We start from the raw sequence: 48,464 nt of genomic DNA on the forward strand, positions 1-48,464 counted from the left end.
TCAACATCATTTGGATCAGTCTAGTTTGGATTGCTGGATACCCACAACTTGCAGTTTAGGGAATTTATTTTATCCTCGACCAATTTAATGAGCCGTCCAATTTATGTGCCTGCCTTCGTTTATACTGAAGCAGCTTGCCTACACCGGCAAGCTGCCTCTTTAACTTGAAATGTTTTACCGCTTCGCCTTATAAAACTCATTATCCGATTTCCGGATAGTCGATCAGAGCATCCTCGTCTTCCGCTTTTTCCCGGGGCGGCTGAAACGGAGGCAGCCGGCGCGAGAACATGCCGAATGCTGCTGGGGCGATGTGCCCCTGTGCTCCCATCTCCTGCACGTAGACCAGAGAGGTGCAAATGCCCTTCACAGCGTCCAGACGCCGGTTTGTGTCGAAATCTCCGATCCAATGGCGATAACTTCCACATACGGCACTGGGCAGAAGCCCGGTTTTCGAGGCAGCTTCGATAATTTCAGCGGTCACGTCCATATTCAGCGGGCCATCAAAATGGACGATCTCTACCCCATCGATTCCAAGTTCCTTAGCTGTCGCAAAGATGTCCTCGTAACGCATAGTGCCATTCTTCTTCCTCCTTTTCATAGTAAAAAGAGCGCAAAAAAAAGACCCATGAGTGGATTTATGCGCACCTCGCACATAAAATCAACCCATATGGTCTTCGGCTTCACATAACAGCCCAACAAACGGGTACCAAATTTTTTAATCTCATTGTATTTATATATCAAACTACCTATACAGATGAAACTTCAAGCAACCCACCTAATGTAACTAACACAAGGATTTTAAACCGGCATCCCATAAAAAGCGAAATGCGCCTGCGGCGTGCCGTTGAGTAAATTGCCGTCACACTCCTTGATCAGCTTTTGTCTAAGCTCCGACACCTTGTACGGATAATGCGCGGCCACATTTTGCTCCTCCCGGTAATCCGTTGTGATTTGATACAACTGATAATCTATGGCTTCGTCCATCTGCTCGAGAAAAGCCCCGAACGGACCGATTTTATATTTATCCATATTCACAACGCATCGCAGTTTCCAACCGTCTCTCGAGATGATGGCAGGCCCCAAGTAGCTGGAATATACAATATATTCATGCTCCTCAGCTGCTCTGCAGCCCTCGCTGGTCCATATCGAAGCAAACGAAACGCCGTCTTTATTAGGAGGCATCGGCTGCCCGAGCAGTTCGGCAAACGTAGGCATTAGGTCATAGTTGGCTATAAGTCTATCGCTCACCGTATGAGGATTAATATGTCCGGGCCAGCGAATTAAGTAAGGGATCTTGACGCCACCTTCCCAACTGGTCAGCTTGAGCCCGGCCATGCCGTTATTTCCGTCGAAAATATCGCCACAAGTATCTGAATGAAACTTGGTATGCACATTATCGATCGGCGTGCCGTTGAGCATCACTTGCCCCGAAACCCGGCTAGGCTGTGAATAGGCCAACGTATGCCCATTATCCGAACAGAAAATAATAATCGTCTGCTGAGCAAGATCCAAAGCATCCAACTCATCCAGAATAGTTCCTACGGTCTGATCGAGCCGCAATACCATAGATGCGTACTCCTTCTCGATATCCGTTAATTCCGGATGTTCCTTCACGGAAGGGTGAATTTGCGGATAAAAAACTGGGCCGTGGGGAAGCTGTGACGGATGATACAGAAAAAATGGCCGGTCCTTGTTTTGCCGGATGAACTCCACTATTTTTCGGTCATACAAGTCCTGGGAGTAGACTTTTCTTCCGGTCATGTCGATCCGTTCGCCGTTTTCGAAGGCGCTCCGCCTCGCCCCGCAGTTCACATACGTGTTTCCATCTATAGGCACCGCCTTTCCATTCTCGAAAAGAAAGGTCGGATAATACCCATGACAACGTTGATGATCGTAATCTCCGTAATGATAGTCCCAGCCGTGCCGAGCCAGCTCGTCGCCGGTCGTTGCAAAGCCCCACTCCAGCTTACCGATCTGTCCGGTGACATACCCTGCCTGCTTGGCAATTTGAGGCAAATAGACGTCCTCCGGCCCTCCCTGAATTCCGGTGTTATGGATAAGTTCATAAATTTGCTCCAAGCTCATGTTTCCCTTATCCAGTTCCATGTAGACACCGGCCTTATTGAAGGTCCACCGGCCGGCATGGGCATCGTGCACCCCACACAGCAAGCTCGCTCTGGCTGGAGCGCAAAATGCGCAGCCATAGGCTTGGGTTAACCTCATACCTTCCGAAGCCAACCTGTCGATGTTGGGGGTGGTGATCAGCTTTTGTCCATAGCAGCTCAGCATGCCTCTACCGAGATCATCGGCATAAATCAATATGATATTCGGGGTCGTTTTCATTTCATACCTTCCGGATTCAGTTTATTTGGAAAAGGCACCGCATCCGCCGTTTCCATGTACCAATCAACCAACCGTTCCAGCAGTTCCTGTCTCACTCCTTCATAATCTTCGTCCTCGATCAGATTGTGAAGCTCGTCCGGATCCTTCGTCAGATCATACAGCTCATCCCGTTCGTACAGCCGTTTCACATACTTAAAGGTCTTGGTTCTCGCCATCACCACTTTACCGTGCAGCTCCGGATAATCGTTCTGCGCTCCGACCCGAGGCCAGTATTGGGCCCCGGGCTTGAGGCCGTTCGGTTCGTGCGTATGCGGCTCATACGCGAGAGCCCCGCCCTCGCAAAACACGACTTCGCGATGCTCGTCCGCCAGTCCTTGGCTTACGGGAACAAGCGATTTGCTGAATGTGGTATGGCGGTTCGGCAGCTCGGCGAGCTCCGCGACCGTCGCATAGAAATCGAGCATCTCGACCAGCGCATCTACGGGCCGCTCTCTTATCGGAATTGAGATCGACGACGGATATTTTATAATCAGCGGCACTTTGCTGAGGCTGTCGTCAAAGTTGTTCTGCGACTTTTCCACCATCCGGTAATCACCGGCATATTCCCCATGGTCACTGAACAAAAATACCGCGGAGTCATCCCAATAGCCGTTAAGCCTAACGGCCTCAGTCAATCTTCCCAGCGAAGCATCCACCTTCGTAATCATCCCGTAGTAGACGGCCAAAATCTCCTTCAGCTCCCCCTCGCTCAGCCGGTCAAGTCCCATACGATCGCGCACTTTATCCAGAAAAGCGGATTTCGTGCCGGGCTCCGGCTGGGGAATAATGGGCGGCAGCTTGTCCCGGTCATACATCGAGAAATACGGTTCCTCCACGCGGAACGGCGGGTGCGGTGCAGCCAAGTTAATGAATAGACAGAACGGCTCCTGCGGTTTGCTGTTCAAAAAGTTTATCGCGCCCTGGACGATCGCGTCATCGCGGGTCACCATCGGTTCGTCACCCGCCTTGCCGCGGTAAAAGGAGTAGAATAGGCGATGCTCCGCATCCATGACAGGGCCTGAATAAGGCTGATAGCTGCCGGGCTCCGGAACAAACAGCTCCGAGCAGCATTCGGAGATGTCCTCGCATTGGACAGGGCCTATACCGTTGCACCATACATAATAGCCTTTATCCTTCAGTTCCTTCAAGATGACAGGGTCTCCGTCGGCTACGACAAGTTTATGCTCCTGGACACGGTGTCCCTTGACGTGAGGATATCTTCCGCTCATAAACGAGCAGCGGCTCGGAGTACATACCGTATTCTGTACGAAGCAATTAGAGAACGCGACTCCTTCGCCGGCCAGTGCAACAGCGTTGGGTGTTCGAATTACCTCATTGCCGAGGCACCCTACATCTTTGCCGCGCCAAGAATCGGAAATAAAAATAATGAGATTGGGCAGCTTCGATTGCGCCATCGCTTACAGCCTCCCTTCCAATTTGTGCATCACCGGTTCATAGGGTACAACGTCAATGGTCTCCATGTACCGTATGGCGAGCAGGTTTAACAGCTTCTTGCGTACGGATTCGTACTGCGGATCATCGGCAAGGTTCACCAGCTCCTTCGGATCGATAGACAGGTCGTAAAGCTCGGTCTGCTCATTTAAGCGCTTGATGAATTTCCACTCTGCCGTTCTGAGCATGACGCTTTTTCCCCTAGCAAGCTTTCCGCCTGCGTGCGGCTCGGTGACGAGGCAGCCTCCCTCGCAGAATACCTGTTCACGGTGACGCTCCGCCTTGCCCTGAATGATTGGTAAAAGTGACCTGCCAAAGTGGGTATGCCGCTGGGGAAGCCCGGCCAGCTCTGCAATAGTTGCATAAACATCGATCAATTCGACGAGCGCACCTACCTGCTGCCCTTCCTCCGGAATCGCCGTGCAAGAGGAGGGATACTTGATAAGAAGCGGGACGTGAGCGGCAGTGAAACCGTCAACCCGTGCAGCCGCACTACGCCGGCCTCGTGCGCTAAAGAGGAATAACGCCGTATTATCCCATTCCCCCGCCGCCTTCCACGCATCCGTCAGCCGCCCTATAACGGTCCTCAGTTCGACCTCATCACGCAGCGTCAAGCATATGCAAATTGGCTTGTTTTGCGCTTGCTCCACAAATTTAACGGCTCCATCAACCAGCACCTCAGCATATGCTTCCGTCTGCTCCGGACGAAACCTGACAGTGCAGACGCGGCTTTCCGCCTCCGCGTCAACAACCGGATTATCCCCTCCCCACCAGGTGGCAAAGCCCCGTTCCGTCAGCTGCTTCAATAAGAACGGCTCCGTGGGAGCAAGCCGATATTCCGGCGTACGATGACCTCTGACATGCGGATACCAGCCGGTCATGAACGAACAGAAGCTCGGGGTGAGCTCTTCACTTTGAGCATAACATTGGGTGAAGCGAATACCTTCCAATGAGCCCAAGGAATCATCCCAATCATCCATGCTTCCCCCGTCCAGTATAACCAAAACAATATTCGGTCCAGCTTGTTTTTCCAATGACCAAACCACCTTTGCTTTCGATTCGTCACTCGCTTACCATAACCCTAGACCGCCCAATCTTCGGATGATCCAGTTCGTCGCCAAAACCAGCATGAGACCGACAACTGATTTGAACAATCCGGCGGCTGCGGCAAGCGAGAACCGGCCCACCGAAATGCCCACCCGGTAAACATACGTATCCAGGATATCGGCAACCTGATACACCAGTGCGTTATAAAGCACGAACACTTGATCGAAGCCTGCGTTTAAGATATGACCGGTTTTCAAAATGAGCAAAATATAAATCGTCGTTCGGATCGATGGAATCGTCACGTAACGCATCGCATCGAAACGGTTTGCTCCGTCCATTCTGGCTGCCTCGTAGAGCTCCGGGTTAATGCCGGATATCGCTGCCATATAGATGACCGTTCCCCAGCCCGCTTCCTTCCATATGTCGGACGCGACCAGCACGCTGCGGAACGTTTCCGGCTGCGTAAGCGGCGAAGTATGCAGACCGAATAGAGAAAGAAGTCCCGTGCTGGAGGAAAACAGCGTAAACATGATGCCGCCAAGGATGACCCATGAAACAAAATGGGGGAAATACACGATCGTTTGGATGATGCGTTTCATGCTTGGCTTCAGTACCTCGTTAAGAAGAAGAGCCAGGACGATCGGAACGGGAAAGCCGAAAATCAGCTTATAGAAGCTGATAAGGATCGTGTTTTTGAGCGCTAACCAAAAATCCTCCGCGGCAAACAACAGCTCGAACCACTTAAAGCCGGCCCATTCGCTTCCGAGAATCCCTTTGGTAATCTTGTAATCCTTAAAAGCGATCAGCATGCCAAGCATAGGGACATAATGAAATAAGAGGAAATAGACGATGCCCGGCAGCAAAAGCAAATAACAGTATTTGTACCGGTTCCACAGATTAATCCGGCGATTGGTCCGCGTTTTCGGGAGGACGGCCATTTCCGGCCGCGCTCTCCCAGCGTTTTCGTCGATGTTACTTATTTCTTTGATTTTTTCCATTCCGCGTTAACCTGCTCCTCGATTTTCTTTCCGCCCTGCTGGTAATACTTTTGAACGAATTCATCCCATTTATCTACCGGAAGCGCCCCTGTGACTATTTTGACAAAATACTCGATCCACAGCTTGTTGATGTCCGGATACTCCTGCTGCGCCGGAACGGCTTTTGAAAATTGGTCCATGAAGGTGTTTTGTCCAGTAACTTCCAATCCTTTCAAAATAGGCTCGGAAGCCCAGCGCCGGTCGACGACATTAATAAATTGCACCGGGTTGGACAAACCGATCATGGTTAAATCATCCGCCGAACTGGTTTGAGTAATAAGATTCTTCTGCTTGTCAAACGTGTAATCCTTGCCCTCCACGCCGTAAGTAATCAGCATATGGCCGCCGTCGGGATCGTCGGACGCCGTCCAGTCGAGCATTCTGGCCAGAAGCTCCGGGTTTTTGGCTTTGGCGGAAATGACATAGAAGGTTCCACCGGCTCCGCCGGCCGGCCAGCCCTTCGCTCCATTAGGTCCGGTCTGGGGCGGAACCATCTGGAGCGACATTCCCGGTACAGTCTGCTTTAGCGACCGGTACACCGAATTACCGGGATCAAGCGGCCATACGGAACCGTTCCATACTCCGATCTTGGAATTAATGACCTTCTCGTTAAGCTGCTTACTGGTGGCTGTTACGAAATCCGGGTCGATAATCCCTTCTTTATACCATTGCTGGAGAACCGCCAGCGCCTGCTTGGTCTCCGGCAGCACCATCCCCTGCTTAAGGGAGCCTTGTCTTTCCAGCCAATAGCTCGGATGCACGCCGAAGGCACCGAAGATCCCTTCGAAGCCGGCCGCCGTTCCCGTATTCTCCGGCTTCATGCCGCCTAACCCGTACGTATCGTTTTTCCCGTTCCGGTCCGGATCCTTTGTCGTGAACGCCTTCAATACCTCGTGAAACTCATCGAGCGTGCTCGGCATGGGAAGTCCCACATTGTCCAGCCAATCCTTGCGAATGACATATCCACCCGCCGGGCCGTTAATCGGTTCCGGACGGAATGCATTCGGCAGCCCGTATATTTTCCCGTCGATGGTGCCGGCGTCAAGATCCTGTGGACGAAACATTTTAGAAGCGTGCGGCATTTTGGGTAAAAGATCGTTAAGCGGCAAAATAAGGCCTTCATCGGCAAATTTCGTCAATGTCGCGAGGTTAACGTTGAAATAATCGGGTAAGGTACCGGATGTGGCCATGAGGTTCAGCTTCGTAAAGTACTCGTCCCCCGAGGCCAACGTCACCTTGAAATCGGCTCCCGTAATCCCGGCTTTCTTTAGGCCGTCCAACATCATTTTGCGCCCTTCTCCGCCGTCCTGCGGATAATTGGGCTCTCCCCGGTTAAAGAACAAATTATAGGTGACCGTATCTTCCATTTTGGCGCTGTTTCCAGCGTTCGAACCGGCAGCATCCGTGGCGGCAGGTTTGTCCTGGCAGGCAATTAGACTCGCGGCAACTGTAAAAACCGTTATCCCCTTTAAGGTACTCCAAAGCTTCGGCATGGTTGGGTCTCCTCCTGAATCATGTTTGCGCGGCGCTAACCGCTTTACATTTTGACGGCGCCGATCAGGACACCTTTCGTGAAATGCTTTTGCAAGAAAGGATATACGCAAAGGATGGGAATCAGTGTGAGAACGACCGTGGCGGCGATGACCGATTCCGTGGTCGTGTTCGAAAACTGGCCTGACCTTTCCGCCATTTGCTGTCCGTTGATGACGTCTCGCAGCAGAACCGGAAGCGTATATTTTTCCCTGTCATTCAAGTAGATCAAGGCGTTAAAGAAGTTGTTCCATTGGCCTACCGCCTCCCACAGCATGATAGTGGCGAGGGCAGGCAGCGAAAGTGGAATGATGATACCGACAAAGATGCGAAGAAGACTCGCACCGTCCATTGTGGCGGATTCCTCCAATTCCGTAGGCAGCGACTGAAAAAAGCTTCGCATGACCAAAACGTTGTAGGCCGAAATGGCACTAGGGATCATGAGCGCCCATAACGAGTTAATCATCCCCAATTCCTTAACCAGCAAATAACTCGGTATAATTCCTCCGCCAAACAGCATCGTGAACAAAATCAGAAAGGTCACCAAATTTTTACCGGGCATTCCCTGCTTAATCAGCGGGTATGCGGTGCATGCCGTCAGCAGCGTGCTGAGGGTGGAGCCGATGACGGTGATGAAGGCCGAATTGGCATAAGCGGTCCATAAATAATGTGATTTCAGCACCACAACGTAAGCATTGGCCGTAAAGCCGCGGGGCCATATAAAGAACCCGCCCGCCGTCGCCTCCTCAGCTGAGCTGAAGGACAGTGATAGCTCGTGCCAGAATGGGTATAACGTAATGAAAGCAATGAGCATCAGGCCGGCCGTATTAACAACCGGGAACCACTTGTCAAAAATATCTCTTAATCTCACCTCGCGTTCTCCTCTCACAACATTGTAGTCTGGATAATTCCATTGTTATAGAATGTGCTGCAGCAGAACAAGAATCAGTATTATTCCTCATACCGAAGAAATAGCGAAAATCCTGACCACATCAAAAAGTGATGAGTCAGGATAGAAATTTACTATTGGATGTCATTGAGGATATGGCCTTTTCTCCGACCTTCGCTTAACGCCGACTTGCGGTATACGCTAGGTGTGACGGATTCATGCTTCTTAAAAAAACGGATGAAGCTTTGCACATCGTGGTAGCCGATTTGCTGACCGATCTCCTGAAGGGCATACCGGTTTTCGTCCAATAGAAGTCGTTTCCCGTGCTCCATCCGGCATCGCGTTAAATATTCGAGCGGGGATATGCCTGTTTCGGCTTTGAAAATACGGCTTAAATAGTTTGGACTTACCCCGACTTCACCGGCAATATCGCCGATTGATATATTGCTCGCATAGTTTTCTTCCATGAAGCGGATAGTCCTGGCAACGTAAATATTGTCGCTCTTTTGATCAGAGCAGGCTTCGAGTCTGGTAATGATACTGCCCAGGTATTCGCGGAGGAGAGTCTCCAGCTCCACATTATTGCTGCAGTCGTCGATCCGCAGCACATGCTCCGTCTCCAGTTCCTCCAGCTCGTAACCTTCCCGGATTAGCTCATGGATTACGGCGCTCAGCAATATCACGATCATTTGCTGGACCTTATCGAGCGGAAACTTTCTTTCATGAACGTATTGCTGTAACAAAGAGGAAATGGCTTCCCCGGTTTGTTTTCTATTTCCTGACTTGATCCCCTCGGCAAGAACCTTTTGCAGTGAAATCGGGTATGGAATTGTCTTTTTGCAGGTCGTATTCGTGAAAAACACCGCATCGGATTTGTTCAGCAGCGCCTTGTATTTGAAGCCTCGCTTGGCATGTTTGTGGGATTCTTGCACGTCCAGAATATCGGAACACACGTTGCCGAACGAAAACTGCAGGCTCCTGTCAAACCTAGTCAGCGCCGTTTCATTGACGGTGCGGCACAGCTCGTTCAAAATATGTCTCCATGTCTCATTAATCAATCCGGCGCCGACAACGGCTTCATCGCGATACTTCGCAGAAGCTTCCTCGGGAAGACCGAGAATGAAAGCGTACCTGTCTTCATCCAGCAGCGTCCCGGCGGCCGCCATTCGGGTTCGAAACACGTTTTCGGTCAGTCCGAACAGGAAAAGGTGTATTTCGCGCCCGGTGTCACCCTCCTTCAAAGACGATTTCAATTCGGGAGCGACGATACAAACCGTGAAGTAAGGCGAGTTGAACCGAATCCCATTCTGCTCCAGGAGCCGGCTTGTCCATGAGTTATGGGGAATGCTGCCGTTAAGCAGGTCATATATGAGTTTATGTCTCACAAGAGGTTCCACTTGATCGATGGCCGATTTGATCTGGTTGTTCTCATCGAGAATAGAGTCGATTCCTTTACGGATAAACGAATATTCGTCGAGGCTTTGATTTTGCGTAGCGGTTCTGAAGATGGATTGGTAACGGGTTACGATTTCCCGCCATGGGCTGTAAATCGCTAGGGCGAACAAATACGAGAGCAGAAAGCCTATCATAATAACAACACCGTTGGTGGCGACGGTTATTTTCAGTCTCGCGGCGGCCTCCCGTTCGTACGAATCGTAGGGCATTACCTTGGCGAGCATCCAGGAATGAGGCTGTATGGTTTGATAATTAATGAAATACTTTCGGCCGTTCGATTTCACGGTTGCCGTTTGACCCTGCTTTAAGGACGCAGACTGGGCCAATACGTCGGCAACCGCCTCGGCGCCACTACCCTCACCGCTCCGAAACAGCGTTCGTCCGTTTTTCAGATCGACAATGAATACGCCGCTCTGTTCGTCTAGCTGAACTATTTTTTTAAAAGCTTCAAAAAATTCATCCTTTTTAACGTTGATGACCAGCTCCCCGAGCGCATATTTCCCTGTTGAATGCAACGTCCTGCCGAATGAGATGACCTCGACCGGAGGCCGTGACGGATCGCGCTTGAGCTCTCTAACCTGATATTCCGGCCGGCTATCGCCGGTCAGAAAGCCGTCCAACAACGATTTATCGTAAAAAGACTTAAGGTCATACATTCCTTCGTTCGTCGTCAGCACCCGATCGCTCAACTGAAAATAAATATAAGCCGAATCGGTTATCCCGTTAACGGACGTTTGATCCCGCAGGTAATTTTGGAGGACGTAATAATCGTACTTCCCGGCGCTCTCCGGAGACGATAGGAGCGAATTGAGGTTGGTCTGAAGCGACAGCTGCAGCGATAATCCATCGATCTGATTGATCAGCAGTTGCAGCTGTGAGGAAAAATTATGAACGTCCGTATCCAGCTGCTTGTTATACTTGTCTTGAAGTTCGGAGGTGTAATTATATATGTACATGGAGCTTATCGAAACGGTAGGGATCACGACCACGATCAAAAAGAACAGCATTATTTTTTTGAACCAGGTTAGCTTTAAGCCGTATCGCATATATCCTCACCTCTTAATCCCAGATATGTCCAATCTACCAAATGAGGATTAACTGTAGGATATACCTACGTAAAGAGGGAGTAAAAATATTGTTAAATTGAAATTAAGCTCCTGCAGCATATTTGGGTTATAACCCATGGACAAGCCCCAAATATGAATAAATAATCAAAATGCCCAAATGAAGAGATATCATTGTGCTTGGAAGAGGATCTAGTCCCCGTCGCGAGATCTACGAAATATTCCCCTCTTAATAAAACTCTTCTTACAAACCTAGCCTCTCCTACACGGCCAGCTTCATATTTCGGGATTTTTGCACCAAGCCGAAGTAAGCCAGCAGCGCTAACACACTGGTCGACAGGATAATTACCCCCATGGGGTTGTGGTGCAAGAACTTCAACCATGCTAATATTGGGTCTAAACGAACACATGGGATGGAGTAAATTAGGTTGAAAACATCATTGAATCTGTTTAAATGGAAACATTACGAAGCGAAAATCATCTTATTAACGGTTAGATGGTATTTGAAATATAGCTTAAGCTACCGAGATGTAGCAGAAATGATGAGTGAACGAGGATTAAAGCTTTCTCATACGACGATCATGAGGTGGGTCCATGAGTTCGGGCCAGAAATAGACAAGCGAATTCGCCCCTTTTTGAAGCCGACCAACGATTCTTATCGTGTTGACGAAACTTACATAAAAGTCAAAGGACAATGGAAATATCTTTACAGAGCAGTAGATTCGATGGGGAATACCATTGATTTCATGTTATCTGCTCATCGTGATATTCACGCGGCGAAACGATTTTTTAGTAAGGCAATGTCGTCCCCTCACAATCAGTCACCGACGTAATTACAGTGGATAAAAACCCAGCGTATCCTCCAGCAATTAAACAATTAATGGATGAAAAAGTCCTTTCGAAAGAAACCTTGATGAGACAAACCAAGTATTTGAATAACATTGTAGAGCAGGATCACCGATTCATAAAGAAAATTACAAATCCAATGCATGGGTTCAAATCGTTTCTGACCGCTGAACAGACGTTAAAGGGAATCGAAGCCATGAATATGATCAGGAAAGGGCAGGCCGAAGATACTTCGTCTGCCCTTTCAGCAGTTGAACTGATTAATAAATTATTTGGATTAACTGCATAACTTATCCAATGATGTGAAGCTGCTACTCTTAACATTTTTATTTTTGCAACACAACCTCCAATGTTACTACCCCAGTTTAATACATGAGCAGGTTGCTCCGGCGACCTGCTCAATGGTGATTATTAAGCTATCGTTATCCGTAACAAAAAATGCTATAGTGTAAGCGAACCGTGCAAATAAACTTATTTACGGCTTGTTTCGCATACACGGCCGCGTTCGCCTAGCGCGGATTCGCCATCGTTATCACTTAAGGTTTTGGTGCAACTATTAAAATGGATCAAACTGCAGAAAGGACAGACGAATGAATGCATTCGACCTGCCCTTTCTTTATCATATGCATGACTTCGATTCCAGCAATTGTTTTCTCTGCAGTATTAAAAGACTTGAATCCCATCATTGGTTTAATGACTTTCTTTATGAATCGATGGTCTTGTTCAATTATATTGTTTAGATATTTCTGTTGTCGTAGTAATGTTTCTTGATTCATGGCTTGTCTTTCAATTGTTTTACTGCGATAGGGTAAGCTGGATTTTTATCGACGGTGATCACGCGCGGCGATTGATTGTATGGTGAGGTCAACGCTTTCTTGAAAAATCGTCTGGCCGTGAGAGCATCTCGATTTTCAGAAAGCATGAAATCTATCGTATTTTAGTTGAATCCACTGCCCTATAAAGATAGAGCCATTGTCCTTTGACTTTGATGTAGGTTTCATCCGTTCGGTAGGAATCGTTGGTCGGTTTCAGAAAGGGACCAATTCGCTTGTTTAATTCCGGCCAAACTGGTGAACCCATCGAATGATGGTTGTATGAGCCATATGTAGTCCTCGTTCTTCCATCATCTTCACTAGATTACGATAACTAAGGCTATATTTTAAATACCATCTTATTGTCAGCAAGATAATCTCTGATTCATACTGCTTCTACTTAAACAAATCTAATTCCTTTTCCAATGTAATTTCTCCATCTCATGACTTCATTTCAATCATGTTATCATGGATTTAAGAGCTTTGCACCACAACCCAATTTAATACCGCATTCCTGAAAATACCTTTCAACAAGGTTCTAATTTGCTTTTACCTCTTTATTTATGTAGAAATCGGCTTGCAACGCACCGGATCCAAAGACAACTGAGAAACTCTTACCCGCAGAGGAAACGGTATTTGCATCCATATAACATACGCTAAAAGCGCGACGGGAAAAATCGCTTTTATTTCCTTCGGATCCGTGAACGGTCCAATTATTCAGCAGGACAGCTTCACCTTCTTCAAGTTCAAGATTGACAGGTTCCATGGTTCCCAGCAATTGATTGGTTTGATCCGGGGTTAGGAAGCCGGAAGGATTCTCTGGGTTGATTAATTGTCGGTGGGTTTTAGGAAAAATCTTCACGCACCCATTCTCAATGGTTGCCGGATCCAAAGCGGTCCATACGGTAACCAATGGATCGCGGTCCAGATCGGTCCAGCGGTCTTGATGGTAGGGAAGAACCGAACCATGACGCGCCGGCTTATTCATGAACATGGCTCGAAAGCAGGAAATCCGGGTATCCCGCCCGTATACTTTTTCGCATATTTCGCGAAACAACGGTTTTTGCAAATATAATAAAAACAGAGAATCGAACTCTAGATTTTCTATTTTCCGATAGTTCAACGTTGAGCCTTTAAAACCCACTGTCTGACCGGATTGTTCATGCCCCTCACCAGCTTCACGCTGCATCATAAAACGATCGTAATCGCAATCGGCTTTGCCAAGCATAATGTGATTGATCCGTTGAGCAAGTGCAACCAGTTCGAGATCCGACAGTACTTTGCCCAATTTAAGATACCCTTGCTGTTCATAAGTTCTCCATTGTTCATCAGTTAAAGTGACGTTCATATTTCCATTCTCCTTTGTCAATAACCTGCATTGACACTTCTTATTCTATAGATCTGCGCTTAAATTTTCTTCGCCTATGTTGCCACGGTTTAGAAATTAACTTATCTTGTGAGTATATTTAAAAGTCCGGTGAATAAATCCTCGCTGCCCGGGCGGATCATTCAACTCGCTGTTGTTCCCGAATTCTTGGAATTGTTAACCCTGAGTTACGGGATAACGGGTTAAGACCTTTTGTATACGGTCATTTTTCGTCAGTTTGCCCCTGGCATCGAATAAGCTTAAGTCCGGTCTCCGTTAATATATGCCCTCACAAATTAAGGATAACAATAGCATTCGGGCTTTCGGCAGATAGAACTTATGTCAAGGAAAACACAGTGGCACTTTCCTGTTTCATAACTACTGTCTCACCAGTTTCGTGATCCTGCCGTCGGAAATCCACTCGGCAACATAAACATTGCCTTGAGAATCGACGCATACGCCGTGAGGAGAGCTAAATTTATCAGGACGAAAGTAGGATTTAGGAAGGTTAGGCCAGCCCTGCTGCTTGTAGGCTTGCTGATCTTCGCCAAGATGGGTGATCAAACGATCTTCTCTGTCGAGAACGGTAACACGGCTATTTAAATCAGGGATATAAACCTCGTCGCCAAAGAAGTAAAAGTTACAGGGAAGATCAAGGTCATGATCTACGAAACGTTTATGCTTTCCGTCAAGCGTAAACACTTGAATTCGGTGGTTTCTCCTATCCGCAACGTACAGTTCGGGCTCCGTCCCTCGGAGATTAACGGAGATTCCATGCGGTTCGATAAGCTGTCCCGGCTCAGAACCTCGTCCGCCCCAGCTGCGAATATAGGTCCCTTTAGCATCATACTGATGAATATAATATTGGCCGTATCCGTCGGATACATAAATGTCGCCGTTAGGAGCTATGCAAACGTCTGTTGGGATATACCTGCGATCCGCATTATAAAGATCCGGACGATCCGGTGTACCAATTTCCAGCAGCACCTCGCCGGTCAGAGTAGTCTTCACCAATATGCTCCGCTTTGTATTGGTCATATACAGGTACTGCACTCCGTCAGCATCACGATGTAGATAAAATCCATGTGCTCCCCCTTCAAACTCGGCGCCCCATGAGGTAAGAAATCGACCGTCTTTATCCAAAACGATAATCGCCTCTTTGCCGGTATGATGCACATAGACACGGTCCTCATCATCCACACAAATGCCGTGGGTATACCCATATTTAATATCTTGGGGTAATTGCCCCCATCCCTCGAGAACTTGATAACAGTGCGATGCGCTTCCAATGATAAGATTTCCAACCAATCGAATCCCCCCTCATTAAAATTAATAGGTACATTTCCAGTAATGGATTGTCGATGTGTTAATATCCGGATTAATGAATAAGTCCGTGAGGATCAATTACGAATTTCCTTGAAACGCCTCGATCGAAATCCGCGTAAGCCCTCGGCGCTTCTTCTAAGGAGATGACGGTTGCATTTACTGCTTTAGCGATTTGGGCCTTGCCGTTCAATATTGCCATCATAAGATCGCGATGATACTGCATAACTGGTGTTTGACCTGTAAAAAATGTATGGGATTTAGCCCAACCGAGACCAAAACGAACTTTAAGTGTACCGATCTTAGCATCCGTATCCACGGCTCCAGGATCTCCGGTGACATACAGACCCGGAATCCCCAGTTTACCGCCTGGGCGTGTAACTTCCATAATGGAATTGAGTACGGTTGCCGGGGCTTCTGAATGTCCTTGACCATGACCATGTGCTTCAAAACCGACACAATCAACCGCTGAATCCACTTCTGGTATGCCAAGAGTTTGTTCGATTTGTTCGGCCAAATTCGAATGAACACTTAAATCAATGGTTTCGCAGCCGAAGCTTCTTGCTTGGGCAAGTCTTTCCACATTTAGATCACCCACGATAACTACAGCCGCACCCAATAGCTGCGCGGAATGCGCTGCAGCCAAACCTACCGGACCGGCCCCGGCGACATAAACCGTAGAGCCGGGACGCACACCTGCACTTACGGCACCATGATAGCCAGTTGGAAAAATATCGGACAACATCGTCAGGTCGAGGATTTTTTCCATAGCCTGCTCTTTGTCCGGGAATTTCAACAATTGAAAATCAGCATATGGAACCATCACATATTCAGATTGCCCACCGACCCAGCCACCCATATCAACATACCCATAAGCCGATCCTGGACGGTCCGGGTTTACATTCAAGCAAACGTTTGTATTCCGTTCCTTACAGTTTCGACAACGGCCGCAGGCGATATTAAAAGGCACTGATACAAGGTCGCCTTTCTTAATAAACTCAACGTCACGTCCAACATCGATGACCTCACCAGTAATCTCGTGTCCAAGAACAAGACCGGATGGCGCGGTTGTTCGACCCCGGACCATATGTTGGTCACTACCGCATATGTTGGTAGAAACCACCTTCAGAATGACACCATGCTGGCATTTGCGTCCTACATTCAAAGGATTTACCCCAGGACCGTCCCTAAGCACCAGATCAGGATAACTAATATCTTCAACTGCAACTTTCCCCGGTTCTTTGTAGACAACTGCACGATTTTCAGGCATAGCTTGCCATCTCCATTTCTTTTGAACTTTTCTAAATATTTATAGTCCTCGATTCATTCTCTAATAGAGAGGATTTCGTCATGACGGCCTGGCTACACGCCCCATTTTTGCCGAGCTTCCTCCATGCTGACGGTTTCCCCTTTTTGCCAAGCGTAATGACCTTTGGGTTTTTTTCCTATCCACCGCTCATCCACAGGTTCTGATTTCAATTGATAACGTGTATCGGTACTCAGCCGATAACGGTTTGTTTGGTTCGTCAATGACCCATGCATTGTGTACATTCCAAAAATCAAAGCGTCTCCTGCTTTGAATTCTGTCGTTGCCCAACACCCTCCGTAAGTATTTATTAATTCCAAGGGATTGTTGGAAAACCACCCCGTTACTTTATCACGATCGACATCCATTTGTCCGTATGTTTCTCGGATTTTGTCGAAATGTTGAGAACCTAGCAGAATCGCCAAACCTCCAAGGTCGTATGAGATATCTCCTAAAGGAGTCCATAAAGTGTACAGATTTTTCGTCCCTCGACCCATATATACAATATCGTAATGAGCCCCCGTAAAATCACCGGTCCCCATAGCGCGGGCCCATTTATAATCGTAAGTCATTGATTCCCCACCAAGAAACCTGTCGAAAAAGGCCATTGTGCTTTCCGAATTTACTACATCTAGCAGTACCTGCGGTTGTTCGTGGCTTCCTTGAAAATTAGCCGCCTTATTCTCCGTTCCAATGATACCTTCATCAATAGGCGTATTAGGAGCAAGCTTTCCTTGATCCGCCATCCTTTGTAAAAACGTATGCTTTATGGCCAGTACTTTATTTCGGTCGTGAAAACCGCGAATCAACAAATAACCATCCTCTTTAAATCTTTCGCGCAGAGCTTCTGTATTATTGAGAATATCATTAGAATCGCGGAGCTCCGTCAAGTAAGGTCCGTTCAGCTCCAATTCACTTTCACCCATTTTCACTTTTACAGCCATCCCTTATTTCCTCCCAACAATTAAGAATTCAATGTTGTTTACAATTCAAGTATAAAGAAGGACAGCTAAAAAGTATTTATTGAAAACGCTTAAGTATTTGTGCAAAAAGAACGCTTATGGTCGGCCTTGTTGAATTTTTCGCCAATCGGATGGAGAGACGCCTTCATTTTTTTGAAACCAAGCACTAAAGGAATGGACTCCTGAGAAGCCAACCTGCTCAGCAATTAATTGAATCGATCGGTTAGTTGTACGCAGCAGCCATTTCGCTTCCGCAGCTCGGCAAGATTGATGATACTGCTTTGGCGAAACATTAAAAGCCTCTTTAAATTGGGAACGGTAAGCCGATTCTGACAATCCGCATTGTTTAGCAAGCTCGCTAATGGATATCTCACTTTTGAGATTAGAACGAATGTGGTCTGCAGAAGATGCAACGGAAATGCTGAGTGGTCCATCATTTTGATATTGCAAAAGAAAGAGAATCAAAAGATCGACCCAAGTAGTGATACATCGCGTTTCTTGCTTAAGTGGTTGCGAAATCATGCGAAGCCACTGCCTAAATAAGCCTTCATACTGTTCCAACGCTATAGGTGAAAGCAGCTTTAAATCAGGTTTATCTATCGGAGTGAGCTGATGAAATAGCTTCTTAGTTTCAACAGGCATGTGATTGGCTTCCAGCACGGCAAAACGAATATCAGTTTCAGCCCTATAGGCATGAAGAAATTGTTCATGGATGATCACGACGTTCCCAGTCTCAATCGGATATATCACGTTTTGGCATTCGAAGTGGCCACGTCCATGCAAAACAACCGATATTTCAAAAGAATCATGAGAATGGAATCCCATGTCCCAAATCGCAGAATGCTCAGCAAAACTGGATTTTACAACAGGCTGCGGCATGAACAATCCTCCTATGTAGCTACAGTGCTTGCAGTTCGTTTAACGGTATAAGGAAATAGAATAATTTAACTTATTTTAAAGTTACTACAAGCAAGAATATAAGACAAGGAGAATCCTAGGGATTCAAAAGACAACATGGACAGCTAGCTTGGCGCAAGACTGTCCATGTTAGGTTCTTGGTTTCTTACTCAACCAAGACTATTTTTTTTGCACATTACCCTTTGATACTACCGGCCATTAAGCCTTCCATAATATGGCGCTCGAAGATCAAAACAAAGGTGACGATTGGTACCAGCATAATGGAAGCTAAAGCACTGATGGTTTCCCATGGCACCTGATATTGATCGATCCTTGGAATTTCAGTAATACCGATACTCAATGGTTTTACTTGATCCATTGCGAAAATCAAAGGTATTGTAAATTCGTTCATGCCATGAATGAAATTGATAATGGCCATTGTAGCAATGATCGGTTTCATAACGGGAAGTATAATTTTAAAAATGGTTGTTAAAATGCCTGCCCCATCTACCATAGCTGCATCCTCAAGCGTATTAGGCAGTTGAGTTAGAAATGATACAAAAAGAACTACGGTAAAGGGGATAAAGGAACTAGTATATAAAATGACCATGGCTGTATAAGTATCTATTAATTTCAGTTCGCTAACATATTGATATAAAGGAATAATGGTTGCCGTAGGTGGCAGCATCGCCGATACCATTAGAAAGGTCATCGACGCTTTGGCCCCTTTAAAAGGGATTCGAGCAAAAGCGTAGGACGCCACTAAACAAAAAGAAATTGTTGCAACTAAGGTAATGCTAATAATGATTAATGTGTTTTTTGCCAACAGGCCAACTTTCACCGATTCGAACAAATGAATGTAATTTTCCAATGTTAGCTTGGAAGGAAAGTAATGAACGGGCGAAGTAAACAACAGTTCTTTGGGTGTTAGGGACGACATAAAAATCCAATAAACCGGAAGTAAAAAAATAAGCCCCGTAAAAATAGTAAAAAACCAAATGCTGACGGTTGCTATGACTCCTCGCCTCAACAAAGAATTCCTCCTTCTCTAATAGCGTAATCGTTTAATTACTGTATAGCCCAATAAAGCAATAATCACCATAAAAAGACACAAAACTACGGAAATGCTTGAGGCGTAACCCAAATTTAAATTTTTAAAAGTTTCAGTGTATATAATATAACTGAGCAAGGAAGTAGCGTTACCCGGCCCTCCTTGCGTCATAGCATAAATCAGTTCGAATGTGGTAAGACGCCATAGGCTGAAGAAAATCGTTAGAACTACTATAAGTCTTAAAATATGAGGAATGGTAATATACCAAAAGGTTTTCCATTTGCTTGCCCCATCGATTCGTGCTGATTCATATACCTCATGTTCAATTGATTGTAAACCTGACAAAATTAAGATGGAAAAAAAAGGCGCTGATTTCCAAACATCAGTAAGAATAACAGCGATTCTTGCGCTGAAGGGGGCTACGAGCCAATCCAGCTTTATACCAACCAGCCGAAACAGCAAATCATTAACCATTCCATAATCTTTATTAAACATCCATGTAGACGCAATACCGGCCACAATAACGGGAAGCGCCCAAGGAATTAATACAATGCTTCTTAAAAATTTTTTTCCTCTGAACTGTACGTTTAATAGAAGACCTAAAGCAACACCAATGACAATGTGTAGGATGATGGAGATCAGAGTAAAAATAAAAGTAAAGGATAATGTAGTGTGCAGCGAGAAATCACTCAGCATCTGCTTGAAATTATTTAATCCAACAAACTCCTTAGTTTGATGGATCAAATTATAATCGAGCAAACTGTACACTACAGTCATGATCATAGGATATAATGAGGTTAACAGTCGTATAATCAACACAGGAGCTACCAAGATCCAAGCCAAAACAATTAACTTTTTTCTTCGATTATTCAATAGATGTTGAATGGGAAGCACTCCTCTCTAAAGCATTAGAAGGGAGAAACAGCGTTTCCGTTTCTCCCTTTTTTTTAAACACAGGTCTCAATTATTTTCCGAGGATTTCTTTAATTGCTTTTTGGCCCCGAGCCATGCATTCTTCCAAGGTGATTTGATCGGATAAGTAAGATTGAAGGGCGGATTCGGTTGCATCTTGAAGTTTATTTATATTTTTATCCATCGGTCTTGTTTTAAAACTGCCTGCCTCCGAGTATTGTCCAATATATTTAATGAACGGTACTTCTTCAATTACCTTCGGGTCTTTAATAACAGTTTGGTCTCCAGCGGTTTGTTGTGGAAACTTTACAAATATTTTTTGTCCGTCTCTCGACGCCATGAATTTCAATACTTCCTTGGCTGCGTCCTTTTGCTTGGAATTCTTATTTAAGGTCATATGCCATCCTGCAACCAAAGTTTGGTTGGTATTAAACTTCGGGACAGGGATAACTTCAAAATCTTTACCGAATTTATCTTTCATTACACCAGACAAATAGGCCCATTGATAAACCATTCCATATTTACCGTCAATCATTTTTTGATTCATTTGATCGTATGTATCACCTAAAGCAGCGGCTGCGGTGACTTTGTCTTTATATAGAAAATCGTGCATTTGTTGAAAAGCCGCTTTAGTATTCGGGTCATCCCAATTTAAATAGTCTCCGCCGAAAGCATAGGTCCAGCGAATCGCGTCATTAAACAACTGTCCGCCTTTGGACCAGCTGCCGCCGTAACCGTATACCCCGTCTTTGGTAAGTTTTCTCGCTGCGTCGAGAAATTCTTCTTTATTCGTCGGATATTTCAAACCCGCATCTGCAAATAATTTTTTATTTACGAATAAATACATACCCTCAGTTGTGATTGGCACCGTGTAATACTTACCGTCGGACATTGAAATCGATTTTAAAACTGATTCTGAAAAGTTTTGTTTTACCGGTTCCATTACATCACTAATCGGCTCCAAAAAACCAGCGCTTTTAAAAGTGGTCGTTAATAATTCATCTAAGTATATAATATCGTAGTTGCTTCCTCCGGAAGATAAAGAAACCGTTACTTTGGAAACAAGGTCCGGATAATTTTGCGGTGCTTCAATTCCTTTTACTTTAATTCCTGTTTTTTCCTCCACTGCTTTTTCCAGCTCACCCCACGTTTTAGCGTCACGTGTTTTGAGGGAAGTGTAAACGCTTACTTCATGCCCCTTAAAAGGTTTGTCGCTCGCCGTTGTTTTCGTTTCTTCTTTTTTGGTCGTCTGCGTATTAGACGCAGCATTTTGACCTGTGGGTGCCGGTTGGGCTCCGCCGTTGCATCCGGCAAGCATAAATACAGTAATCAAACTAGAACAGAGGAACCAATTTCTCTTACCCATATCAGGTGCACCCCCACAATTGGTTAGTTACCGCATCTTCATTCCGGATACTACACGGATGATCCTCCTTTGAAGGTGTAGGAAAAAAGATGCTTAGAAACTCTTTCCATATCCAATGCTATACGAAATTTCAAATTTCGTATTTATTGAAAACGCTTCAAGTTTTATCGAAAACGCTTTTTGATACAATGCCCGGTGAGTTCAGACATTCCCCTTTGCGATTTGAATGGTCACTTGTGATTCCGGCAAATCAACAACTTATCTACTCATGTCCATTCCGCCCGCATGAGGGTAGGCAACCTTTGCTTTAATCTGTAACTAATGAAGAGCAAAATTGGCTTAAACTGGCCCCAGTTTTATTTTTAAACATCCGACCAAAGGTGTGAACGTCGGTATATCCGATAACTCTGGAGATCTCGCTAATGGAAAGATTGGTTTGAATGGCCAGTTCTTTAGCCTTCTCGATCCTTACTAAAGTCATATATTCAAAAGGTGTCATGCCGAAGGCTTTTCGAAATTTGACAATAATATAGTTCCGGGTGAGGCCGGAAACCTCTTCCAAATCTTTATGTTGAATGTTTTTGTTAAAATTATTTGCAATATAATTACGGATCAGTACCATCTTTGCTTTCGTTTTTTCCTGAACTTTGGTTTGGGATTGCTCCTGATTCCATTGCAGCAGATCGTAAATAAGCTGTAGAAGCAAACCCTGGCATTTGATTTGGTTTTGAGGACCTGGTTGGTGATAATAAGTGATCAGCTGAGATAATTTATTCTCGATCGGATGCTCAATGAAATTTCCTATGTAACGACTTTCACCAATAAGCTTTTCCATAGGTAATTGGGATGAGCCAAAATGAAATACGATAGAAATGCATATGTATGGTTCATCACCGACGGTGTTTACAGAATGATGTACATTGGGAGAGTGATACACCAGGTCGCCTTTCTTCGTGGTGATGCTTTTGTCTTCAATCTGGTATTCTGCTTTGCCTTCCAAAACATATTGAAGCTGATACTGTGTCAATGTACGGGTCTTAATCCCCCATCCCTTCGGAGCGTTAAACAAGTGAGCCAGGGTAATATAGGGAGGGAAAAAGCATTCGTTTAATTGTTCAATCGTTTCTGAAGGTTCAAGCAAATGTAAGATATTAGACATATTTCAGGCCCCTTTCAAATCCACGATAATTCAACGTTGAATCGAACGTCAAGCGAAAAAGTGATATGGGAAACTTAATTGTTAATTTAAACCAAATACAATCATAAACTGACTATTTACAATTAAGATATTAGCAAAAGAAATATTTTAAAGGAGTGAGATAAAAATGGGCGTTCAAAAAATCGATATACCGGTAATTGATGCACAAAAACAAGAGCTTATTACCGACGAACAATCACAATTCTTTTTGGACAACGGGTTCCTGGTTATACGCAATGTAGTGGTTGGGGAAGAACTCGACATTTTGCAAGATGAAATGATGAAATTGTACAATAAAGGGGTTGCTAAAGTAATCGGCGATCCCGATTATTTATATGGAAAAGGAGTAAAATCAGGCAAGGACGTGCTACGCCGGATCGAATATATAATTGAAAAGAGCAACCCAATGAAAGCGCTGTTAGGCCACCCGTTTATTTTGAAGTCAGTTGAGAAGATTCAAGGGCGCAATTTTATTCCTACCTGGGATTCGATGGTTTTAAAGGCACCCGATGAAGGCATTATTGTGGATTGGCATAGGGATGCGGCTGTACCTGAAGGCTGTACAGATTCACGGCCGATTTTTAATGTGGATTTCTACCTGGATGAAGCAGATCTCAAAACATGCTTGTGGGTCATTCCAGGGAGCAATAAATGGAGCAAGGAGAAAGCGGACGAACGTTGCAGTAGACCCCAATTTGATACTTCTGACGCGATTCCAGTTCCTATGCAACCCGGAGATGTTATACTCCATGATATTCAAGTGCTTCACGGTTCCCCAAGCGGTGATGGTAACCCTCTCCGCAGAACAGTATATTTCGAATTCCGTCCGGGTGAAATCGAAGCTGAGTTCGGACCTCATACACTGGAATATTTATCATTAAAGCAACAAGTACTGCTGGAATGTATCAAGCGGCGCAAGCAAACGTCCTACGGTTCTAAAGAACAGGCATTTGAATACAGGCCATTTGGAGCTTTTGCCATTGCAGAAACGAGGGAACCGGCGACGTTCCGTTACCCGCATCAAAAATACTGGAGACGTTAAGAAATAATATCCGTTCCATCGTAATTTTAGGTTGAGGTGCAAGAACTTCATCCATGCTAATATTGGATCTAAATGAATCAAAGGGATGGAGTAAATTAACTTGGAGACAACCATAAATCTCTTCAAATGGAAACATTACGAAGCGGAGATTATTTTGTTAACAGTCAGGTGGTATTTGAAGTATAGCTTAAGCTATCGGGATATCGCAGAAATAATGGAAGAACGAAGCGTTACATATTTCGCATACGACGATCATGCGATGGGTCCATCAGTTCGGACTCGAAATAGACAAACGGATTTGCCCCTACTTAAAACCAACTAACGATTCTTACAGAGTCGATGAAACTTATATCAAAGTCAAAGGACAGTGGAAATACCTTTATCGAGCAGTGGATTCCGAGGGAAGCACGGTGGATTTCATGCTGTCCGAAAACCGTGATCTTCATGCGGCGAAACGCTTTTTCAAGAAGGTGTTATCGTCGCAACACAATTCATCGCCGCGCGTGATCACGGTAGATAAGAACCCCGCATACCCACCCGCACTAGAACAGCTAATGAATGAAAAGGAGCTTTCGAAAAAAACCATAATCAGACAAACAAAGTACCTTAACAACATTGTGGAGCAGGACCATCGATTCATAAAGAAAATTACAAATGCAATGATGGGATTCAATTCATTCCGGACAGCCGAGAAAACAATTTCTGGAATTGAAGCTTTTCATATGCTCAGGAAAGAACAGGTTGAAATATCACCTGTTCTTTCCGATGTTGATTGGATCCATAAATTGTTCGAATTGGCTGCATAAATTTCTTATCATCTAAAATTAAGACTATCGTTTTTATTAAATTGCAACACAACCAATGATAATAAGCTAACGGTCTCATTTTACCACAATTGAGCGTTGAACTAAGCTCCCCTCTTTAGTTCAGTAGAGCCCCAATCGATCTTACGTGAGATATTCAAATCATACCGAGAGAATTAACCCGCCTCGATTATGATGGCAGATTTGTAGGGTACGACAAATTATATCCTACATAAGCTTAATCTGTACTATTAATATTCGAACTTAATGATTCAAACGCACTTCGTACACTGTTTTTCAGAAATGCGTTATCCATGCCGTAGGTAAAGAGACTCGCCCCACGGTTCCTCCAATACTTAATAAATTCACCGTTCACACCATGCATGCCGATGGGGATGCCTTTGGTTATTAACTTATCAATCACAAATTGAATGGTTTCGATCAATAACGGATGATCCATTTGTCCGGTTATCCCTAACGATTGCGATAAATCGAACGGACCAATATAAAAAAGATCGATACCTGTGACCTCTAAAATTTCATCCAAATTACCGACTGCCTGTTGATTTTCAATCTGTACGATGGTGACAACTCTATCATTAGCAATGTCGGTAAATTTTTCAGCACTAATATCCCCGTAATGGTCTGCAGCACATGGACCACCTATACCCCGTTTACCAATAGGAGAGAATTTGGAAGCTGCAACCGCTGCCTCTGCTTCGGCTGCAGTGCTCACTTGCGGGACAATAATCCCGTCAACATCTAGATCAAGTGCTTTGGCTATTAACGAGAGATGTGCTGAAGGGATACGTAGGAGTACCGGTATGCTGTTGCTTTTAAAAACTGGAACAATCGTACGTAGGTCTGAAATATCAATAGGACCGTGTTCCATATCGACTGCAGCGAAATCAACACCGGCAACAGAAAGAATCTCTGAGACGGCAGAAGAAGGAATACGTTGCCAAATACCGAAAACGGTGCTTCCCTTTTGTAACGTTTCTTTAAACATATTACAACCACCTTGGTATTCAGATTATTGCTGCTAGACTTTACATTGGACACGGAGAATCGAGAATGCGACAATAAATGCATTCTTAAATTTCGTTCACCTTGACCATCTCCTCAAAGTCTGTCTCCAACTTACTTCTGAAACCTTTCTGAACTATCGTCAGCATGGTTTCGTCATTCCCATCTTCAGTTGCAATGCTAAGGTAACATAGATGAAGTCTCCTGCATTTCACGCTGTTTGCGTTTATAGCAGAACTTGTCGAACGCTGCCCAATAGTTCAATGAAGATTTATGTCACCTTTTTAGAGAGGAAGGTCCTTAATTTCCCTGTTATATATACGAATAGTCCTGTCGTTAATAAATTCAACATCCGGACCGGTTGGCGCCTCGCCGGCTTGCATAGGCTGCAGATACCCCATCTCCAGAACAAATGGCGGCTTTATTGCCGTAAAAGGTTTGATTTCCGGGATTCGTCGGACCGCTTTAGCCGAACCTTCCCGAATCACGCGGCACGCTTCATCTGTCGCCAAGTGTACCGCTGCTTCGATACCTGTCCCCCGCTTTACTACGGCCGTTTCAATTTCCGGCACAAACATCCGGGCTTCAAGGATCGCTTTGTCGTCGCCTGAAATAAAAACCGTTCGGACCCCTTGATGTCCAGCGATTAATGCTCTTGCACCGAATTCGCCGATAAATACATCATTGAGCTTATAATAGGCAATCGTTTGGGAGGAATAGGTATGGCACAGAGGAGCGTTGAACGTGCCCGCCATGGCATGCTGGCCGACGAATAATAAAGCGTCATACCCTGCCATGTATTTATAGGGGTGACCGTCCCTTAAATAAGTCCCCCCCACTACATCTTCTTTATGAAGTCCACCCGGCCCATGACCGTCCCAAACGTCGATGCGGCTGTCGGGGTATACGGAGCGAATTCCTTCTATGCAGGCGTTCACCTCTTGAGCCAATAGATTCTTGGCAGCTTCAATGCGATCGGGAAATCCGTCGCTTGGTCGAGTTTGAGTGAAGCTGTCTACGCCGGCCGGACCTTCCAGATCGGTCAAAATAAAAAATGACTTCATAAGTACACCTCTTCTCGATCGCTAAATCCTACTTTATATTACCATAAATGTATGGCTGCCGAATAATTAGCACATTACTGCCTGTCCGCTATGCTCTGTATGTTTGAATTCGTAATCATTAAATGGCAATCGCAGTAGCCCCCATGAATTGGACGTTAATTCTCACGATTTACTCAAAATCACACATATTTGGACTTAGACAATCTCTCTTATTTGCAATAGCGTTTTCCGGTTTTTCTACCTTCCCATTTAATAGCGGATCACCAGTTTCCTTCATCCACCGGTCCAGCTTCTTAGCAAGTTCTTGATAAATTGGATGATAATCGTCCTTATGGACTAAATTAATACGTTCCACTGGATCCAGATATAAATCAAACAACATTTCCTTGTTCTGTTTTGTTGTGAGGTATCCTTGCTCAATTAAAAAATCTTTGCTTAAGCTGTCGTCTATATTGGCGGGAACCGGTTGATTCCAGTCATCGAAATACCTGATGAGTTTGTAACGTTCAGTCCGGATACAACGCATTGGTTCATAGGCCGCATGATACGTAACCTCAGTAAAAATCTCCGTTCGAATACTATCTGTTTCTCGTTGCAGAATAGGCATGAGGGATATCCCTTGCAGCCAATCAGGTTTAGCAAGATTTAGGAAATCGCAAATCGTTGGGAATAAGTCAATTTGAGAAACTAAAGCATCTATCGCTTCTCCTTTTTTACTGTTCCCTGGATACTTAAGAATTAGGGAAACACCGATTCCAGTATCATACAGATTGCACTTCATAAAGGGGAAGGCAGGTCCATGATCAGTAGTAAAGATGACCAAAGTATCATTTTCTAACCCAGACTCATTTAGTGCCTCCATGACAATCTCCACACACTGATCCACCACTTTGGCTGACGAAATATACCGAGCCATCTCTTCCCGATTTTTTTCATTATCGTAAAGTGGAAAGGGTGGCACCACATAATTCGGATTAATTCCTTCGGAAATTTGCGGATATTCGCGATGGGTATTAAACATCCCGTAAGAAAGAAAAAACGGATTTTGGTGATTCTCCTTGAGGAACGAAGCGACGATTTTGGCGCGGTTCAAGTCCCATTCGGTCCAGTCGGTATCGTATTGACCCATATTATAATCCTGTTCGTCTAGAATTCGGCTGTAGCCGATCATATCAACAGACGACGCCTCGTGTTGAATGCCACACAAAACTGTCTCGACCCCATGATGGCCTAAAAATTGCACCAGATGTTGATTATAATCGTTCAACTGAAAACCTCGATGGGCAAGTCCGATCATTCCTGCCGAATGAGGTGACATACCGGTCAATAAGGCACTTCGACTAGGTGAACAGGTTGGTCCCGCGCAATATGCTTGTCGGAACAGAATTCCCTCTTCGGCCAACTTTTGGATATTCGGTGTTGGAACGTTGTATCCGTACGGTTCAATCCAACGCCCAGTATCGTGCGTGTGCAGATAGATGACGTTCATCTAACTATTACCTCCTAAAAGATAAAATGAATTCGCATCAAATCTTGTTTCGGTTGCATTATGAGGGAAATCCCTGTACCAATACTTTCATCAATTAGTGTGATCATGCCGTAATATACAGCAATCATTTTTTGAATCGCAGCGAATGATGCCAGATCCATGCCTTGCAATTTTTGCAATTCACCCAATCCTTCCGGTTTTGTCAACCATTCACCCGGATAAGTTTTAGGTAGCGTTTACAAAGTATTGGCTGAGCCGCGAAATTCCACCTCAATCTCTTCAAGGCTACGCTGTTTCGTCTCCGGGACCAAATTCCGGACAAAGAAAAATGCCCCAATGCCAATCAAACCGAACACAATAAATATTTTGCCTAACCCTATGCTAGCAAGCAGGATCGGAAAGAACATGCCGATCAGGAAGTTGAATCCCCAGTTGAAGACCATTTGGCGTCAGTTGGGGGACGGTCGTCCGAGTTTTAATTTCAGAATTATTGCCATTTCGGATCAGGGGTTCCGTTATGGGGTGCTATATAGGTGGTGATGAACAGCAAAATGATCCAACTTGCAGCGCCACTGGCTCCCTTACTGTTAAAGAACGTAAATGCAATGATAAACATGCTTACAGCCATACCCGTAGTTCCAAACAGTAAAAGCTTCTTCCGCCCGATCCGATCGATCAGCCATATGGCCAAAAGCGTTACTAATACATTGATTGTGCCAATACCGATCAGACTGGTTAAAGCGGTTACACTTTTCCAAGAACATGAATACCATTTAGCGTTCTTACCACTAAGGCAACGTTTTTAAAGCCATCACCACCTCTTAGCTTGGCATCCTTAATCAAAGCACTAGACACCCACAATTAATTTTTGTTTTTAGTCAGTAAATTGTCATTCACAATGGCGATGGGGCCCAGTTGGCACCAATAGCAATATCCGAGACAATGAAACTCCTCGAGTTCAAAATCATCTTGACAAATGATGTCTTCTGTTTCCGGGAAAAATTCACAAATTAAATTTTCATTCTGACTAAATTCTTGATGAATTCCCTTTTTTTTGAAATGACCATGTAAATCCAAATTATTGACACACACCTTAAACTTCATGGGCAATCCTCCGCAGTCCGAGACGATCCCATTGTTCCGAAGGAGCATGTAACTGACTCAGACCTTTCTCTATGCATTGGATTAGACGATCGACAACATCTGTTCTTTCACTGTACAAATTTTTCTGTTGGCAATGATCTTCGATGATGTTATAAAGTTCATCTGATGGATAAGGCAGATCGGCTGTCAGTTCTTCCGGACCGCGGATTAACCTCGGGGCGGCATGCCCGGGATGTACGTCTACGTATTGGGTTGGGAAACGCTCACCGTTCCATTGCTCTAATCGCGCTTTGCTATCCTCAGGCAAATTCTGCTGACCGAAATTCCAATTGTTGTAATGTGAGCGGGTATACCAATAAAGCGGGAAATTGCCTGGTACCGGTTTTTTAACCAACAGCCATTCTCCATCTGTACAATAAATGGGTCCTCCAAATACGCCGAAGACAATGGAATCCCGGGAGCGTATATCATCCTCCTTTTGCTCATTTTCTTGCCATAAGGGTACAAGACTCTTGCCATGCATTAAATCAGGAATTTTTACCCCCATGGTTTGCAGGATCGTGGGAGTTAAATCTGCCATTTGCACTAGTTCGCGGTAGGCTGTCCCAGGTTGAATTTGGGGACCACGAATCAGTAATGGTGTACGGGCAATATCCTGAAATAAAATTCTTGCATGTTTGCCTAACCAATTGTGTTCACCGAATAAGAATCCATGATCGCTGGTTACAATAATCATTGTGTTTTCCAATAAACTTAAATCGGCTAACTTATCATAAAAGCGGCCAAACCAATGATCGACATAAGTAACCTCGCCACAATACAGCGCATGCACTTGTTTCAGTTCTTCAGGGGTCAACCGGTCCGCATCTCCATATCTTGGCCATACCACCGATTCGCCCTCGTACCCTGGATTATATTTTTCCGCATAGCCAGAGGGTGGATCAAACGGTTCATGCGGATCGAAGCAATCTATCATCAAGAAAAAATCTTGGAGATTTTTGTTCTGTTCCACCCAATCCATGCTTTTTTGAAAGACTTGGGCGGCAAAATAATCCTTTTCTTTTTCAAAATGCGCAGTATTTCGTACATATCGATCCCACTTGTGATTTAATTTATCCCGCGATGCCGGATACTTAATTTCAATATCAGGATTGGTAATCCAATTATCCAATTCCTGGCCGCGAATAATTTCCATTCCATTAAAACTAAAGTGATAGTTACCGGAACCGTGCTGCCATAAATGATAATGGTCCGTAACCAACATCGTTGTCTTATTTTCCCTCGAGAGTGTAGAAACCATATCGTCTTGGTCGTATTCCAACGGGGACCATCCCCGCCAAAGAAAATTCAACCGGCCTGTCCATAAATCTTGCCTTGCCGGCATACAAGGATAAGAGCCGATATAAGCGTTTTCAAATAAAGCACCATCTCGCGCAAATCGATCAAGATTCGGTGTTTCGATCCATTGATTCCCATAACAACCAAGATGATCGCGACGCAAAGTATCCATCAATATACAGATTACATTCATGATTTAACACTCCTTAAGCTGAAAATCTAAAGTCAATTGATACTCTTTGGTCTCCCCAGGCTGTAAAAAAGGCAGGGTTCCCCGTTCACGGTGTATACCTCGTCCCTCTGTAGTTACATTTCCCGGTTCAATCCCTAATACATATACACCTTTTCGTTGATGTTTCCATTGAGTAAGGTATGGACAAGCTGCTTTTTCGTAATTGAGTTCCACCAGTAGACGTTTTTTTACTCCATTATGGAGAATCTCATTGTGAATCCCTACTTTTACATGACCTTCAATAGATTCAACTTCCTCATGCAGAATGACACAAGGCTTAGCATCAAAGGTGGGTTCACCGTACCGATCCGAATCCGCTGTCGGACCTTCACCGATAATCCATCTTTTATTACTATTTGGAATTTGAATCCGGCAAGAATTGCTTACCAGCGGAAAACCAAAATTGAAATGGTACATCAGCATGTGCTCAACCGTCTGAAACGTGTCATTTGTGATTTGATCGACAATTTTCAAACGATTTTCGCCTAAACAAGTAGAAATGGTTCTCTCAAGAGTTACACATTCTTCCAAAGCCTTGCTTTCACGTACTTTGCCCCGAAAAAGCAACTGGTAGTTATCACCTATCCACCTGTCTTCAGCTTGCAAAAGCTCTGCGGGGGAGGATGAGATGCGGCCATGTTGCCCTAATTGTTGGCCTTTGTCTACTGATGGTTTTCCAAAATAGGTAAGCCCGCATGTAGCAAGCAAACCTCCTTCAAAACTGCGATTCCATTCAGTTCCATCCTTTTCATAAAAGTAGGGTGAAACAGGCCCGGTATGAGACATCCAACTGATCGGAATCCCATAAAATTCGCAAAAGCCAATATCAAAAGCGCGACTGACTGAAATTTGAAATTCAAGGCCAGACCCATTCCTTACTTGAATAATTTCGTTTCCTTTCCCCTTACCATCTAAAAGCTCCATCCGCTGGAATCCCGCAACCTGACGGATGTCTCCAACACGTTCCAACAGTGCTTGTTTTCTATTTATTCCGTAGATAGATACCACTCTTCTTATCCCCCGTTCTTTTTTATTTTACACTTTGATCAAAACCAAAGTACCAAATACACGTTTTCATTACACGGGTTAAGGTTGAGGTTGGTATGATGCGGTTCTATTAACCTATATTATGAGTTATTAGATTCACGAGAAAATAATTTCAAAGATCCGTTAGCCCAATTTAGGAGCGAGGGGTATTACATTTTGCAACAGGGTTCAAGCTAAAAATTCTTGTCTCCAAATTTGCCGATGATATTCTTTTGAATAAAAGTGATTGATCACAACAGCAGCAGCACCTTTGACTTGAACGGGGCCTGATAGTTGAGAGAAGGAGATTGTAGCCTTCCTTGATACAGGAAGGGTTCTACTTATCGCTACTTCCTCAATTTTTTTTCTAAAATCTTCGCCAGCGGTAGTAATCTCCCCCTGAATAATGACCTGCTCAGGGTTGAAAATATTTAAGATATTAGCGATTCCTACACCCATCCAATATGCAGTATAGTTCAACAGAACATCAGTTATAAAAGGATCGCCCTCATGAAAGCTTTTTAATGCTTGATTCAGCTCAATATGACGATATTCGGCCTTTCGATCCGCTAATTCACGCAAAAAGGCAGAAACCGAAGCAAGAGTTTCCCAGCAGCCGCGATTTCCACAACTGCAAAGCGGGCCATTTTCCTTGATTGTTGTATGGGCAAAAGTTACAGCTCCATCGTTAGCGCCTCGAACTATTTCATTTTTAATTACAACCCCTGTCCCAATACCTAGTGCCAAGCTTACGCAGGCAAATGTACCGGTTTTCATACCATTTCCAAAAAGCATTTCCGCTATTGTGATCGCTCTTGCGTCATTTTCTATATACACAGGCCATTTCAATTGATTAGACATGTATTCGCTTACAGGAATTTCACGCCAATCCAGAATAGCTGAATACTGAAGTGTCCCAAGTTGTGTATTCACCAATCCCTTCATGGCAATTCCACAGGCAAGAATGGGTTGGTATACTCCTTTTGCCCTCGCTTTTTGAACTAATTCCTGGATGTCATTAATTAGTTCATCTAAGGTCTGACGATAGTCTTTATGAATGACAGTTGGTTTTTTAATTGATTCAAGCACGTTAGCAGACAAGTCGGTTAAAGCGACTTCGTACCACTGTTCATTAAAATAAACAGCTACAATTAGTCCGGCATCCTTGTTTAACTCGAGCAGAATAGGCCTTTTTCCACCAGCTACTGTCGATTGGCCTTGGCCCGTTTCCCAAACTAATCCTTCTGTAATCAACTCTTCCACAATCGATGAAACCGCTGGCTTACTCATACCGAGAATATTCGAAATCTCCGCGCGTGATCTTATGCCATGCGTAATTAATTGCAGAATACTTATTCGATTCGCTTCCTTTAAGTCATTAGAACGTAAAGACCTCAAATTCCGCAATACACATTCACTTCCTAAATTTAAATTCCTGTTAGTTACTATTATTAACTAACAGGATGAAAACGTCAACAAAAATTATCTGTCATTTTAATTTAAGGCACTATCAATAGAACATTCAACCGCGATCACCCATTCCCCAACGCGTACGGAATCGGATTTTCCAAATTGCAGGATCGCTAATTTTTTTGGAAAACTGCTCGGTTTTCAGCACTGCCGGATAGACTCGCTTGCATCCCACTTCACTTCGATGCCCGCGCCAAGCCGGTCATTCGTGACCCGATACCAGGCCTGATCCCGGAATCCGGTGATGTACACAATCTCGGACTCCGAAGACACAGGCGGCAGTACGGACAGATCAACCGTCTCCCCCTGCGGGCTCTGCACTCTCGGCCATTCATGGCGCATCCCCCGCGCCACGCGGTATTCCTGGTTGTTATCATCGATGTCCAGCGGATCCGCAATGACCTGCAAGCCATCCGGCAGCTCGATCCGGCAGCCCGGCTCCAGAAATGGTTTGCCCAGCGCAATATGCTGGCCCCACATATACTGTAGGTCCACGGTGCTTAAATTCGTTACTTGTTCCTTAATTGCCAGCCCGGTGGAGTTGGACTTCAGCGATATGGTTTTTGTCAGCTGAAACGGCATCATCCGCGTTTTGATCGTGAACTTCACGGCAACGGACTGCTGTGTATCTTCCGTAATTTCATTGTCCCACTTCATGTGGGAGACCTCTCCGTGCTGGCCGTATCTCGCGCCCAGGTAGGTGCTGGGTACCGCGCCGTTCGGGAAAATCTCCTGCCAGCCGCCGCTGTAGTTGTCGAAATAGGCGAATTGGGAATCGGCTGAGGCCGGCAATTCGCCGGCGGGATTTTGAATACCCTTTTCCGTTAGCCACATGAAATCGAGGTCGCGCGGCTTGTATAAATACTCCATGATTTCCGTTCCTTTGTCGGGAACGATCGAAACCTCTAAATCTTCCGCCTGCACATCGGCGGCGGCAAACGTATCGTTCGTACCGGTGCAATGCAGAAATATCCGGTCCACACAGGGTGGGTTGATGACGATCGTGTACGAGCTATGCCCCCCCGGCGATTGAATCATGCCGCTCACAAGTCTCTCCCCGGACCGGGCAAGCGCTTGAACGATCGCGTCTCCGAACCAATCGTCGCCGATTTTGCCCATCAATTTCGTTGCGACGCCGAGACGGTGCAGAGCCAGTCCGGTATTGGACACGGCTCCCCCGGTGGAAGTCAAGGCCGGTCCGACGTCGATGAGCTTGCCGGGAATCAGCAGCCCGGCCGTTTTTTCCGGAATCGCCGGAATGACGTCCAGACAAATATGTCCGGCAACGATGATGTCTGCAGCCCATGTGTTCACCTTATATCCCCCAATCGATCGTTACCGTCTCCCCGGTCCGCTCGGATGCAAGCGCCGCCGTAAACACAAGATGGCTGCCAGCCGCCTCTTCAGGTGTAGCACAATGGAAGAACTGCCGGATGCCGCTGCGGTTCACAATCTCGTCGCAAAATGCCGCCCACATTTGCAGAATCGAATCGGAGAAGCCGAATTCGAAGATTCCGCCGGTAATCGTGCCATAGGCCGATTTATTAGGAACGTCCCATACATGCCAAGCCTGCGGCCGGCCCAGTTCGTACGGAAGCGATGCGATCTGCTTCGGATATTTCGTGGAGAACTCGGCGGAAAAATCCGTTCCCTGAATCCGGATAAACCAGGTATTCGCATGGCCGGGCGCAATCCGTTTCGTGGACAGCAGCATCGGGAACTTCTGATCGGCGGTTTCCACTTCGCAGGCCAGAACCGCGTTATCCCACGTTTCGCATGGAGCCGTTCCGCCTCGTCCATCCGGGCACTCATTCACGATTTTGGTCAGAGCGAACGGACATTTTTTGGTTTCCTGCCGAAACGCAGAGGCAAATGGAGCACATGCATGCCAAGATCGCCCATGAATTTTCGTCGCGATTCTCCGTTTCCAATTGATCGGCTTGGTCGAATCCAGGTCGCTAGAATGCCAGAATCCCGCTTCCACCTCGATGATTTTACCGAACCGGTTCTCGTTCACCCACTGCACAATTTGCTGGGCTCCCGGGAAGAAAGGAAATTCGGATGAGCACCGGACGATTACTTGCGGCATTTTATCGATGGCCTGCTGAATGACGGCATTGGCATCCTGGTCGATGCCGAACGGTTTCTCGCCAAGCAGATGTTTGCCCGCACGAATGATGTCGACATAGATTTGAGCATGCAAATTATGGGGGACTGCGCAATAGATCGCTTCCACCGAAGGATCGGCAAGCAATTCCTTATACTCTGAATAAGTGCGTTCTACACTGGGCACGTGCTGCTGAAACCACTCCGCGGCCGAAGGATTGGCATCGCATACCGCCACGATGCGGGGCTCGAAATCCACATCGGTCAGATGGCACCAGCGGGCCGCCGCACTGGCGAATTCCTTGCCCATCAATCCGCAGCCGATGACTCCGAAACGAATGATTTGATTCGCCATTATCGTACGTCTCCCTTCACCAGATCAAGCGCCTGCTGTGCGGACGCTCCGTGATGAACGATCTCCATGAGCGCTTTGGTCATGCCTGCCGGATTCGGATGCTGGATGACATTCCGGCCGTATACGATGCCCGAGGCGCCCTGCTTCATGAGCTCGACGGTCCGGTTGACAATCTCCTCGTCACTTGCGCGGCCGCCGCCGCGAACGAGCACGGGGATGCCGGAAGCGACGTCAATTACCCGGTGATATTCGGAAACATCGTCACACGGGTCGGCCTTGATCACGTCCGCTCCCAGCTCAACGCCCTGCCGCACCAACGCCATGATCTTGCGGATATCGCCGTCCACCATGTAGCCGCCCTTCAGCTCGTTCGGCAGCATCACCAGCGGCTCTACCATAAGAGGCATGCCGTATTTTTCTGATTGGGTCTTCAACATGGAGATGTTCCTCGCACACTGGTGATGAAGTTCAGGCTGGTTCGGCAGCAGCAGCAGATTCACGCATACGGCCACCGCATCCCACGCCGCAGCCTGCTCAATCGCACGATCGATCAGCTCGCTGAATAAAAACTTCGGCAGCTCCGTTCGGGCATCTGCGTGCCTCGACTTATAATGCAGTGCCTTATGAAGCTTGCAAAGCTTTGGCCGATTTTATGATTGAATTTCAAATGCGCAACGGTTAAACAGGAAAAAGGTTGGCACCGTCTCATGCTGACCTTTTTTTAAACAGGATTTCGTTTCTTCTGAACATGGATGGGAAAAGTTTCAATAAAGTGGATGGCGACAGGACTCACATATCCCTTTACGATGTTAATGAGCAACGAAGAGTGTGAGCATGTCTAATGGAGGTAAACCGTGGAGACTAAAAGTGTAACTACCGGATTCATGTCTGCTTTGTTGGCGTGTTCCGCGGGAGCTATATTGGTGGTTCAAACGGCCGAAACAGCGGGATTATCCAAAGCCGAACTGATTTCATGGTTCTCTTCGGTTTATGTGTTCGGAGGGGTATTGAATCTCTTTCTGACCTTAAAATATAAAATCCCTTTCGCGGGTGCTCACTCGATTACGGCCGTTGCTTTTATCAGCACAGTTGCGGCTCAGTTTTCATTTCCTGAACTGGCCGGCGGATTCGTCATGTCAGGGGCACTGATTTTGTTAGCAGGAAGCACCGGGTTGTTCGCAAAAGCGCTAAACCTGATACCTAAGCAACTTATTGATGCCTTGCTTTCAGGTTTAATCCTTTCTTATGTTATTGGGATTGTGCCTGCTGTCATCCATCTGCCGATCGCTGGGCTGCTATCCGGCATAGGCTACTTTCTGATTCCAAGAATGACAAGGTTGCTCTCCCCCGTGATGTGGGCTCTGCTTTTTGGTTTATTGGGTCTAGGATTTGAATTTGATTTTCCGGCTTTGATAGATACGTCTTTCCTTCTCCCTCTTCCGATTATTCCTAAATTTACGATTAAGGGATTCATCTCTATTGCGATCCCAATGTCTGTGTTAATTATGAGCAATGATCTGGCGGTAGCTCTGGCCTCTTTGAAAAGTCATGAATTTGACCCGCCCGTGAACAGAGTGTTGGCGGCAACCGGTGTGGCAAGCATGATTGCAGGTCTGTACGGAGGACATTCAGCCAACGTCGGGGGAATGATGAGTGCACTTTGCAGTAGCCATGAGGCAGGATCCAAGGAGTCGCGGCATTGGGCGGCGTTGGTTTCAAGCGGGGTTGTCATTTGTTATGGTTTGTTGGCATGGAAAGTGATTGAGCTTATCGAGATTATGCCGTCATTCTTTGTAGAAATGATGACGGGATTTTCTTTATTGGGGTTATTTCACAGTGGGCTAAGATCCTCATTTTCAAATAAAGGTTATCTTGTGCCAGCGCTCCTGACCTTTGCCATTGCCGCAGCGCATGTGAACATGCTGGGAATTTCAACACCAATTTGGTCCTTGGTGGTTGGAATGGCTGCCATCAGATGCTCCAGACCGGGCCGTGAACGCAATTGTGTCTCAAAAATTGGACAGCAAAAAAGCCGGAAAATTAACGGTGACTGATGTAACTATATAAGTTGAACTAAAGACAATTGGAAGGAAATTCAAATCACCTGTGTCGAATATAGAAAGATAACTTATTCGGACGGGTGATCTCTATGAAAACGATCGAGGAGCAATTGCAGGATGTTGAGCAACGGTTAAAGCATGAGCAAAGCAGACGCATGTTCGAGCGGTATCAGACCGTGAAACTGCACCTGCTCGGTGAATCTAACGAAGATATTGCCATAAGCATTGGTCGAAAGGAAAGCACAGTGAGCACCTATCTGCGGCTTTATCGCAAGAGTGGACACAATTCAAAGTCTTTTTCAAAACCGCAATGGATGACTGGGAAATAATTTTCTGTATGAGGCTCTCCGCTATGGAGGGTCTTCTTTTTTGGGGTTGAATCCAGGCAGTCTTGGTTGGGTTCTACTGAACGGCTCACTTCCGGGGGACTTCCCTTTCCAATATCCAAACCGCCAGTTGTAAAGGAACGGCTTTATTAAAAACAAAAGGGTCATATCCGGTTTCTTCCTTTATCTTCCTTAAACGGTAAATCAAAGTATTCCGGTGAATGTAGAGAATCTTTGCCGTTTCCGTAATATTCAGATTGCATGAAAAAAAGGCCTTTAACGTTTCGATCTGCTTGTGGGTCATATTAGGGAAAACGCGATTCACATATCTTCGTTTAATATCCTCGTCTAATTGATATACAAGCGCTTGTACCTCTATGTCTGAATAAAAGGTGACTTCCCCCTCCCGGCTTTCGATTAAAAGCGCAAGTTCCGCCTCTTGATAAGAGATATAAGTTGTTTCCCGCTTATCTACTTTTCCGCCAACTCCGATTGTAAACTTGATTTTGGAGAGTTGAAGCGCATCTTTTAACAATGATAGGTTACTTATTCTTTTTGTTTCAGAGAGACCGGTGGAGAGGAACAAAAGTTTGTTCGCATTAAGGAAACCGACCAAACCGTTTGATTCGCCAACGATTTTCGTCACTCTATCGATCAAGGCTTGATTTTGTATATTCCTTTCCTTCATGTCAATAATAATAATTTGATAAGGCGGATGAATTTGCAATTGAAGCAAATCCAGGCGTTGATCAATAAATGTCCAATTGGGAGCAGGTTTGATCCATTCTTCGATAATCATGGTAACGAATGTTTGTTTCCATTCCGACTGAGAGGCGAGGAACGATTGTCTAATCATCAATTCCGTTGTCATTTTCACCAACTCGCCAAATTCTTCAACTTCATCTGGTTCTCCTGTAATACCGATTACGCCAACGAGCTTTCCTTGAAATTCAATTGGAAGATTGATCCCGGCAAGAGTACCCTGCCATTGCATTTTATCCTTTTTTGTAATGAGCAGCGGTTTTCGGGTCTGAATGACCTCTAATGCTCCTTCATGAAACTGATTGATCCTGGAACGATCACCGGAAGCAATAATGATCCCGGAAGCATTCATGATATTAATGTTGCGATGTAATCTAGTCATGGTCTCATTTACGATTTCCTGAGCTATATCACTTGTCAGCATTTGATGCATCTCCTTAGATTTGAAAACCGCCATTTGACTAAATTAGGCATATTTATAAAGAGTAAACAAAAAATAATATAATATCAATCCTATTTATTGTTCACTGCGAACGAAGATTTTTGTCGAAAAGTAATATATAATTAGATTAAATTATAAGTTTGAAAGCGTTTTATTAAAATCAACGACGGGTGGTGATAGGAATGAAGATTGTAATTGCACCGGATTCCTTTAAAGGAAGCATTTCTGCCGTCGAGGCGGCACATGCGATTGAAAAAGGAATTAAGCAATACCTGCCGGATGCGCAAACTGTTTTGTTACCGGTTGCAGATGGCGGCGAGGGGACTTTGGAAAGTATGGTAGCGGCTACAAAAGGGAAAAAGATAGAATGTACCGTTACAGGTCCTTTAAGTAATCCGGTGAAAGCATCGTATGGCTTGCTCGGTGACGGGAAAACCTGCGTGATTGAGATGGCCAGTGCATCAGGACTTTGTCTGGTTCCCAAAGACCAGTTAAATCCACTAGTCACAACAACCTATGGAACGGGAGAGTTGATTAAAAAAGCACTCGATGACGGCTGCCGGCAATTTATTCTTGCTATTGGTGGAAGCGCTACAAATGACGGGGGAATCGGTATGCTGCAGGCGCTTGGAATGCAGTTACTGGATTCATTAGGTGAAGTTGTAGGGTATGGCGGAAAAGAATTATGCAAAATAAGTACGATTGACGATACCGGCTGGGATCAGCGAATTGCTGAATCTACTTTTATAATCGCATCCGATGTTCAAAATCCACTGGTCGGGACTCACGGCGCTTCTCACGTATTCGGTCCGCAAAAAGGCGCGACACCCGAGATGGTTGAATTGCTGGATAAAAATATGAACCATTGGGCCGATTTAGTTGAAGCGAAGAAAGGGATTCGTCTTCATGATTTACCTGGCGCTGGGGCTGCCGGCGGCATTGGAGGTGCGTTTCAAGCTTTCTTTCCCGCCATAATGAAAAGAGGTATTGATATTGTAATTGAATGTACGGGATTACGCGAAGCATTGCTAGGCGCGGATGTTGTATTTACAGGTGAAGGGCAAATCGATTTCCAGACGGCATCGGGAAAAACACCTATGGGGGTAGCCCAGGAAGCCCAAAAATTAAACATTCCTACAATTGTCCTTGCCGGATCCATAGGAAACGGAATTGATATTCTATATCAATATGGAATTCAAAGCATACACAGCATCGTAAGCGGTCCAATGACATTGCAAGAGGCTATGGAAAAAGCCCCTGAGCTTCTTGCTCAAAAAGCGGAGCAAGTAATGCGAACGTTGAAGCATTAATAAAGGGGAAAATTATATCCTAGGAGGACGATAGTATGCAATTAAAAAGAGCCATTGAAAAAGTACCGGGAGGAATGATGGTTATCCCGCTATTATTTGGGGCGTTGATCAATACGTTCTTTCCAAATACGGGTGATTATTTTGGATCGTTCACAGGGGCTTTGTTTAAAGGATCATTGCCGATCCTGGCCGTCTTTTTCTTTTGTATCGGTACAACAATAAATTTTAAAGCGACGCCCTACATTATAAAGAAAGGAGGGGCTCTGCTTCTGACCAAGATAGGTGTTGCCGCCATAGCAGGCATCATCGCTACCCAATTGATCGGACATGATCCCAGCATGACGGTACTTGGTGGTTTATCCGTATTAGCTATTGTCGCCGCGATGAACGATACTAACGGCGGGCTTTATATGGCTCTCATTGGACAGTTCGGCAAAAAGGAAGATGCGGGGGCTTACTCACTTATGAGTTTGGAATCCGGTCCGTTCTTGACTATGGTTACCTTGGGGATCGCAGGTCTCTCCTCTTTTCCATGGCAAACCATGGTCGGAGCCATTCTTCCTTTAATTGCGGGAATGGTTGCAGGAAACTTGGATAAAGAGTTTCGCGAGTTGTTCAGTAAAGCGGTTCCTGCCGTAATTCCATTTTTCGCATTCGGATTAGGGGCAGGACTTGATTTCAAGAAAGTGGCGCAAGCAAGCTTCACAGGCCTTTTCTTGGGAATTGGTGTGGTCGTGATCACTGGAGCTGCGCTGTTTCTCGTTGATAGATTAACAGGCGGAAACGGAATCTCCGGGCTAGCTGCCGCCACAACGGCCGGTAATGCCGCAGCTGTTCCCGCGGCTGTAGCAGCCGCCAACCCAGTGTATAAGGATGTAGCCGCTTCTGCAACGATCATGGTTGCTGCCAGTGTCATCGTAACCGCTGTCCTGGTACCGTTCATTGTTGCCTGGTATGCAAAACGGATCAGTACTAATAACGATTCGGACCAACAATTAGTCTCAATGGAGAGATCATTATGAAAACGACCCTATTGTATGGAAAAGGAGTTTTGCCTCTAGAAGTTCCGGATCATTCGGTGATCATCGAACCGCATCATTTGGACGGTTTGCAAGATGATAAACAAGCCGTTGTAGATGCTTTAAGGAGCCCCATAGGATTGCGGCCTCTGAGGGAGATGGTAAAATCTACGGATAAAGTAGCCATTGTCATCAGTGACATTACACGTCCAACCCCAAATCATAAACTGGTTCCATGGATCATTGAGGAATTATCTCATGTTCCCAAAGAAAATTTTGTTGTCATTAATGGAACGGGAACACACCGCGATCAAACGCAAGAGGAATTCGTTCATATGTTGGGTGAGTGGGTTGTCGACAATATCCGGGTGATAAATCATCATTGTCACAACAAAGATGAACTGGTGAATGTTGGGCACAGCCAATTTGGCTGTGATGTATATTTAAACAAAGAATATGTGGAAGCTGATTTCAGGATTGTTACAGGTTTTATAGAGCCTCACTTTTTTGCGGGTTTTTCCGGAGGTCCCAAAGGTATTATGCCGGGGATTGCAGGAATTGAAACCATATTAACCTTCCATAACGCCCGAATGATCGGCGATCCCTTATCGACATGGGGGAATATGGTGAACAATCCTCTACAGGACATGACTCGGGAAATTAATCGGATGTGCAAGCCTCACTTCATGCTAAACGTCACTTTAAACAAATCGAAGGAAATCACGAAAGTTTTTGCAGGCGAGTTATTTGAAGCCCATGATCAAGGCTGCGCTTTCACTAAAGAACATGCGATGATCCAAGTTGAAGAGCGATTTGATGTCGTCATTACTTCGAATTCGGGATATCCGTTGGACCAGAATCTTTACCAAGCTGTAAAAGGGATGAGTGCGGCCCATAAGATCGTTAAAGAAGGTGGAACCATTATTTGCGCTTCCGAATGTTCGGATGGAATTCCGAACCACGGGAATTATGCGGAAATTTTGCAAATGAGAAGAACTCCACAGGAGATTCTCGAAATGATCAACAACCATACCTTTCAAAAGTTCGACCAATGGCAAGTACAGAAACAGGCAGTCATTCAGGTCTGGGCCGATGTATACATGTACTCTTCTTTACCGGATGAAGACGTCAAGAAAGCGATGTTACATTCAACCAATGATATTGAAGCCACATTAGAAGTTTTGAAAATGAAGTACGGGAACGATATGACAGTGGCGGTTTTACCTTTAGGCCCATTGACCATACCTTATGTTAGAGAAGATTAACGTTTCTGGTGCAAACATTTAAAAAGATCAAAAAGTATGACAAGTTACTAGTTTACTTATATTGCCAATCCAAATAATCTATTCATCAGTTCAACCGTTGAAAGGACAGACGAATGATTGCATTCGGCCTGTCCTTTCTTTATCATATACATGACTTCAGGAAAGAACAGGATGAAATATCACCTGTTCTTTCTGATGTTGATTGGATCAATAAATTGTTCGGGTTGACTGCATAAATTTCTTATCATCAAAGATTAAGACTATTATTTTTATTTTTTTGCAACACAACCGATTAAATGCAGCCATCTAGGTTTACTCTCCTTAATTCCTTTATTTGTTAACGAGAGCTTTCTGATGAACCGATTCAATAAAATGAATTTTGGGGATGCAACCATAAGCCAATAAAGAATGGGTAACCGCTATTTCTTTTCCGATGCTGCGAACACCATGAAGTAATAAGCCTTCAGTGATTCCAGTGGCAACAAAAATACAATCGTTCGAACGAACAAATTGTTCCATTCGTATTGGTTTTGCAGGATCCGTTATTCCCATTTGCAAGCATCTATTATATTCTTGCTCATTATTAGGAAGGAGTCGGCCCTGTATTTCTCCTCCGAGACACTTTAGAGCTACTGCAGAAACTACTGCCTCAGGTGCCCCTCCAATTCCAACAAGCATATCGATCCCAGCATGTACTATAGCAGTTGAAACGGTTCTGGTGCAAAAATTTTTATAGCCACAATATATGGTATTCAAAAACTTCATTTGTTCAAAAATTCACACTACATTTGGTATGTCAAACTATTTTTGCACCAGAACCGTTTGAAGTGTGCCAAGGTGTCCCGTATATTCACGTTTCCTACCTCTTACCGGGAGGACTCGCCCAGAAGTCGGCGTTGTTCAGTACATTTGGTGCGTCACCGAACAAAAATCGCAGCTTTTTAGTTTAGCTGCGCCTACCGACGGCAAAATAACGCCTCAAAAAAGGTCTGCAAATAAAGTAATTTCCTTAAAAGCAATTGGTTTCAAGGCAAGGATGCCTCAAAGAACCCCCGGCAAAGAAATGCTTCAAATAACGACAAAAACGGGAGTCGCAGACGCAGCTCCCGTTTCAATTCATTCAACTATCGTTCTCCGCAAAGTCCACGGCGGCTGTCTTGTTAAGCTATCGTACCCGTTAGAAACAGCCATTGTGCCCATGCCCGACATCGCGATTTCCTGGAGCGGCCTGCCCGGCTTTCCCGCATGCGAGATGCCCGCGTTATTCACGAGCACGTCGAGACGGCCGAACTCGTTCCGGATACGCTCCGCCGCTGCTGCGATGGAGTCTTGATTCGTGACATCGAGCTGGAGGGCGCGGGCATCCGCTCCGACGCTCTTCACGGCAGTCTCCCCATTCTCGAGATTGCGCGACCCGACGAGCACGGTGAAACCGTGCGCTGCGAGATCCTTCGCAATTTGAAGACCGATTCCTTTGTTGGCCCCGGTGACCAGGGCGACGGGTTTGTCCTGCATAGTAATCTGTTTCATCCGCCATACCTTCCTTCGCTATTTAGTCTTTCATAAACTAAGATGGGGAATGTTGGGGATCTGTGACATTATTCGTTAATCTTTTTTTTGGGAAGCCTTCGAACATTGGATATACATCGCTTTAGAAAAAGACACTATTGAGGAATTCTGCCCGTTAGCGGAACGAGGCCCTACGGGGAGCGATAAACGGCCAAACTTGGTATTGAACAATTTTATCAGTTATTGTAGTGACGTTAACGAACTTACATTTGAACAAACACCACATATTAAAACCATGCTTCACATTTAACGGCGGATCTGTTTAAGCCATAAACCATGGGGCGGAAAACTTTGAAGCCCTTTTGTTTTTGCAAGCCCCGCTATTGGAAAATGTAGGCATCTCTGGTATGATCCAAGAAGAGCACAACCATCATTTGTAAAAAGGAGGCATCACGGTATGTCGAATGTCGTTCTACAGCAAAAGGTTCCCGATTTTACTCTGCCGGCGGCAAGTGGGGAAAATGTTTCTTTAAGCAATTTTAGAGGAAAACGGGCCGTTATTTACTTTTATCCTAAGGATATGACTCCGGGGTGCACCAAGGAATCGTGTGAATTCAGAGATTATAGCACTGAATTCAAACGGTTAAATACGGAGATTATCGGTATTAGTCCGGACGATCTCGCCTCCCACACGCAATTTATTTCCGAGTACAGTTTGCCTTTCCTGCTGCTTTCCGACACAGATCATAAGGTTTGCGAGATGTTCGGAGTATGGAAGCTAAGGGAAAGAGAAGGCCAGCAGTTCTACGGCGTCGAGCGGTCTACCTTCCTGATCGACGAGAAGGGCGTGTTGGTAAATGAATGGCGTGCGGTGCAGGTCGACGGACATGTGGCGGACGTACTGGCCTCGATCAAGCGGCTTTAGACAGTACAGAATTGATATTTTCCTTCGATTGGCATATAAATCTCCAGTTCACTTTGCGGAGAAGTTGGGTTAAATCGTTCATCGTCGAGTATTCTGAATACTTTGCTTCGTGCCTTGTTCCAACTACTGCGAATCCTCTTCTGACTACTTTACAAAAATTATCTTTAGTCTCCTTTTCACTCATTTCGTTTCTCCTCTCACTTTGATAAAATTATAAAAAGGAATATTTTAATATTCGACATTATTCCATTATTTACCTTCTAGAAGCACAAAAGCCAAGCACTCGCTTGGCTTTTGTGCTTACAAACTTATATACAAGAAAATCATACGATTCAAACGATTTCTGCCCACTAAAGTGATTGCTATCGTTCTCCGTTAGCGGAATGACATAGTCAAAATTCAACATAAAATGGATGAAGTTCTTCATTTAAACAAAATTCTATTCTCTGCCTGAAATTTTTCCAAGTCACCATCTCTAAAGCAGTTTCGATTGGGAAAAATCTTACTTCCAAAGCCTCAGGTGTCGTTGTTAATTCTCCTCCGACTGGTCTACCTAAAAATAGAGTGTTACAAATGCACCCGCTTACATTTTGAAAAACACCGCAAAACTTTGTTACTTGTATATCTAAGCCACTCTCTTCCTTTGTTTCCCTGATCGCTGCATCTTTCAACGATTCGCCTTCTTCAACCTGCCCACCTGGCATTTCCCAGCCTCGCCTTGGTCCTTTAATTAATAATATTTCGTTACTCTCATTAAGCACAATTGTTGCAGCAGAAACAATATGTTTTGGAGCCATATCCTCGTCCTCCCATCCTCTTACAAGAACTTAAGAATATCATTTGTTATTCGTTCTGTTATCACCTCACGATTCTCTTCACTCAGATGATAAAGTCTTATCCCAGATAGTTCCTTTATCTTGTCAATGCTCGGATGGCTGTCCACACAAATTGTCCCTAAAATAATATGTTTAGAACTCGAAATTACTTCATGGATCACTGTTTCAAATGGAGCGGATAACATTTGCATGAAGCCGATCTCATCAATAACTGTAATCTTCTTTGTATTTAACGATAGGTTCACTGCCTTTAAAGCAATATTTTCAAAAGCATCTATGTCAACCCCGTATCTCCCTACTCGAACTGAACTTTCACTATCAACACTTGCAATGCATACAGTCTCACCTTTAAGTGTGATGCAATTAAATCCAGTACGATTTGTAGAGTTGCGTATTTCTTCAGTGTAAAAACCCCCAAAATATTCAGGACCAATTTGTTGAATAATTCGCTTTATCGCTGTTGATTTTCCTACTCGAGGTTTCCCGGTTAACAAAAAACATGTTTCCAACCTCTTCACTCTCCCTATATCTAAATAAGAAAAGTATTCGTTAAATGGTTAAATTATCCTGCCCGTTTGTTGAATAAACCAAAAAGGAGCCGCACTATTGCAACTCCTTCACTGAAGTATCCGTCCCTCGGTTTTAGTTCAATCAAAGCAGTTTGGTGGAAACAAGGGTTTGAGGCAGCTCATGCCGAATTCATATATCGGGAGACGATCCGGAATCTTTTCAGAAATGAGGAGGCTTAATATGAATCTTTTTGAACAATGTCGGCAAGGCCAGCAATTAGCACCGGGTTTTAAGTGGATGAATCAACCTGAATCCTGGGGATTCGACGGTGACGGCAGGCTAACGATAATTGCGCCACCCTTGGCGGATTACTTCCGCGATCCGAAGGGAGGAAGTCCTAGGAACTCGGCTCCTTACCTTTACACCGAGCTCAATGGTGATTTTACCGTATCGGCCCGGGTCGAGGTTGATATGGTCGAAGATTTCGATTCCGCTTGTATCATGATTATGGTCGATGAAGAAAACTGGGCAAAGCTGTGCTTTGAATATCCAAATAAAATTCCGACGATGGTTAGTGTAGTGACCAAAGGCACTTCGGACGACTGCAACTCCGAGAAAGTCAGCGAAAAGAAGCCTTACTTGAGAGTGACCAGATTCGGGAATTGCTTCGCCTTCTTTTATTCAGTAAATGGAACATCGTGGACTCTGGTAAGGTATTTCCGTATGGAGGCTCCAACAGAAATCAAGGTTGGCGTTGTAGCCCAGTCCCCCGCGGGCAATGGCTGCAGAACCTTATTTGATTACTTCGAATATTCCCAGGAACCAGTGATAAATTTGAGATCGGGGGAATAAATAAAATCTAATCCCCCGGGCGAAGGCGCCGCCTTCAACCCGGGGGATTTTCAATAAGAGACTCTTTATTGGGACAACTTTACATACTCCGCGTCCCGAATAGCTTATCCACCATCCCGATCCGAACACGATGTCTGTTAACGGAAAAGATAGCAAGTTGGACATTGGTGCCGTAACGGCAGAAGGTTAATTAAACAGAATCGAATATGAAACGGGTACCCTGCTTAAGTTTGAACTGTGACCCTGCCATACTCCATAACTACTCCATTCCCGATAAAGATGTGAGACGATTTTGAATGTAACAAATATTTGTTTCGGGTGACTAGTACAGCTTAATACATCACATGCCTTTGTTCTTTTGCGGATTCATATGCGCATTCGATCAGACGGGTAATCCCAATTGCCACATCAATGTCAAAGTAGGGTAAGCTTAGCTCCGTATCGGACGACACCAGCCTTACAAACTGGGCGCTTGGAAGTTCATCGTCTTCCGGAACGTTCTCGCTCGGAACCGGCATCAAGTTTTCGTGGCCAGGCACATGTTTGGATTGCAGCAATACCCGGAAGTTGGACTTATTCGTGCCGGAAATGACCAAAATTCCCTCTGTGCCGATGATCTCCAGCAAATTATCGATGCGGTAAGAGACAAATGAGGTGTGGGAAGTACCAATGGCTCCGCTGTCAAATTCAATTATGGT

Annotated in this window: 44 protein-coding genes and 4 pseudogenes (1 of these 48 cut by a window edge); 11 read left to right on the plus strand and 37 right to left on the minus strand. The window is 45.1% G+C overall.

Translation table 11 applies throughout. From position 1 onward, the window contains the following. Positions 1–56 (plus strand): annotated as a pseudogene (locus tag O9H85_RS04585) (hypothetical protein); its annotated part reaches 493 nt to the left of the window's first position; the annotation flags it as partial. Positions 57–199: 143 nt separating this feature from the next. On the opposite strand, the gene O9H85_RS04590 reads toward O9H85_RS04585, so the two are convergent. The 8 genes from O9H85_RS04590 to O9H85_RS04625 form a co-directional block, all read right to left on the minus strand. Next, entirely contained in the window at positions 200–571 is a 372-nt protein-coding gene (locus O9H85_RS04590; RefSeq protein ID WP_269880105.1) for a TIM barrel protein, read from the minus strand. A 227-nt stretch (positions 572–798) separates the two neighbouring features. Then, positions 799–2,343: a sulfatase-like hydrolase/transferase gene (locus O9H85_RS04595; RefSeq protein WP_269880106.1), complete on the minus strand. Its 1,545-nt coding sequence runs from the start codon at positions 2,341–2,343 to the stop codon at positions 799–801. Beyond that, complete coding sequence (locus tag O9H85_RS04600; RefSeq protein ID WP_269880107.1) at positions 2,340–3,797, minus strand: sulfatase-like hydrolase/transferase; 1,458 nt, start codon at positions 3,795–3,797, stop codon at positions 2,340–2,342. The genes O9H85_RS04595 and O9H85_RS04600 overlap by 4 nt, the downstream gene beginning before the upstream one ends. A gap of 3 nt (positions 3,798–3,800) precedes the next feature. Further along, positions 3,801–4,868, minus strand: coding sequence for a sulfatase/phosphatase domain-containing protein (locus O9H85_RS04605; RefSeq protein ID WP_269880108.1), 1,068 nt, complete (start codon positions 4,866–4,868; stop codon positions 3,801–3,803). A 36-nt stretch (positions 4,869–4,904) separates the two neighbouring features. After that, on the minus strand, positions 4,905–5,879 hold the full coding sequence (locus O9H85_RS04610) for an ABC transporter permease (RefSeq protein ID WP_269880109.1): 975 nt from the start codon (positions 5,877–5,879) through the stop codon (positions 4,905–4,907). Continuing rightward, the gene (locus tag O9H85_RS04615) at positions 5,858–7,411 is read right to left on the minus strand and encodes an extracellular solute-binding protein (protein WP_269880110.1); all 1,554 of its coding nucleotides are present in this window, start codon (positions 7,409–7,411) and stop codon (positions 5,858–5,860) included. The genes O9H85_RS04610 and O9H85_RS04615 overlap by 22 nt, the downstream gene beginning before the upstream one ends. Before the next feature lie 44 nt (positions 7,412–7,455). Continuing rightward, positions 7,456–8,319, minus strand: a complete 864-nt coding sequence (locus O9H85_RS04620; RefSeq protein ID WP_269880111.1) for a carbohydrate ABC transporter permease — start codon at positions 8,317–8,319, stop codon at positions 7,456–7,458. Positions 8,320–8,471: 152 nt separating this feature from the next. Continuing rightward, positions 8,472–10,838 carry an AraC family transcriptional regulator gene (locus O9H85_RS04625; protein WP_269880112.1) on the minus strand — a complete coding sequence of 789 codons (2,367 nt, stop codon included), beginning with the start codon at positions 10,836–10,838 and terminating at the stop codon, positions 8,472–8,474. 446 nt (positions 10,839–11,284) lie between these two features. Here O9H85_RS04625 and O9H85_RS04630 point away from each other — a divergent pair. Further along, a pseudogene (locus O9H85_RS04630) lies at positions 11,285–11,991 on the plus strand (IS6 family transposase). 277 nt (positions 11,992–12,268) lie between these two features. Here the strand turns inward: O9H85_RS04630 and O9H85_RS04635 are convergent. The 10 genes and pseudogenes from O9H85_RS04635 to O9H85_RS04680 all read right to left on the minus strand — a co-directional run bounded on the left by O9H85_RS04635 (position 12,269) and on the right by O9H85_RS04680 (position 22,856). After that, a pseudogene (locus tag O9H85_RS04635) lies at positions 12,269–12,892 on the minus strand (IS6 family transposase). A gap of 160 nt (positions 12,893–13,052) precedes the next feature. Continuing rightward, positions 13,053–13,862, minus strand: a complete 810-nt coding sequence (locus O9H85_RS04640) for a phytanoyl-CoA dioxygenase family protein (RefSeq protein ID WP_269880113.1) — start codon at positions 13,860–13,862, stop codon at positions 13,053–13,055. Positions 13,863–14,258: 396 nt separating this feature from the next. Beyond that, positions 14,259–15,188 carry an NHL repeat-containing protein gene (locus O9H85_RS04645; RefSeq protein WP_269880114.1) on the minus strand — a complete coding sequence of 310 codons (930 nt, stop codon included), beginning with the start codon at positions 15,186–15,188 and terminating at the stop codon, positions 14,259–14,261. Between the two features lie 70 nt (positions 15,189–15,258). Further along, complete coding sequence (gene fdhA / locus O9H85_RS04650) at positions 15,259–16,473, minus strand: formaldehyde dehydrogenase, glutathione-independent (protein ID WP_269880115.1); 1,215 nt, start codon at positions 16,471–16,473, stop codon at positions 15,259–15,261. A gap of 92 nt (positions 16,474–16,565) precedes the next feature. Next, the gene (locus O9H85_RS04655; protein WP_269880116.1) at positions 16,566–17,453 is read right to left on the minus strand and encodes a phytanoyl-CoA dioxygenase family protein; all 888 of its coding nucleotides are present in this window, start codon (positions 17,451–17,453) and stop codon (positions 16,566–16,568) included. Between the two features lie 114 nt (positions 17,454–17,567). Continuing rightward, positions 17,568–18,350, minus strand: coding sequence for a helix-turn-helix domain-containing protein (locus O9H85_RS04660; protein ID WP_269880117.1), 783 nt, complete (start codon positions 18,348–18,350; stop codon positions 17,568–17,570). Positions 18,351–18,564: 214 nt separating this feature from the next. Beyond that, positions 18,565–19,398, minus strand: a complete 834-nt coding sequence (locus O9H85_RS04665) for a carbohydrate ABC transporter permease (RefSeq protein WP_269880118.1) — start codon at positions 19,396–19,398, stop codon at positions 18,565–18,567. An 18-nt stretch (positions 19,399–19,416) separates the two neighbouring features. After that, positions 19,417–20,262, minus strand: coding sequence for a carbohydrate ABC transporter permease (locus tag O9H85_RS04670; protein WP_269880119.1), 846 nt, complete (start codon positions 20,260–20,262; stop codon positions 19,417–19,419). A gap of 121 nt (positions 20,263–20,383) precedes the next feature. After that, positions 20,384–21,697 carry an ABC transporter substrate-binding protein gene (locus tag O9H85_RS04675; RefSeq protein WP_269880120.1) on the minus strand — a complete coding sequence of 438 codons (1,314 nt, stop codon included), beginning with the start codon at positions 21,695–21,697 and terminating at the stop codon, positions 20,384–20,386. A 307-nt stretch (positions 21,698–22,004) separates the two neighbouring features. Next, a complete protein-coding gene (locus O9H85_RS04680) occupies positions 22,005–22,856 on the minus strand; it encodes a helix-turn-helix domain-containing protein (RefSeq protein ID WP_269880121.1) in 852 nt (283 codons plus the stop codon). A gap of 166 nt (positions 22,857–23,022) precedes the next feature. Here O9H85_RS04680 and O9H85_RS04685 point away from each other — a divergent pair, with 166 nt between their 5' ends. Both O9H85_RS04685 and O9H85_RS04690 read left to right on the plus strand, forming a co-directional pair. Next, the gene (locus tag O9H85_RS04685; RefSeq protein WP_269880122.1) at positions 23,023–23,937 is read left to right on the plus strand and encodes a phytanoyl-CoA dioxygenase family protein; all 915 of its coding nucleotides are present in this window, start codon (positions 23,023–23,025) and stop codon (positions 23,935–23,937) included. A 100-nt stretch (positions 23,938–24,037) separates the two neighbouring features. Beyond that, positions 24,038–24,743 (plus strand): annotated as a pseudogene (locus O9H85_RS04690) (IS6 family transposase). A gap of 235 nt (positions 24,744–24,978) precedes the next feature. Here the strand turns inward: O9H85_RS04690 and O9H85_RS04695 are convergent. From O9H85_RS04695 to O9H85_RS04750, 13 genes are all read right to left on the minus strand, one after another. Continuing rightward, positions 24,979–25,749 carry an HpcH/HpaI aldolase family protein gene (locus O9H85_RS04695; protein ID WP_269880123.1) on the minus strand — a complete coding sequence of 257 codons (771 nt, stop codon included), beginning with the start codon at positions 25,747–25,749 and terminating at the stop codon, positions 24,979–24,981. Positions 25,750–26,050: 301 nt separating this feature from the next. Further along, complete coding sequence (locus O9H85_RS04700) at positions 26,051–26,830, minus strand: M55 family metallopeptidase (protein WP_269880124.1); 780 nt, start codon at positions 26,828–26,830, stop codon at positions 26,051–26,053. Between the two features lie 169 nt (positions 26,831–26,999). Further along, positions 27,000–28,319: a sulfatase family protein gene (locus O9H85_RS04705; protein WP_269880125.1), complete on the minus strand. Its 1,320-nt coding sequence runs from the start codon at positions 28,317–28,319 to the stop codon at positions 27,000–27,002. A 14-nt stretch (positions 28,320–28,333) separates the two neighbouring features. After that, positions 28,334–28,525, minus strand: a complete 192-nt coding sequence (locus tag O9H85_RS04710) for a hypothetical protein (protein ID WP_269880126.1) — start codon at positions 28,523–28,525, stop codon at positions 28,334–28,336. A 30-nt stretch (positions 28,526–28,555) separates the two neighbouring features. After that, positions 28,556–28,762 carry an MFS transporter gene (locus O9H85_RS37675; protein WP_409348097.1) on the minus strand — a complete coding sequence of 69 codons (207 nt, stop codon included), beginning with the start codon at positions 28,760–28,762 and terminating at the stop codon, positions 28,556–28,558. A 44-nt stretch (positions 28,763–28,806) separates the two neighbouring features. Further along, positions 28,807–29,049 carry an MFS transporter gene (locus O9H85_RS04715; protein ID WP_333474165.1) on the minus strand — a complete coding sequence of 81 codons (243 nt, stop codon included), beginning with the start codon at positions 29,047–29,049 and terminating at the stop codon, positions 28,807–28,809. A gap of 131 nt (positions 29,050–29,180) precedes the next feature. Then, on the minus strand, positions 29,181–29,423 hold the full coding sequence (locus O9H85_RS04720; RefSeq protein ID WP_269880127.1) for a hypothetical protein: 243 nt from the start codon (positions 29,421–29,423) through the stop codon (positions 29,181–29,183). After that, entirely contained in the window at positions 29,413–30,954 is a 1,542-nt protein-coding gene (locus O9H85_RS04725; protein ID WP_269880128.1) for a sulfatase, read from the minus strand. Before O9H85_RS04725 ends, O9H85_RS04720 begins: the two co-directional genes overlap by 11 nt. A gap of 3 nt (positions 30,955–30,957) precedes the next feature. Continuing rightward, on the minus strand, positions 30,958–32,001 hold the full coding sequence (locus O9H85_RS04730) for an aldose 1-epimerase family protein (RefSeq protein ID WP_269880129.1): 1,044 nt from the start codon (positions 31,999–32,001) through the stop codon (positions 30,958–30,960). A gap of 207 nt (positions 32,002–32,208) precedes the next feature. Next, positions 32,209–33,309, minus strand: a complete 1,101-nt coding sequence (locus O9H85_RS04735; RefSeq protein WP_269880130.1) for an ROK family protein — start codon at positions 33,307–33,309, stop codon at positions 32,209–32,211. Positions 33,310–33,630: 321 nt separating this feature from the next. Continuing rightward, positions 33,631–34,803 (minus strand): PfkB family carbohydrate kinase, encoded by a 1,173-nt coding sequence (locus O9H85_RS04740; protein ID WP_269880131.1) that lies wholly within the window; start codon positions 34,801–34,803, stop codon positions 33,631–33,633. 1 nt (position 34,804) lies between these two features. Further along, on the minus strand, positions 34,805–35,950 hold the full coding sequence (locus O9H85_RS04745) for a Gfo/Idh/MocA family protein (protein WP_269880132.1): 1,146 nt from the start codon (positions 35,948–35,950) through the stop codon (positions 34,805–34,807). Next, on the minus strand, positions 35,950–36,567 hold the full coding sequence (locus O9H85_RS04750) for a class I fructose-bisphosphate aldolase (protein ID WP_333474166.1): 618 nt from the start codon (positions 36,565–36,567) through the stop codon (positions 35,950–35,952). Before O9H85_RS04750 ends, O9H85_RS04745 begins: the two co-directional genes overlap by 1 nt. 237 nt (positions 36,568–36,804) lie before the next feature. Between O9H85_RS04750 and O9H85_RS04755 the strand changes: the two genes are divergently transcribed. Together O9H85_RS04755 and O9H85_RS04760 are read left to right on the plus strand one after the other, a co-directional pair. Continuing rightward, positions 36,805–38,004, plus strand: coding sequence for a benzoate/H(+) symporter BenE family transporter (locus tag O9H85_RS04755; RefSeq protein WP_269880133.1), 1,200 nt, complete (start codon positions 36,805–36,807; stop codon positions 38,002–38,004). A 95-nt stretch (positions 38,005–38,099) separates the two neighbouring features. Then, the gene (locus O9H85_RS04760; protein WP_269880134.1) at positions 38,100–38,339 is read left to right on the plus strand and encodes a helix-turn-helix domain-containing protein; all 240 of its coding nucleotides are present in this window, start codon (positions 38,100–38,102) and stop codon (positions 38,337–38,339) included. 85 nt (positions 38,340–38,424) lie between these two features. Here O9H85_RS04760 and O9H85_RS04765 read toward each other — a convergent pair whose 3' ends face one another. Further along, on the minus strand, positions 38,425–39,522 hold the full coding sequence (locus tag O9H85_RS04765; protein WP_269880135.1) for a CdaR family transcriptional regulator: 1,098 nt from the start codon (positions 39,520–39,522) through the stop codon (positions 38,425–38,427). Between the two features lie 200 nt (positions 39,523–39,722). Between O9H85_RS04765 and O9H85_RS04770 the strand changes: the two genes are divergently transcribed. The 3 genes from O9H85_RS04770 to larA are packed head-to-tail and all read left to right on the plus strand — an operon-like array spanning position 39,723 to position 43,134. Next, positions 39,723–40,850 carry a glycerate kinase gene (locus tag O9H85_RS04770; RefSeq protein WP_269880136.1) on the plus strand — a complete coding sequence of 376 codons (1,128 nt, stop codon included), beginning with the start codon at positions 39,723–39,725 and terminating at the stop codon, positions 40,848–40,850. A gap of 35 nt (positions 40,851–40,885) precedes the next feature. Continuing rightward, positions 40,886–41,872, plus strand: coding sequence for a 2-keto-3-deoxygluconate permease (locus O9H85_RS04775; protein WP_269880137.1), 987 nt, complete (start codon positions 40,886–40,888; stop codon positions 41,870–41,872). Then, positions 41,869–43,134, plus strand: a complete 1,266-nt coding sequence (gene larA / locus O9H85_RS04780; protein WP_269880139.1) for a nickel-dependent lactate racemase — start codon at positions 41,869–41,871, stop codon at positions 43,132–43,134. Before O9H85_RS04775 ends, larA begins: the two co-directional genes overlap by 4 nt. Before the next feature lie 330 nt (positions 43,135–43,464). On the opposite strand, the gene O9H85_RS04785 is transcribed toward larA, so the two are convergent. Both O9H85_RS04785 and O9H85_RS04790 read right to left on the minus strand, forming a co-directional pair. After that, positions 43,465–43,899 carry a fructose-bisphosphatase class II gene (locus O9H85_RS04785; RefSeq protein ID WP_269880140.1) on the minus strand — a complete coding sequence of 145 codons (435 nt, stop codon included), beginning with the start codon at positions 43,897–43,899 and terminating at the stop codon, positions 43,465–43,467. A gap of 351 nt (positions 43,900–44,250) precedes the next feature. Continuing rightward, complete coding sequence (locus O9H85_RS04790; RefSeq protein WP_269880141.1) at positions 44,251–44,664, minus strand: SDR family NAD(P)-dependent oxidoreductase; 414 nt, start codon at positions 44,662–44,664, stop codon at positions 44,251–44,253. Positions 44,665–45,100: 436 nt separating this feature from the next. Between O9H85_RS04790 and bcp the strand changes: the two genes are divergently transcribed. After that, positions 45,101–45,568: a thioredoxin-dependent thiol peroxidase gene (gene bcp, locus O9H85_RS04795; protein ID WP_269880142.1), complete on the plus strand. Its 468-nt coding sequence runs from the start codon at positions 45,101–45,103 to the stop codon at positions 45,566–45,568. 392 nt (positions 45,569–45,960) lie between these two features. On the opposite strand, the gene O9H85_RS04800 is transcribed toward bcp, so the two are convergent. Next, positions 45,961–46,365, minus strand: coding sequence for an NUDIX hydrolase (locus tag O9H85_RS04800; protein ID WP_269880144.1), 405 nt, complete (start codon positions 46,363–46,365; stop codon positions 45,961–45,963). 20 nt (positions 46,366–46,385) lie between these two features. After that, positions 46,386–46,913: a nucleoside-triphosphatase gene (locus O9H85_RS04805; RefSeq protein WP_269880145.1), complete on the minus strand. Its 528-nt coding sequence runs from the start codon at positions 46,911–46,913 to the stop codon at positions 46,386–46,388. A 241-nt stretch (positions 46,914–47,154) separates the two neighbouring features. On the opposite strand from O9H85_RS04805, the gene O9H85_RS04810 reads away from it, so the two are divergent. Continuing rightward, positions 47,155–47,766: a DUF1349 domain-containing protein gene (locus O9H85_RS04810; protein WP_269880147.1), complete on the plus strand. Its 612-nt coding sequence runs from the start codon at positions 47,155–47,157 to the stop codon at positions 47,764–47,766. 332 nt (positions 47,767–48,098) lie between these two features. Here the strand turns inward: O9H85_RS04810 and O9H85_RS04815 are convergent. After that, the coding region (locus O9H85_RS04815) for a Gfo/Idh/MocA family oxidoreductase (RefSeq protein WP_409348098.1) at positions 48,099–48,464 on the minus strand (366 nt) is incomplete at its 5' end.

Source organism: Paenibacillus gyeongsangnamensis (genome assembly GCF_027533625.1).
Lineage (GTDB): Bacteria > Bacillota > Bacilli > Paenibacillales > NBRC-103111 > Paenibacillus_G > Paenibacillus_G gyeongsangnamensis.

What these genes read in the sequence shown, in the direction of transcription:
- O9H85_RS04600 (WP_269880107.1), bottom strand. Translation starts at nt 3,797, where the DNA reads ATGGCGCAATCGAAGCTGCCCAATCTCATTATTTTTATTTCCGATTCT.
- O9H85_RS04765 (WP_269880135.1), bottom strand. Translation starts at nt 39,522, where the DNA reads ATGCTGACAAGTGATATAGCTCAGGAAATCGTAAATGAGACCATGACT.
- O9H85_RS04775 (WP_269880137.1), top strand. Translation starts at nt 40,886, where the DNA reads ATGCAATTAAAAAGAGCCATTGAAAAAGTACCGGGAGGAATGATGGTT.
- O9H85_RS04735 (WP_269880130.1), bottom strand. Translation starts at nt 33,309, where the DNA reads ATGAGTAAGCCAGCGGTTTCATCGATTGTGGAAGAGTTGATTACAGAA.
- O9H85_RS04790 (WP_269880141.1), bottom strand. Translation starts at nt 44,664, where the DNA reads ATGAAACAGATTACTATGCAGGACAAACCCGTCGCCCTGGTCACCGGG.
- O9H85_RS04675 (WP_269880120.1), bottom strand. Translation starts at nt 21,697, where the DNA reads ATGGGTAAGAGAAATTGGTTCCTCTGTTCTAGTTTGATTACTGTATTT.
- O9H85_RS04725 (WP_269880128.1), bottom strand. Translation starts at nt 30,954, where the DNA reads ATGAATGTAATCTGTATATTGATGGATACTTTGCGTCGCGATCATCTT.
- O9H85_RS04610 (WP_269880109.1), bottom strand. Translation starts at nt 5,879, where the DNA reads ATGGAAAAAATCAAAGAAATAAGTAACATCGACGAAAACGCTGGGAGA.
- O9H85_RS04615 (WP_269880110.1), bottom strand. Translation starts at nt 7,411, where the DNA reads ATGCCGAAGCTTTGGAGTACCTTAAAGGGGATAACGGTTTTTACAGTT.
- O9H85_RS04785 (WP_269880140.1), bottom strand. Translation starts at nt 43,899, where the DNA reads ATGAAGTTTTTGAATACCATATATTGTGGCTATAAAAATTTTTGCACC.
- O9H85_RS04810 (WP_269880147.1), top strand. Translation starts at nt 47,155, where the DNA reads ATGAATCTTTTTGAACAATGTCGGCAAGGCCAGCAATTAGCACCGGGT.
- O9H85_RS04695 (WP_269880123.1), bottom strand. Translation starts at nt 25,749, where the DNA reads ATGTTTAAAGAAACGTTACAAAAGGGAAGCACCGTTTTCGGTATTTGG.
- fdhA (WP_269880115.1), bottom strand. Translation starts at nt 16,473, where the DNA reads ATGCCTGAAAATCGTGCAGTTGTCTACAAAGAACCGGGGAAAGTTGCA.
- O9H85_RS04705 (WP_269880125.1), bottom strand. Translation starts at nt 28,319, where the DNA reads ATGAACGTCATCTATCTGCACACGCACGATACTGGGCGTTGGATTGAA.
- bcp (WP_269880142.1), top strand. Translation starts at nt 45,101, where the DNA reads ATGTCGAATGTCGTTCTACAGCAAAAGGTTCCCGATTTTACTCTGCCG.
- O9H85_RS04720 (WP_269880127.1), bottom strand. Translation starts at nt 29,423, where the DNA reads ATGAAGTTTAAGGTGTGTGTCAATAATTTGGATTTACATGGTCATTTC.
- O9H85_RS04800 (WP_269880144.1), bottom strand. Translation starts at nt 46,365, where the DNA reads ATGGCTCCAAAACATATTGTTTCTGCTGCAACAATTGTGCTTAATGAG.
- O9H85_RS04655 (WP_269880116.1), bottom strand. Translation starts at nt 17,453, where the DNA reads ATGGCTGTAAAAGTGAAAATGGGTGAAAGTGAATTGGAGCTGAACGGA.
- O9H85_RS04680 (WP_269880121.1), bottom strand. Translation starts at nt 22,856, where the DNA reads ATGTCTAATATCTTACATTTGCTTGAACCTTCAGAAACGATTGAACAA.
- O9H85_RS04625 (WP_269880112.1), bottom strand. Translation starts at nt 10,838, where the DNA reads ATGCGATACGGCTTAAAGCTAACCTGGTTCAAAAAAATAATGCTGTTC.
- O9H85_RS37675 (WP_409348097.1), bottom strand. Translation starts at nt 28,762, where the DNA reads ATGGTCTTCAACTGGGGATTCAACTTCCTGATCGGCATGTTCTTTCCG.
- larA (WP_269880139.1), top strand. Translation starts at nt 41,869, where the DNA reads ATGAAAACGACCCTATTGTATGGAAAAGGAGTTTTGCCTCTAGAAGTT.
- O9H85_RS04660 (WP_269880117.1), bottom strand. Translation starts at nt 18,350, where the DNA reads ATGCCGCAGCCTGTTGTAAAATCCAGTTTTGCTGAGCATTCTGCGATT.
- O9H85_RS04700 (WP_269880124.1), bottom strand. Translation starts at nt 26,830, where the DNA reads ATGAAGTCATTTTTTATTTTGACCGATCTGGAAGGTCCGGCCGGCGTA.
- O9H85_RS04640 (WP_269880113.1), bottom strand. Translation starts at nt 13,862, where the DNA reads ATGAACGTCACTTTAACTGATGAACAATGGAGAACTTATGAACAGCAA.
- O9H85_RS04745 (WP_269880132.1), bottom strand. Translation starts at nt 35,950, where the DNA reads ATGGCGAATCAAATCATTCGTTTCGGAGTCATCGGCTGCGGATTGATG.
- O9H85_RS04595 (WP_269880106.1), bottom strand. Translation starts at nt 2,343, where the DNA reads ATGAAAACGACCCCGAATATCATATTGATTTATGCCGATGATCTCGGT.
- O9H85_RS04685 (WP_269880122.1), top strand. Translation starts at nt 23,023, where the DNA reads ATGGGCGTTCAAAAAATCGATATACCGGTAATTGATGCACAAAAACAA.
- O9H85_RS04770 (WP_269880136.1), top strand. Translation starts at nt 39,723, where the DNA reads ATGAAGATTGTAATTGCACCGGATTCCTTTAAAGGAAGCATTTCTGCC.
- O9H85_RS04760 (WP_269880134.1), top strand. Translation starts at nt 38,100, where the DNA reads ATGAAAACGATCGAGGAGCAATTGCAGGATGTTGAGCAACGGTTAAAG.
- O9H85_RS04590 (WP_269880105.1), bottom strand. Translation starts at nt 571, where the DNA reads ATGCGTTACGAGGACATCTTTGCGACAGCTAAGGAACTTGGAATCGAT.